At 38.2% G+C, this 56888-nt stretch carries 70 protein-coding genes, 1 rRNA gene and 2 other annotated features (1 of these 73 running past the window's edge); all 71 genes read left to right on the top strand.

Going from position 1 to position 56888, the window contains the following annotated elements; translation table 11 throughout:
• Positions 1 to 154: 154 nt before the first annotated feature.
• Positions 155 to 270: ribosomal RNA gene (rrf, locus tag GHD00_RS15210) — 5S ribosomal RNA — on the top strand.
• 212 nt (positions 271 to 482) lie between these two features.
• Positions 483 to 1178 carry an MgtC/SapB family protein gene (locus GHD00_RS15215; protein WP_163539016.1) on the top strand — a complete coding sequence of 232 codons (696 nt, stop codon included), beginning with the start codon at positions 483 to 485 and terminating at the stop codon, positions 1176 to 1178.
• Positions 1179 to 1312: 134 nt separating this feature from the next.
• On the top strand, positions 1313 to 1777 hold the full coding sequence (locus GHD00_RS15220; protein ID WP_163539017.1) for a CtsR family transcriptional regulator: 465 nt from the start codon (positions 1313 to 1315) through the stop codon (positions 1775 to 1777).
• Between the two features lie 12 nt (positions 1778 to 1789).
• Complete coding sequence (gene mcsA, locus GHD00_RS15225; RefSeq protein WP_163539018.1) at positions 1790 to 2335, top strand: protein-arginine kinase activator protein McsA; 546 nt, start codon at positions 1790 to 1792, stop codon at positions 2333 to 2335.
• Entirely contained in the window at positions 2335 to 3411 is a 1077-nt protein-coding gene (gene mcsB / locus GHD00_RS15230) for a protein-arginine kinase McsB (RefSeq protein WP_163539019.1), read from the top strand. Before mcsA ends, mcsB begins: the two co-directional genes overlap by 1 nt.
• The gene (gene clpC, locus GHD00_RS15235) at positions 3412 to 5844 is read left to right on the top strand and encodes an ATP-dependent protease ATP-binding subunit ClpC (protein WP_163539020.1); all 2433 of its coding nucleotides are present in this window, start codon (positions 3412 to 3414) and stop codon (positions 5842 to 5844) included. It begins immediately after the preceding gene.
• A gap of 214 nt (positions 5845 to 6058) precedes the next feature.
• Positions 6059 to 7429, top strand: coding sequence for a DNA repair protein RadA (gene radA, locus GHD00_RS15240; RefSeq protein ID WP_163539021.1), 1371 nt, complete (start codon positions 6059 to 6061; stop codon positions 7427 to 7429).
• 88 nt (positions 7430 to 7517) lie between these two features.
• Positions 7518 to 8621 (top strand): PIN/TRAM domain-containing protein, encoded by a 1104-nt coding sequence (locus tag GHD00_RS15245; RefSeq protein WP_163539022.1) that lies wholly within the window; start codon positions 7518 to 7520, stop codon positions 8619 to 8621.
• Between the two features lie 176 nt (positions 8622 to 8797).
• Positions 8798 to 9490 carry a 2-C-methyl-D-erythritol 4-phosphate cytidylyltransferase gene (gene ispD, locus GHD00_RS15250; protein ID WP_163539089.1) on the top strand — a complete coding sequence of 231 codons (693 nt, stop codon included), beginning with the start codon at positions 8798 to 8800 and terminating at the stop codon, positions 9488 to 9490.
• A 2-nt stretch (positions 9491 to 9492) separates the two neighbouring features.
• A complete protein-coding gene (ispF, locus tag GHD00_RS15255) occupies positions 9493 to 9972 on the top strand; it encodes a 2-C-methyl-D-erythritol 2,4-cyclodiphosphate synthase (protein WP_163539023.1) in 480 nt (159 codons plus the stop codon).
• Between the two features lie 151 nt (positions 9973 to 10123).
• Positions 10124 to 11590 (top strand): glutamate--tRNA ligase, encoded by a 1467-nt coding sequence (gene gltX / locus GHD00_RS15260; RefSeq protein WP_163539024.1) that lies wholly within the window; start codon positions 10124 to 10126, stop codon positions 11588 to 11590.
• A gap of 39 nt (positions 11591 to 11629) precedes the next feature.
• Positions 11630 to 11852, top strand: a binding site (T-box leader).
• 150 nt (positions 11853 to 12002) lie between these two features.
• A complete protein-coding gene (gene cysE, locus GHD00_RS15265) occupies positions 12003 to 12662 on the top strand; it encodes a serine O-acetyltransferase (RefSeq protein WP_163539025.1) in 660 nt (219 codons plus the stop codon).
• A complete protein-coding gene (cysS, locus tag GHD00_RS15270; protein ID WP_163539026.1) occupies positions 12652 to 14052 on the top strand; it encodes a cysteine--tRNA ligase in 1401 nt (466 codons plus the stop codon). The genes cysE and cysS overlap by 11 nt, the downstream gene beginning before the upstream one ends.
• Before the next feature lie 4 nt (positions 14053 to 14056).
• Positions 14057 to 14458 (top strand): Mini-ribonuclease 3, encoded by a 402-nt coding sequence (locus GHD00_RS15275; RefSeq protein ID WP_163539027.1) that lies wholly within the window; start codon positions 14057 to 14059, stop codon positions 14456 to 14458.
• Positions 14455 to 15201, top strand: a complete 747-nt coding sequence (gene rlmB / locus GHD00_RS15280) for a 23S rRNA (guanosine(2251)-2'-O)-methyltransferase RlmB (protein ID WP_163539028.1) — start codon at positions 14455 to 14457, stop codon at positions 15199 to 15201. The genes GHD00_RS15275 and rlmB overlap by 4 nt, the downstream gene beginning before the upstream one ends.
• Positions 15201 to 15710, top strand: coding sequence for an NYN domain-containing protein (locus GHD00_RS15285; RefSeq protein WP_163539029.1), 510 nt, complete (start codon positions 15201 to 15203; stop codon positions 15708 to 15710). Before rlmB ends, GHD00_RS15285 begins: the two co-directional genes overlap by 1 nt.
• A 102-nt stretch (positions 15711 to 15812) precedes the next feature.
• On the top strand, positions 15813 to 16457 hold the full coding sequence (sigH, locus tag GHD00_RS15290; RefSeq protein ID WP_163539030.1) for an RNA polymerase sporulation sigma factor SigH: 645 nt from the start codon (positions 15813 to 15815) through the stop codon (positions 16455 to 16457).
• Positions 16458 to 16556: 99 nt separating this feature from the next.
• Entirely contained in the window at positions 16557 to 16703 is a 147-nt protein-coding gene (gene rpmG, locus GHD00_RS15295; RefSeq protein WP_163539031.1) for a 50S ribosomal protein L33, read from the top strand.
• Positions 16704 to 16741: 38 nt separating this feature from the next.
• On the top strand, positions 16742 to 16921 hold the full coding sequence (secE, locus tag GHD00_RS15300) for a preprotein translocase subunit SecE (protein WP_163539032.1): 180 nt from the start codon (positions 16742 to 16744) through the stop codon (positions 16919 to 16921).
• Between the two features lie 138 nt (positions 16922 to 17059).
• Positions 17060 to 17596 (top strand): transcription termination/antitermination protein NusG, encoded by a 537-nt coding sequence (gene nusG / locus GHD00_RS15305; RefSeq protein WP_163539033.1) that lies wholly within the window; start codon positions 17060 to 17062, stop codon positions 17594 to 17596.
• A 200-nt stretch (positions 17597 to 17796) separates the two neighbouring features.
• Positions 17797 to 18222: a 50S ribosomal protein L11 gene (gene rplK / locus GHD00_RS15310; protein WP_163539034.1), complete on the top strand. Its 426-nt coding sequence runs from the start codon at positions 17797 to 17799 to the stop codon at positions 18220 to 18222.
• A 177-nt stretch (positions 18223 to 18399) separates the two neighbouring features.
• Positions 18400 to 19095, top strand: coding sequence for a 50S ribosomal protein L1 (gene rplA, locus GHD00_RS15315; protein WP_163539035.1), 696 nt, complete (start codon positions 18400 to 18402; stop codon positions 19093 to 19095).
• Positions 19096 to 19164: 69 nt separating this feature from the next.
• Positions 19165 to 19323 (top strand) — a sequence feature (ribosomal protein L10 leader region).
• Positions 19324 to 19358: 35 nt separating this feature from the next.
• Positions 19359 to 19862 carry a 50S ribosomal protein L10 gene (gene rplJ, locus GHD00_RS15320; RefSeq protein ID WP_163539036.1) on the top strand — a complete coding sequence of 168 codons (504 nt, stop codon included), beginning with the start codon at positions 19359 to 19361 and terminating at the stop codon, positions 19860 to 19862.
• 58 nt (positions 19863 to 19920) lie between these two features.
• Complete coding sequence (gene rplL, locus GHD00_RS15325; RefSeq protein ID WP_163539037.1) at positions 19921 to 20283, top strand: 50S ribosomal protein L7/L12; 363 nt, start codon at positions 19921 to 19923, stop codon at positions 20281 to 20283.
• Positions 20284 to 20366: 83 nt separating this feature from the next.
• Complete coding sequence (locus tag GHD00_RS15330; protein WP_163539038.1) at positions 20367 to 20963, top strand: class I SAM-dependent methyltransferase; 597 nt, start codon at positions 20367 to 20369, stop codon at positions 20961 to 20963.
• 460 nt (positions 20964 to 21423) lie between these two features.
• Positions 21424 to 24966, top strand: a complete 3543-nt coding sequence (gene rpoB / locus GHD00_RS15335) for a DNA-directed RNA polymerase subunit beta (RefSeq protein ID WP_163539039.1) — start codon at positions 21424 to 21426, stop codon at positions 24964 to 24966.
• Between the two features lie 104 nt (positions 24967 to 25070).
• Positions 25071 to 28685 (top strand): DNA-directed RNA polymerase subunit beta', encoded by a 3615-nt coding sequence (rpoC, locus tag GHD00_RS15340; protein ID WP_163539040.1) that lies wholly within the window; start codon positions 25071 to 25073, stop codon positions 28683 to 28685.
• Between the two features lie 195 nt (positions 28686 to 28880).
• Positions 28881 to 29132, top strand: coding sequence for a 50S ribosomal protein L7ae-like protein (locus GHD00_RS15345; RefSeq protein WP_163539041.1), 252 nt, complete (start codon positions 28881 to 28883; stop codon positions 29130 to 29132).
• 105 nt (positions 29133 to 29237) lie between these two features.
• Complete coding sequence (gene rpsL, locus GHD00_RS15350; protein ID WP_163539042.1) at positions 29238 to 29651, top strand: 30S ribosomal protein S12; 414 nt, start codon at positions 29238 to 29240, stop codon at positions 29649 to 29651.
• Between the two features lie 36 nt (positions 29652 to 29687).
• Complete coding sequence (gene rpsG, locus GHD00_RS15355; protein WP_163539043.1) at positions 29688 to 30158, top strand: 30S ribosomal protein S7; 471 nt, start codon at positions 29688 to 29690, stop codon at positions 30156 to 30158.
• Between the two features lie 37 nt (positions 30159 to 30195).
• Complete coding sequence (gene fusA / locus GHD00_RS15360) at positions 30196 to 32274, top strand: elongation factor G (protein WP_163539044.1); 2079 nt, start codon at positions 30196 to 30198, stop codon at positions 32272 to 32274.
• A 128-nt stretch (positions 32275 to 32402) separates the two neighbouring features.
• Positions 32403 to 33593: an elongation factor Tu gene (tuf, locus tag GHD00_RS15365; protein ID WP_163539045.1), complete on the top strand. Its 1191-nt coding sequence runs from the start codon at positions 32403 to 32405 to the stop codon at positions 33591 to 33593.
• Between the two features lie 286 nt (positions 33594 to 33879).
• Positions 33880 to 34188, top strand: coding sequence for a 30S ribosomal protein S10 (rpsJ, locus tag GHD00_RS15370; protein ID WP_163539046.1), 309 nt, complete (start codon positions 33880 to 33882; stop codon positions 34186 to 34188).
• 31 nt (positions 34189 to 34219) lie between these two features.
• The gene (gene rplC, locus GHD00_RS15375) at positions 34220 to 34849 is read left to right on the top strand and encodes a 50S ribosomal protein L3 (RefSeq protein ID WP_163539047.1); all 630 of its coding nucleotides are present in this window, start codon (positions 34220 to 34222) and stop codon (positions 34847 to 34849) included.
• A 25-nt stretch (positions 34850 to 34874) separates the two neighbouring features.
• Complete coding sequence (gene rplD, locus GHD00_RS15380; RefSeq protein ID WP_163539048.1) at positions 34875 to 35498, top strand: 50S ribosomal protein L4; 624 nt, start codon at positions 34875 to 34877, stop codon at positions 35496 to 35498.
• Positions 35498 to 35788: a 50S ribosomal protein L23 gene (rplW, locus tag GHD00_RS15385; RefSeq protein WP_163539049.1), complete on the top strand. Its 291-nt coding sequence runs from the start codon at positions 35498 to 35500 to the stop codon at positions 35786 to 35788. The genes rplD and rplW overlap by 1 nt, the downstream gene beginning before the upstream one ends.
• Before the next feature lie 26 nt (positions 35789 to 35814).
• Complete coding sequence (gene rplB, locus GHD00_RS15390) at positions 35815 to 36645, top strand: 50S ribosomal protein L2 (RefSeq protein ID WP_163539050.1); 831 nt, start codon at positions 35815 to 35817, stop codon at positions 36643 to 36645.
• 57 nt (positions 36646 to 36702) lie between these two features.
• Positions 36703 to 36981 carry a 30S ribosomal protein S19 gene (rpsS, locus tag GHD00_RS15395; RefSeq protein WP_163539051.1) on the top strand — a complete coding sequence of 93 codons (279 nt, stop codon included), beginning with the start codon at positions 36703 to 36705 and terminating at the stop codon, positions 36979 to 36981.
• Positions 36982 to 37000: 19 nt separating this feature from the next.
• On the top strand, positions 37001 to 37342 hold the full coding sequence (gene rplV, locus GHD00_RS15400) for a 50S ribosomal protein L22 (protein WP_163539052.1): 342 nt from the start codon (positions 37001 to 37003) through the stop codon (positions 37340 to 37342).
• Between the two features lie 3 nt (positions 37343 to 37345).
• Positions 37346 to 37987, top strand: coding sequence for a 30S ribosomal protein S3 (gene rpsC, locus GHD00_RS15405; protein WP_163539053.1), 642 nt, complete (start codon positions 37346 to 37348; stop codon positions 37985 to 37987).
• A gap of 17 nt (positions 37988 to 38004) precedes the next feature.
• Positions 38005 to 38439: a 50S ribosomal protein L16 gene (rplP, locus tag GHD00_RS15410; RefSeq protein ID WP_163539054.1), complete on the top strand. Its 435-nt coding sequence runs from the start codon at positions 38005 to 38007 to the stop codon at positions 38437 to 38439.
• Positions 38429 to 38632, top strand: coding sequence for a 50S ribosomal protein L29 (gene rpmC, locus GHD00_RS15415; protein WP_035724125.1), 204 nt, complete (start codon positions 38429 to 38431; stop codon positions 38630 to 38632). Before rplP ends, rpmC begins: the two co-directional genes overlap by 11 nt.
• Positions 38633 to 38652: 20 nt before the next feature.
• Complete coding sequence (rpsQ, locus tag GHD00_RS15420) at positions 38653 to 38916, top strand: 30S ribosomal protein S17 (RefSeq protein WP_163539055.1); 264 nt, start codon at positions 38653 to 38655, stop codon at positions 38914 to 38916.
• A gap of 43 nt (positions 38917 to 38959) precedes the next feature.
• Positions 38960 to 39328 carry a 50S ribosomal protein L14 gene (gene rplN, locus GHD00_RS15425; RefSeq protein WP_163539056.1) on the top strand — a complete coding sequence of 123 codons (369 nt, stop codon included), beginning with the start codon at positions 38960 to 38962 and terminating at the stop codon, positions 39326 to 39328.
• Positions 39329 to 39369: 41 nt separating this feature from the next.
• Entirely contained in the window at positions 39370 to 39681 is a 312-nt protein-coding gene (gene rplX / locus GHD00_RS15430; RefSeq protein WP_163539057.1) for a 50S ribosomal protein L24, read from the top strand.
• A gap of 28 nt (positions 39682 to 39709) precedes the next feature.
• A complete protein-coding gene (gene rplE, locus GHD00_RS15435; RefSeq protein WP_163539058.1) occupies positions 39710 to 40249 on the top strand; it encodes a 50S ribosomal protein L5 in 540 nt (179 codons plus the stop codon).
• Positions 40250 to 40275: 26 nt separating this feature from the next.
• Complete coding sequence (gene rpsN / locus GHD00_RS15440; RefSeq protein ID WP_163539059.1) at positions 40276 to 40461, top strand: 30S ribosomal protein S14; 186 nt, start codon at positions 40276 to 40278, stop codon at positions 40459 to 40461.
• Positions 40462 to 40489: 28 nt separating this feature from the next.
• Positions 40490 to 40888 carry a 30S ribosomal protein S8 gene (rpsH, locus tag GHD00_RS15445; protein WP_163539060.1) on the top strand — a complete coding sequence of 133 codons (399 nt, stop codon included), beginning with the start codon at positions 40490 to 40492 and terminating at the stop codon, positions 40886 to 40888.
• A gap of 30 nt (positions 40889 to 40918) precedes the next feature.
• A complete protein-coding gene (gene rplF, locus GHD00_RS15450; RefSeq protein WP_163539061.1) occupies positions 40919 to 41455 on the top strand; it encodes a 50S ribosomal protein L6 in 537 nt (178 codons plus the stop codon).
• Between the two features lie 48 nt (positions 41456 to 41503).
• Complete coding sequence (rplR, locus tag GHD00_RS15455) at positions 41504 to 41866, top strand: 50S ribosomal protein L18 (protein ID WP_163539062.1); 363 nt, start codon at positions 41504 to 41506, stop codon at positions 41864 to 41866.
• 20 nt (positions 41867 to 41886) lie between these two features.
• Complete coding sequence (gene rpsE, locus GHD00_RS15460; protein ID WP_163539063.1) at positions 41887 to 42390, top strand: 30S ribosomal protein S5; 504 nt, start codon at positions 41887 to 41889, stop codon at positions 42388 to 42390.
• Positions 42391 to 42403: 13 nt separating this feature from the next.
• Positions 42404 to 42586 (top strand): 50S ribosomal protein L30, encoded by a 183-nt coding sequence (rpmD, locus tag GHD00_RS15465; protein WP_163539064.1) that lies wholly within the window; start codon positions 42404 to 42406, stop codon positions 42584 to 42586.
• Between the two features lie 31 nt (positions 42587 to 42617).
• Entirely contained in the window at positions 42618 to 43055 is a 438-nt protein-coding gene (gene rplO, locus GHD00_RS15470) for a 50S ribosomal protein L15 (protein WP_163539065.1), read from the top strand.
• Positions 43055 to 44350, top strand: a complete 1296-nt coding sequence (gene secY / locus GHD00_RS15475; protein WP_163539066.1) for a preprotein translocase subunit SecY — start codon at positions 43055 to 43057, stop codon at positions 44348 to 44350. The genes rplO and secY overlap by 1 nt, the downstream gene beginning before the upstream one ends.
• A 42-nt stretch (positions 44351 to 44392) precedes the next feature.
• Positions 44393 to 45043 (top strand): adenylate kinase, encoded by a 651-nt coding sequence (locus GHD00_RS15480; RefSeq protein ID WP_163539067.1) that lies wholly within the window; start codon positions 44393 to 44395, stop codon positions 45041 to 45043.
• Positions 45044 to 45126: 83 nt separating this feature from the next.
• Positions 45127 to 45462, top strand: coding sequence for a KOW domain-containing RNA-binding protein (locus GHD00_RS15485; RefSeq protein WP_163539068.1), 336 nt, complete (start codon positions 45127 to 45129; stop codon positions 45460 to 45462).
• The gene (gene infA, locus GHD00_RS15490) at positions 45440 to 45658 is read left to right on the top strand and encodes a translation initiation factor IF-1 (protein WP_018934234.1); all 219 of its coding nucleotides are present in this window, start codon (positions 45440 to 45442) and stop codon (positions 45656 to 45658) included. The genes GHD00_RS15485 and infA overlap by 23 nt, the downstream gene beginning before the upstream one ends.
• A gap of 30 nt (positions 45659 to 45688) precedes the next feature.
• A complete protein-coding gene (gene rpmJ / locus GHD00_RS15495; protein WP_163539069.1) occupies positions 45689 to 45802 on the top strand; it encodes a 50S ribosomal protein L36 in 114 nt (37 codons plus the stop codon).
• Positions 45803 to 45826: 24 nt separating this feature from the next.
• Positions 45827 to 46192, top strand: a complete 366-nt coding sequence (rpsM, locus tag GHD00_RS15500; protein WP_163539070.1) for a 30S ribosomal protein S13 — start codon at positions 45827 to 45829, stop codon at positions 46190 to 46192.
• A gap of 22 nt (positions 46193 to 46214) precedes the next feature.
• The gene (rpsK, locus tag GHD00_RS15505) at positions 46215 to 46604 is read left to right on the top strand and encodes a 30S ribosomal protein S11 (RefSeq protein ID WP_163539071.1); all 390 of its coding nucleotides are present in this window, start codon (positions 46215 to 46217) and stop codon (positions 46602 to 46604) included.
• Between the two features lie 201 nt (positions 46605 to 46805).
• Positions 46806 to 47750 (top strand): DNA-directed RNA polymerase subunit alpha, encoded by a 945-nt coding sequence (locus tag GHD00_RS15510; protein ID WP_163539072.1) that lies wholly within the window; start codon positions 46806 to 46808, stop codon positions 47748 to 47750.
• A gap of 43 nt (positions 47751 to 47793) precedes the next feature.
• Positions 47794 to 48147, top strand: coding sequence for a 50S ribosomal protein L17 (gene rplQ / locus GHD00_RS15515; protein ID WP_163539073.1), 354 nt, complete (start codon positions 47794 to 47796; stop codon positions 48145 to 48147).
• 381 nt (positions 48148 to 48528) lie between these two features.
• Positions 48529 to 49362 (top strand): energy-coupling factor transporter ATPase, encoded by an 834-nt coding sequence (locus GHD00_RS15520; protein WP_346427661.1) that lies wholly within the window; start codon positions 48529 to 48531, stop codon positions 49360 to 49362.
• A complete protein-coding gene (locus tag GHD00_RS15525) occupies positions 49338 to 50207 on the top strand; it encodes an energy-coupling factor ABC transporter ATP-binding protein (RefSeq protein WP_163539075.1) in 870 nt (289 codons plus the stop codon). The genes GHD00_RS15520 and GHD00_RS15525 overlap by 25 nt, the downstream gene beginning before the upstream one ends.
• Positions 50204 to 51001 (top strand): energy-coupling factor transporter transmembrane component T family protein, encoded by a 798-nt coding sequence (locus tag GHD00_RS15530; RefSeq protein WP_163539076.1) that lies wholly within the window; start codon positions 50204 to 50206, stop codon positions 50999 to 51001. The genes GHD00_RS15525 and GHD00_RS15530 overlap by 4 nt, the downstream gene beginning before the upstream one ends.
• Before the next feature lie 17 nt (positions 51002 to 51018).
• On the top strand, positions 51019 to 51768 hold the full coding sequence (gene truA / locus GHD00_RS15535; RefSeq protein WP_163539077.1) for a tRNA pseudouridine(38-40) synthase TruA: 750 nt from the start codon (positions 51019 to 51021) through the stop codon (positions 51766 to 51768).
• 181 nt (positions 51769 to 51949) lie between these two features.
• Positions 51950 to 52387, top strand: a complete 438-nt coding sequence (gene rplM / locus GHD00_RS15540; protein ID WP_163539078.1) for a 50S ribosomal protein L13 — start codon at positions 51950 to 51952, stop codon at positions 52385 to 52387.
• Positions 52388 to 52405: 18 nt separating this feature from the next.
• On the top strand, positions 52406 to 52798 hold the full coding sequence (gene rpsI, locus GHD00_RS15545; protein WP_163539079.1) for a 30S ribosomal protein S9: 393 nt from the start codon (positions 52406 to 52408) through the stop codon (positions 52796 to 52798).
• 290 nt (positions 52799 to 53088) lie between these two features.
• Positions 53089 to 54063, top strand: a complete 975-nt coding sequence (locus GHD00_RS15550) for a TAXI family TRAP transporter solute-binding subunit (RefSeq protein ID WP_481810392.1) — start codon at positions 53089 to 53091, stop codon at positions 54061 to 54063.
• On the top strand, positions 54053 to 54616 hold the full coding sequence (locus GHD00_RS15555; protein ID WP_163539081.1) for a DUF1850 domain-containing protein: 564 nt from the start codon (positions 54053 to 54055) through the stop codon (positions 54614 to 54616). Before GHD00_RS15550 ends, GHD00_RS15555 begins: the two co-directional genes overlap by 11 nt.
• Positions 54617 to 54670: 54 nt before the next feature.
• Positions 54671 to 56888, top strand: partial view of a TRAP transporter permease gene (locus GHD00_RS15560; protein WP_163539082.1) — the 5' portion only. 8 nt of this gene lie beyond the right edge of the window; 2218 of the gene's 2226 nt are visible here — the first part of the coding sequence; its start codon is at positions 54671 to 54673; its stop codon lies beyond the right edge, outside the window.

Consider the following 56888-nt stretch of genomic DNA (forward strand, 5'->3'; position numbering starts at 1 on the left):
GACTTAACTATCATGATGAACGCTTTAAACCGTTCGGTTTTGATGTCTATTTTTCTTATCTAGTTTTTAGGGTATATCCTTTTAAAACGAAAAGGATGATCGACTAAGATCGTCACATCCATGTGACAACGTCGATCGACCTGCATCCTGCAGGCCTGGTAACGATAGCGGAGAGGTCACACCTGTTCCCATGCCGAACACAGCAGTTAAGCTCTCCAGCGCCCATGGTAGTTGGGGCTTTGCTCCCGCAAGAGTAGGACGTTGCCAGGCAATATGTTTAAAAAGCTCCTTAGTGTTAACTAAGGAGCTTTTTTGTATTCATTAAAGCTTCTGTAAAGAAATCTAATAATTCTCCCCTTTGATGAATAATTTTATATAAAAAAATGCTACTATTGTTCATACTATGAAGAGAGAACTATGCATAAGAAATAAATAAAGGAGAAAAGGGTATAAAACTATAAAAGTTATGAGGAGGAAAACAAATGTTGGCAAGTATATTTGATGCAGCATTTTTGGAATCGATCACCAAATTGGTGGTTGCGCTTTTATTATCTGGACTTATTGGTTTTGAGCGAGAGATAAATAAACACTCTGCTGGATTTAGGACACATATACTAGTAGGAGTAAGTGCTTGCCTGATGATGATTCTTTCCATTAGTGGATTTCAATCGTTTATGGAAAACTATGATACTGTACGTTTTGATCCCTCTCGTATTCCCTCATATGTGATTAGTGGTATCGGTTTTTTAGGTGCAGGAACCATTATTGTCAATAGGGGAACCATTAAAGGTCTGACAACAGCGGCGTCGATTTGGGCCGTTGCCGGTTTAGGACTTATTGTGGGCAATAATATGTATAAAGAAGCAGTAGTAACCACCTTTATTATCTTAGTGAGTTTAGTGTTACTAAATAAAGTAGAAAGAAAACTACATCAAAAAACACACCATATTATTTTTGAAATAAAGCTTTCTAAAGAAAGGGTTGCTTCTAAATTTATCGAGGAGATACAATCCTTCCCTATTGAAATTAGGGAATTTGATATTTCTGATGATAGTGACGGCCATACAAGAAGAATAAAAATGTATGTTGATGCTATTCACCAAAAGAAACGATCAAATTTATATGAATGGTTGTTAGAGCAGGAAGAAATTGAAAAAATAAAAATACGTTTTCGTTAAAAAAAGGAATTCGATGTTTTTTGTCCATCAAAAACGGTAATAATATAGTAGAACAATATAGTTGCAACAATGAGTACATACAGTATAATGATTATATAGTCAAATATAGTCAAAGTCAGATAGGAGGAGGGAAAATGCGCAATATTTCAGATATTATTGAAGAATATTTGAAAGAAGTGATGCAAAGTAATACACAAAAAATTATTGAAATAAAGCGCAGTGAAATTGCGGATCGCTTTGAATGTGTACCTTCTCAAATCAATTACGTCATAAATACCCGGTTTACTTTAGAAAAAGGTTATTTAGTTGAAAGTAAGCGTGGCGGTGGCGGCTATATACGTATAAGTCGTATTACAAATGATGATAAGGCGAAATTGATTGATGAAATTATTGGCATGATTCACCCAAAAATTTCACAGCAGAAAGCATATAATATCATCGAGCGACTAGTAGAAGAAGAATTGATAACAAAACGTGAGGCAAAGCTTATGATTAGTGCATTAAATAGGAGTACATTGCCTTTTCAATTACCTGCTCGTGATGAAATTCGTACAAAAATTATGGCTGCAATGCTACAATCTTTAAAATATGATTCTTAGGAGGTGTGCGGCATGGAATGTCAAGAATGCAAACAGAATCCAGCGACCCTTCATTTTGCTAAAGTAATTAATGGATATAAGACAGAAATACATGTTTGTGAACAGTGTGCAAAGGAAAAAGGTTATGTATCTCAGGATGAAGAAGCATACTCGTTGCATGATTTATTATCTGGGTTATTTAATTTTGATTCAGTCAATTTAAGTCCATCGCAAGAGAATTCAAGTAATCAACAGACAGAAGAAAGATGTAATAAATGCGGGATGACTTATAAGGAGTTTACTAAAGTAGGGAAATTTGGTTGCTCTTCTTGTTATGAAGCCTTTTCTAGTCATCTGAATCCAATCTTTAGACGAGTGCACAGCGGGAATACAGCTCATAGTGGTAAAGTTCCTAAGAGAGCTGGATCCGACATTTACCAAAGAAAGCAGTTAAAAGAATTAAAATTAGAATTACAACAATTAATTGCTGAAGAAGAATTTGAACATGCTGCAAAAGTAAGAGACCAGATTAAGGCTCTAGAACAAAACCTAAACCATAATGGGGAGGGTGAAAAGTAATGGGATTAGAGCAATTTATAAATGAAGCTATCAGTCCATGGCTAAAAGAAGAAGGTCCAGATAGCGATATCGTGATGAGCAGTAGAATTCGACTTGCGAGAAACTTCGAACAGTCCCCATTTCCATTAATTGCAAAAGAGGAGCATTTGGATGGGATTCTGCATTTTATTGAGAGAGAATATAATCACCAATCTCTTTTACAATATAAAGATTTAGAATTTGTTAGAATGGAAGAGTTAAAACAGATAGCAAAACAAGTATTAGTAGAAAAGCATTTAATCAGTCCGCACCTTGCGGAAAAATCTAAGCGCGGCGCAGCTCTAATATCGAAAAACGAGCAAGTATCGATTATGATTAATGAAGAGGACCACATCCGAATGCAGCTATATTTCCCTGGTTTGCAATTAGAAAAAGCTTTAGAAGAGGCATTTCAGCTGGATGACTGGTTAGAAGAAAAAATAGATTATGCTTTTGATGAAAGCAGGGGGTATTTAACTAGCTGTCCTACCAATGTAGGTACAGGGTTACGTGCTTCAGTGATGATGCATTTACCTGCACTTGCCATTACTCGTAAAATAAATCGTATGATCCCTGCTATTAACCAATTGGGGTTAGTGGTACGCGGTATTTACGGTGAAGGAAGTGAAGCTTTAGGGAATATCTTTCAGATCTCTAACCAAATTACTTTAGGCCGATCAGAGCAGGATATTATAGAAGATTTGAAGAGTGTTGTAGAAAAATTAATTGAGCAAGAGCGTCAAGCTAGGAGCTGGTTAATGCAACAGTCTGAATTGGAGTTAGAAGATCGTGTATTTCGCTCTTATGGCGTATTACAACATAGCCGTATTATTGAATCAAAAGAAACGGCAAAATGTTTATCTGATGTGCAGCTTGGTATCGACTTAGGATTTATAAAGGATATATCTCAATCTATTTTAAATGAATTAATGGTTCTAACACAGCCAGCTTTTCTACAACAGTATGCTAAAAAAGCGTTAAACCCGCATGAACGGGATGTCTTTCGAGCATCTTTAATTCGTGAGCGGTTTTCTATAGAGAAAAAGGAGGAATCATAAATGATGTTTGGTCGATTTACAGAAAGAGCACAGAAAGTATTAGCATTATCACAAGAAGAAGCAGTAAGATTAGGGCATAATAATATTGGAACAGAACATATTTTGTTAGGATTAGTCAGTGAAGGAGAAGGAATCGCTGCAAAAGCTTTGCACGCCATTGGATTAAGCCCAGAAAAAATCAGGGAAGAAGTAGAATCTCTTATAGGTAAGGGTAATCAAGTTTCTCAAACGATCCATTATACACCTAGAGCTAAAAAAGTAATCGAGCTTTCCATGGATGAAGCAAGAAAACTGGGTCATTCTTATGTAGGAACAGAACACATATTACTAGGGCTTATTCGTGAAGGAGAAGGCGTAGCAGCTCGTGTACTTAATAATCTAGGTGTAAGTCTAAACAAAGCTCGTCAACAAGTATTGCAGCTATTAGGCAGTAATGAATCTAATAATACTCAGCATGGTCGCGGGTCACAAAACAATGCTGTTAACACCCCAACCTTAGATTCACTCGCTCGTGATTTAACAGCCATTGCAAAGGAAGGAGGAATTGATCCGGTAATAGGTAGAGGAAAGGAAATTGAACGTGTCATTCAAGTATTAAGCCGTCGGACCAAAAATAACCCAGTCCTTATCGGAGAGCCTGGTGTTGGTAAAACAGCTGTGGCAGAAGGGTTAGCACAACAAATCGTACAAAATGAAGTGCCTGAAATCCTAAGAGATAAACGAGTTATGACGCTAGATATGGGAACAGTCGTAGCAGGAACTAAATACCGTGGTGAATTCGAAGATCGTTTGAAGAAAGTGATGGAAGAAATTCGCCAAGCCAATAATGTCGTTCTATTTATTGATGAGCTTCACACATTAATTGGTGCAGGTGGAGCAGAAGGTGCAATTGATGCTTCTAATATCTTAAAACCTTCTTTAGCTCGAGGAGAATTGCAGTGTATTGGTGCTACCACATTAGATGAATATCGTAAGTACATTGAAAAAGATGCAGCATTAGAGAGACGTTTCCAGCCAATACAAGTTGATGAACCATCAGTGGAAGAATCTGTACAAATTTTACAAGGTCTTAGAGACCGTTATGAAGCACACCACCGTGTTACCATTACAGATGAAGCAATAGAGGCAGCGGCAAAGCTTTCTGACCGTTATATTACGGATCGTTTTTTACCTGATAAGGCGATTGATTTAATTGATGAAGCTGCATCGAAAGTGCGTTTGCGTTCTTATACGACTCCCCCTAATTTAAAGGAATTAGAGCAAAACCTAGAAGAAGTGAAGAAAGAAAAAGATGCTTCAGTTCAAAGTCAAGAATTTGAAAAAGCAGCATCCTTGAGAGATAAAGAACAACAACTTCGAACAGAGTTAGAGGAGACAGAAGCGAAGTGGAAGGAAAAGCAAGGTAGAGAAAACTCTGAAGTAATCGTGGAGGATATTGCTAGCGTTGTATCTACTTGGACTGGAGTTCCGGTTTCTGCTATAACAAAAGATGAAAGTGAACGTTTATTACAAATGGAGGAGACATTGCATGGCCGTTTAATTGGTCAAGAAGAAGCAGTAAAAGCAGTATCGAAAGCAATTAGACGTGCTCGCGCAGGTCTTAAAGACCCGAAAAGACCAATTGGTTCTTTTATTTTCCTAGGGCCTACAGGTGTAGGGAAAACGGAATTAGCTCGCGCATTAGCGGAATCCATGTTTGGTGACGAAGATGCGATGATTCGAATTGATATGTCAGAATATATGGAAAAACATGCGACTTCCCGCTTAGTAGGGTCTCCACCAGGATATGTTGGATATGAGGAAGGTGGTCAGCTTACAGAAAAGGTGAGAAGAAAGCCATATTCTGTTGTATTATTAGATGAAGTAGAAAAAGCGCATCCTGAAGTCTTTAATATATTACTGCAAGTGCTGGAAGATGGACGCTTAACAGATTCAAAAGGCAGAGTAGTTGATTTTCGTAATACAGTGTTGATTATGACTTCCAATGTTGGAGCCAGTGAGTTAAAACGAAATAAATATGTTGGCTTTAGCCTTGGGGATGAAGAACAAGATTATAAAGAAATGCGTTCCAAAGTAACAAATGAAATGAAAAAATCATTCCGCCCAGAGTTCTTAAATCGTATAGATGAAATCATTGTATTCCACTCGTTAGAAAAGAGACATATGAAGCATATTGTGGAATTAATGGTAGAACAGTTACAAAAACGATTAAGTGAGCAAGAAGTAGAATTCACATTATCTGATCGAGCATTAGAAAAAATTGCAAATGAGGGCTTTGACCCAGAATACGGTGCAAGACCATTGCGTCGTTCACTGCAGAAAAACGTAGAAGACCTTTTATCAGAAGAATTATTAAAAGAGTCTATCACAAAAGGACAGAAGGTCTATATAGATTTAAATGAATCTGGAGTTTTCACGGTTACAGCTCAATAAACGCTTCCAAGAGGGGGCTGTCTCTTAGGTTAGTTTGCGAATGTACAAGGAGCTGACTTTTGAGGCAGCTCCTTGCAATATTTTCAAATACATTATAATAGACTTCTTTACTTCAATTTTTTTACACTTTTTACATATAACTTTAATGAAATTGATAGATCCTTGTAACTTATAAGGCACTTTTTTCGTATATAATAAAGAGGAGAGATATAAATTGGCTAAGCGTAAATCGAAGTTTGTTTGCCAAGAATGTGGTTATGAGTCGCCGAAATGGATGGGGAAATGTCCAAGCTGTCAGCAATGGAACACACTAGTGGAAGAAGTTTCTGTTCCCACATCACCAAGAGGTAACTGGGCAACGACATCAACTAATACTCAAAAACCAGAACAGCTGAATAAGATTCAATCACAGGAAGAGCCTAGAGTAAAAACAACGATGCAGGAATTCAATCGAGTGCTTGGCGGAGGCATTGTACCTGGGTCACTAGTGTTAATTGGTGGTGATCCTGGTATTGGAAAATCCACTTTATTATTACAAGTATCTAGTCAGTTAGCAGAAAGAGATGTAGATGTACTGTATATTTCGGGAGAAGAATCTGCAAGGCAAACAAAGTTAAGAGCCGATCGCTTAGGTATTTCAGCGGATGGTTTATATGTCTTGTCTGAGACAAATCTAGTTGATATCCGCACTCAAATGGACCAGCTAAATCCAGGTTTTGTTGTGATTGATTCGATTCAGACTATTTTTAAAGAAGAAGTAACTAGTGCGCCCGGAAGTGTATCGCAAGTTAGAGAATGTACAAGTGAATTAATGCGTATGGCAAAGAAAAATCATATCCCTATCTTTATTGTTGGACATGTAACAAAGGAAGGAGCTATTGCAGGTCCTAGATTACTAGAGCATATGGTGGATGCTGTTTTATATTTTGAAGGGGAAAGACATCACACCTTTCGTATTTTGAGAAGCGTGAAGAACCGCTTTGGAAGCACAAATGAAATGGGTATTTTCGAAATGAAGGAAGAAGGGCTAGCAGAGGTATTGAATCCCTCGGAAATTTTCTTAGAGGAGCGCTCTCAAGGGGTTGCAGGTTCTACAATTGTTGCATCCATGGAAGGGACAAGACCTGTTTTAGTAGAAATACAGGCTCTCATTTCCCCAACTAGCTTTGGAAATCCGAGACGTATGGCAACAGGGATGGATCATAATCGAGTACCATTATTAATGGCCGTGTTAGAAAAAAGAGTCGGTTTATTACTTCAAAATCAGGATGCTTATGTGAAAGTCGCTGGCGGTGTAAAGTTAGATGAGCCTGCAATTGATTTAGCGGTTGCGATTAGTATTACATCTAGTTTCAGAGATCAGGCACCTAATAATGATGATGTACTTATAGGAGAAGTTGGATTAACTGGTGAAATCCGCCGTGTATCTCGTATTGACCAGCGGGTACAGGAAGCAGCTAAATTAGGCTTTAAACGAGCTGTTATTCCTGCTAAAAATATGGATGGTTGGAAAACTCCGACGAACATAGAACTAATAGGTGTTCAAACTGTACAAGAAGCAATCCAAGTTACGTTAGGATATTAGACATTTTGAAGTTATATATAATAATTTTGCAGAAATTATGTTTAAAATTGGTTTGTTGGGAGAGAATATCATATAGGAGGTGAACGTGGTGCTGAAAAGATTTGTGCAAATATTTTTTGTTATTGCAGGTGGTACCGCAGGTTATTTATATATTCCAGATGTTATGGAATTCATAGGATTTTTAGAAGGTTCATGGTTAAGTGCTAGTCATGTAGCCCCATATGCAGGGCTTGTTATAGGAGCTATTATATTATTCTTTCTATCGTTGTGGATTGCTGATTCGATTGTTAACTTTTTTACATGGATTGAGGAAACTTTAGTCAGGGCGCCAGTAGCTGATTTGTTATTTGGGAGTCTAGGTATAATTGTCGGATTGATCATTGCCTATTTCTTAATTATCCCGATTCAAGCTATTGAAATTAAAATTGTTTCTCAAATAGTCCCTATTTTCTTAAGTGTATTATTAGCTTATTTTGGATTTCAGGTTGGGTTTAAACGAAGAGATGAATTTTTAAACCTTTTAACATTGACTAAAAAAGAAAAGAAGAAAACTTTATTGCCAGAGGAAATACAAGGGGAAGAGCCTAAACCAAAAATCCTAGATACCAGTGTTATTATAGACGGGAGAATAGCCGATATTTGTCAGACAAACTTCCTTGAAGGAACTATCATTATTCCACAGTTTGTTTTAGAAGAATTACAACATATTGCGGATTCATCAGATGTTTTAAAAAGAAATCGTGGACGTAGAGGCTTGGATATATTAAATCGAATTCAAAAGGAACTGCCTATTAACGTGGAAATTTACGAAGGTGACTTTGAAGATATTCAAGAAGTGGACAGTAAATTGGTAAAACTCGCCAAAGTAATGAATGGTATTGTGGTGACAAATGATTTTAATTTAAATAAAGTTTGTGAATTTCAAAAAGTACAAGTTTTAAATATTAATGATCTAGCAAATGCGGTAAAACCAATTGTCCTTCCAGGAGAAGAGTTAGCGGTTCAAGTGATTAAAGATGGAAAAGAACAAAATCAAGGTGTCGCATACTTAGATGATGGGACGATGATTGTTGTAGAAGAGGGGAAAACCTATATCGGTCAAACTATTGATGTTGTGATTACAAGTGTTTTACAAACCTCTGCAGGTCGAATGATTTTCGCAAAACCAAAATTGCTTGAAAAAGCTCTTTAAAAAAGGTATAACTTATAAAGGATATGATAAAGTGATAACCTAGTGTTATCACTTTTATTTCCTTATAAGTATTTTTAAAATAGGTAAGAAATAAAAAATACAGATTTGATAAGCACCTTTTTCTTATCTATGTCAATCTATCATTAAAGGTGAAGATAGTATGAGGTGGCCGGATGATTAAATATAATGTAATTGTATTAGCGGCAGGTCAAGGGAAACGAATGAACTTTGGGAAAAACAAACAATTTATTCCGCTGCAAGAGGAACCTCTCATTGTACATACTATTAAAAATTTCGTAAAGGACCCTTGGTGTCAAAAAATATATCTTGTGATTAATCCGATAGATCGTATCGAAATGAAAAAACTATTTCAATCATATGATTGGTCGCACAGGTTACAACTAGTAGACGGAGGAAATGAGCGACAGGAGAGTGGGTATAAAGGGATACTTGCAATAAAAGAAGAGGACGATGAGTTTGTTGTAATGATTCATGATGGCGCAAGACCTTTTGTATCGACAAAGTTGCTACATGAGCTTGCTCATACAGCCAGTCATTCCAAGGCAGCACTATTGGCCGTTCCAGTAACAGATACGATCAAACAAAAAACAGGAGGTAGTATTCAAACTTTGGATCGTTCCACCTTGTGGGCTGCTCAAACCCCTCAAGCTTTCCAATATAGGGTGATTAAACAAGCACATCAAAAAGCGCTGGAGGAACAGTACATTGGTACAGACGATGCCTCCTTAGTTGAAGCTTTGGGTGAGACGGTGAAAATCGTACAAGGCAGCTATGAAAATGTTAAATTAACAACACCAGAAGATATCGCTCGGGCAGAAACGATTTTACAAGAAAAAGGAGAGGAATAAGCATGTTCCGAATCGGACAAGGGTTTGATGTACATCAATTAGTTAAAAATAGACCGTGTATTATTGGGGGGATCAACATCCCTCATGAATATGGTTTGCTCGGTCATTCTGATGCTGATGTGCTATTACATGCGATTACAGATGCGCTCTTAGGAGCAATTGCAGAAGGGGATATTGGTAAACATTTTCCTGATACAGATCCAGAGTATAAAGATGCAGACTCACAAGATCTATTACAAAAGGTTTGGCAGATGGTTGATGAACAAGGCTATACGTTAGGTAATTTGGACTGTACGGTTATGGCACAAGCACCAAAACTAGCACCTTTTATCGAAAGTATTCAATGTAATATAGCTGCATTGCTAGTTTGCAAGCAGGATCAAGTTAACGTAAAAGCAACCACAACGGAAAAACTAGGGTTCACTGGGAGAAAAGAAGGTATTGCAGCACAAGCAGTCATATTACTTGTAAAGAAAGTTTAAATTTCACGTAATGAAGTATTAGAAATAATGAAATGATAACATTTTTTAAAAGTTAGTGATAAAATACAGATAAGGAATACTGTTGAATAGGGAAGTGAAGGGATATACCCATTTAACCATAGGAAAATTCAGGGAAGGGAGTCGTAAGATAATGGGAAATGATGTTCGTGTTAGGTATGCGCCCAGTCCAACAGGTCATTTACACATTGGAAATGCGCGTACGGCATTATTTAATTACTTATATGCAAAACATTTAGGAGGTTCGTTTATCATTCGGACAGAAGATACTGATGATAAACGAAATGTAGAAGGCGGCGAGGAAAGCCAGCTTCAATATTTAAAATGGTTAGGTATAGAATGGGATGAAGGTGCAGATATTGGCGGTGATTACGGACCATACCGTCAAACAGAAAGATTAGACCTTTATCAAAAATATGTAGATGAGTTGCTAGAAAGAGGGTTGGCATATAAATGCTATATGACAGAAGAGGAGCTTGAAAATGAGCGTGAAGAGCAACGTGCAAACGGGCAAGTTCCAAAATATTCCGGTGCGCATCGAGATTTGACCGATGAGCAAATCAAGCAATTCGAAGCGGAAGGAAGAAAGCCAAGCATACGTTTCCGTGTACCGGGTAATCAAACATATACTTTCCAAGATATCGTTCGTGGAAAGATAACCTTTGAGTCCAGTGACTTTGGGGATTGGGTTATGGTAAAGAAAAACGGTATTCCTACGTATAACTTTGCCGTTGCTATTGATGACCACTTAATGAAAATTAGTCATGTTCTACGAGGAGAAGAACATATTTCTAATACACCTAAGCAAATGATGGTCTTCCAATCGTTTGAGTGGGAGCCGCCTCGTTATGGTCATATGACGCTTATTTTAAATGAAAACCGCAAGAAGTTAAGTAAGAGAGATGAGCATATCCTGCAATTTATTGAACAATATAAAAACTTAGGATACTTACCACAAGCTCTATTTAACTTTATAACATTGTTGGGCTGGTCACCAGTTGGGGAGGAGGAACTCTTCTCACAAAAAGAATTTATTGAAATGTTCGATCCAGAAAGATTATCAACATCACCAGCGATCTTTGATCCAGCTAAATTGAAATGGATGAACAATCAATATATGAAGCAAGCTTCATTAAACAAAGTAGTTGAATTAAGCCTTCCGCATTTAATAAAAGCAGGGAAGTTGCCTACTGAAATGAATGATTCACAAAAAAAGTGGGCAGAAGAGCTTATAAGTTTGTTCCATGACCAGCTATCTTATGGTGCAGAAATTGTAGAACTGACGGATTTATTCTTTAAAACAGATATCACTTATAATGATGAAGCAATGGAAGTATTAAAAGGGGAACAAGTTCCTGAAGTTTTATCCGCCTTTTTAAATCAATTTAACGATTTAGATACATTGTCACCAGAAGATATTAAAGCTAGCATTAAGGCAACACAGAAGGAAACAAAACAAAAAGGGAAAAAGTTATTTATGCCGATTCGTGTTGCAACAACAGGTGAAGCACATGGCCCAGAGCTGCCGAATGCAATTTACTTATTGGGTAAAGATATTGTGTCAGCTAGGTTGGAAAAAGTATTACAAATGATCAAATAAGTAGCACGACCAAGGTATTATAATATAATATAGAATAAAAAGTGATCGTTGAAGGGGAGAAGTAAAAAGCATTTTTTGCTTGCACAGAGAAAACCATCTACGGCTGAGAGTGGTTGAAGCACATGCTTTTGAAATGCACCTCTGAGTTCTAGCCTGAATCACGGAGTAGGGTTAGACGGTAACTGCCGTTATCAGTGAAAGGGAGAGGTAAGTTATCTTAAACCTCTAAACAGAGTGGAACCGCGTAATTAACGTCTCTGTGTCATCATGACACAGAGGCGTTTTTTTATAAAATAAGGAGAATGGCGGTTGTTTATAAATCTGATGTGCTGATTGAATAAGCAGATGGCTTAGCACTCACTAAGTTTAGTGTGATGAGAGAGAGATCTAAGTTAAAGGGAGGGGAGGACAAATGAGCTTCTTTCGTATATTAAAACAAGATATTGATGTGGTTTTTGACCAAGACCCTGCTGCTCGCACTTATTTTGAAGTATGTTTAACTTATTCAGGATTACATGCGATATGGGCGCACCGTATTGCTCATGCCTTATATAGAAAAAAATTTTTCTTCATCGCTCGTTCTATTTCACAGATCAGCCGCTTTTTTACAGGGATCGAAATTCACCCTGGAGCCAAGATAGGAAAACGTTTCTTTATCGACCATGGTATGGGAGTCGTCATTGGTGAAACGTGCGAAATAGGAGATAATGTCACCATTTACCAAGGCGTGACACTTGGAGGAACCGGAAAGGAAAAAGGAAAGAGGCACCCAACCATTTGTGATAATGCGTTAATCGCAACAGGAGCTAAAGTATTAGGTTCAATTGTGATTGGGGAAAGCTCTAAAGTAGGGGCTGGTTCTGTTGTGTTAAAAGACGTCCCAGATCATTCCACTATTGTTGGAATTCCAGGGCGTGTGGTCATTCAAAATGGAGAAAAAGTTAGAACAGACTTGGATCACCATAAATTACCAGATCCTGTTAGTGAAGTTTTTAAAGAAATGGATCAGCAAATTACCTCATTGAAAAAAGAGATAGAAGAAATAAAAGGAGTGAAACGTGATGACGATTAGCATATATAATACTTTAACTCGAAAAAAAGAAACATTTCAGCCCCTGGAAGAAGGGCGTGTCAAAATGTATGTTTGCGGGCCAACTGTCTATAATTATATTCATATCGGGAATGCCCGCCCGGCGATTGTGTTTGATACGGTCAGAAGATATTTCGAGCATAAAGGTTATCAAGTCGATTACGTGCTCAACTTTACCGATGTCGATGATAAATTAATTAAAGCTGCTAACGAACTTGGAGAAGAAGTGCCAACCATTGCAGAACGCTTTATTCAGGCTTATAAAGAAGATGTAGGTGCATTAGGAGTTAAGGAGGCGGTCCATCACCCGCGTGTGACGGAAACGATGGATGATATTATTCAGTTTATCCAAACATTAATAGATAAAGGTCATGCGTATGAAGCAGATGGAGATGTTTATTTCAAAACACGTTCTTTTGAAAATTATGGGAAATTATCTCATCAGTCTATAGATGAATTAAGGTCTGGGGCGAGAATTCAAGTTGGTGAAAAGAAGCAAGACCCAATAGATTTTGCATTATGGAAACAAGCGAAGAATGGAGAAATTGCGTGGTCCTCTCCTTGGGGAGAAGGCCGCCCAGGGTGGCATATAGAGTGTTCAGCTATGGCGAAAAAGTATCTAGGGGAAACGATTGATATTCACGCTGGAGGGCAAGACTTAGCATTTCCGCATCATGAAAATGAAATTGCTCAGTCAGAAGCAAGTACAGGAAAATCTTTCGCTAATTATTGGATGCATAATGGCTATATTAATATTGATAATGAAAAAATGTCGAAATCATTAGGAAACTTTGTTTTAGCTCATGATTTGATTAAACGACATGATCCAAGAGTATTAAGATTTTTTATGTTAAGTGTCCACTATCGTAATCCGATTAACTTTAGTGATTCTTTGTTAGCAAGTGCGAAAAAGAGCTTTGATCGTATAGAAAATGTGCTTACCAATCTAGAGCATCGCAAACAATCAAGCTTAGATATCGTGGAAGGATCTGATGAATGGCTAGAAAAAATTAAGCAATATGAAATAGCTTTTGAGAAGGAAATGGATGATGATTTCAATACAGCTAATGCGATTGCTGTGATATTTGATTTAGTTAAAGAAGCCAATGTCTATCTAGAATTAAAGCAGACACATACAAAAGTGATCGAAGCTTTAGAAAAGATTTTCCATGACTGGCTAAATATTTTAGGCATTACAAGGAACCAAGCGGATGAATTATTAGATGAAGAGGTTGAAGCACTTATTGAACAACGTATTGAAGCACGAAGAAATAAAGATTTCCAACTCGCAGATAAAATTCGCGATGATTTAAAAGAACGCCAGATTATATTAGAAGACACGCCTCAAGGCACCCGGTGGAAACGAGGTTAAAGTAATGACGGATGTAAAAGAAATAAAAAGTTTAGCATTAGCTTATATGGGGGATGTCGTTTATGAAAAGTATGTGCGAGAACATTTAATTCGACAAGGAAAAGTACAAGTACAACAGTTGCACCAACATGCGGTTCAATTTGTAAAAGCGACAGCTCAGGCAGAAGTAATTCACTATTGGTTAAACCATAATATATTAACCGAAGAAGAAATGTCAATTGTTCGGAGGGGACGAAATGCTAAGTCTGGTTCCGTCCCCAAAAACACAAGTATGCAAGCCTATCGATATAGTACAGCTTTTGAAGCTTTAATAGGATACCTATATCTTGATCAGCGTCATAAAAGGCTGGAAGAATTAATTGCCCAAGCGATTGACTTCACAAAGGAAGGAGATGGATACATGTGAACGGAGAGTGGATTATAGGAAAAAATACCGTTATCGAAGCGATGCAATCAAGTAGACCTGTAGAAAAGCTTTATATAGCTGAAAATTTAAATTCGTCTTTAGTAAATAAATTACAAGGACTAGCTAGAGGAAAAAACACGGTTATGCAGCGTGTTCCAAAAAAGAAATTAGATCAAATGGTATCAGGGAATCATCAAGGCATTGCAGCCTTAGTTGCGGCTTATGAATATGCTGATTTAGATTCTATATTTAAATTAGCACAAAATAAACAAGAGGAGCCATTCTTTCTCATATTAGATGAAATGGAAGATCCGCACAATTTAGGGTCCATTCTCCGCACAGCGGATGCAACAGGGGTACATGGTGTTATTATTCCTAAACGAAGAGCTGTGGGGTTAACGGCCACAGTGGCTAAAACTTCAGTTGGTGCCATTGAACATGTTCCGGTTGTTCGTGTAACAAACATTGCTCAGACGATAGATGAATTAAAAGAGAAGCAAGTTTGGGTTGTTGGTACAGAAATGAATGCTACAGAAGATTACCGTCAATTAGATGGCCATATACCAATGGCGCTCGTCGTTGGTAATGAAGGTAAAGGAATGAGTCGGTTAGTTCGAAAAAAATGCGATTGGACAGTGAGTCTTCCAATGGTAGGTCACGTTTCTTCCCTAAACGCTTCAGTTGCTGCAGGCATTTTAATGTATGAAATTTATCGTAAAAGGTTCCCAAACGGTGAAGGGTAATGGATGTTTTATTAGTAGATGGCTATAACATGATCGGAGCATGGGAGGAGTTGAAGCAATTAAGAGAGAAGGATCTTGAAAAAGCACGATTACTTTTAATTGAGAAAATGGCAGAATATCAAGCATACCGTCATCAAAAAGTAATTATAGTTTTTGATGCGTATGAAGTAAGAGGTATAGAAAATAGACAACAGGAGTATAAAGTAGATGTCATTTTTACAAAAGAAAACGAAACGGCTGACCAATGTATCGAACGATTAGTAAAAGAATTTAAAAACGTCAAAACAAAAGTTTATGTGGCAACATCTGATTATACAGAACAGCGTACCATTTTTGCTCAGGGCGCTTTTCGTATATCAGCAAGGGAGCTGCAAATTGAATGGAACAATATTCAAAAGGAAATTGCTAATGATATAAGAGAACATCAACAAAAGAAAATCAAGAGTAAAATCCCGATTAGTGATGATATTTTACAAGTTTTTGAAAAATGGCGCCGAGGAAATGAATGAGTTATGTTGACGCAGTTAAAGCGCTTCCTGTATAATATTGCTATTATCAGTCTGCTATATCTATTTTTTGGCACATAGCCAGGAGGAGTCTGACAGACCGCCATGCACACAGAAAATATGAACCCAGATTTTCAGTTGTTAGACGATAATGAATTGGTGTTACTTGTAAAAAAGGGGAATACACAGGCACTTGAATTTTTAATACAAAAATACAAATCATTTGTACGAGCAAAAGCAAAGACTTATTTTTTAGTTGGTGCTGATCATGAGGATATCACACAGGAAGGGATGATAGGCTTATACAAAGCGATAAGAGATTATCAAACTGATAAATTATCCTCTTTTAAAGCTTTTGCAGAGTTATGTATTACGAGACAAATCATAACGGCAATAAAGACTGCTACAAGACAAAAGCATATGCCGCTGAACTCCTATGTCTCTTTGGATAAGCCGATGTATGATGATAATACAGATAGAACATTATTAGACGTGCTAGAAGCAACGATCACGATTGATCCACAAGAATTGATTGTCAGCAGGGAAAGATATGGAGATATGGAGCATAAGTTAGCAGAATTGTTAAGTGATTTAGAAAAGGAAGTGTTATTATTATATTTAGATGGGAAGTCGTATGAAGAGATGTCAGCAGAACTGAATAGACATTCTAAATCAATTGACAATGCTCTGCAGCGTGTAAAGAGAAAGCTGGAAAGATATTTAGAAGAAAGTGATATACATATCACCTAGTTTTCTATTGATATATCCTATCGCCAATGTCGTTGACAGGGGTATTCAACCGTGCTACATTAGTACAAGTGATAACCCTAAGTTTGGGGTGGATAAAAAATGGGTAAAAAAATAGTTCTAGCTTGTGAGGTTTGTCAAACAAGAAACTATAGTACGGAGAAGAATATATCCGACACAAGCCGGCTAGAAGTAAAGAAATTTTGCAAAACGTGTAAGCGGCATACCATACATCGAGAAACAAAATAGATCTACCGGTAGTGAAAGACAGTTTGGAGGTACCTTCTGTGAAACCAGTAACTTTTTTGAAAAATGTAAACCGTGAAATGAAAAAAGTATCATGGCCAAGAGGTCAAGAATTAACGCGCTATACGATTACAGTCATTGTTACTGTAGCATTTATTACCATATTCTTTGCTGTGATAGATTTAGGCATTACTCAAATTCTTAATCTGTTATTTGAATAAATTGCTATGATATAGTTATAATGTTATTAAATATGTAAGCAAAAACCCGTTAGGCGGGTTTTTTAATTGCAATGAAATCGATCGATATAAATTGAAGATATTTAAGGGAGGGAAGGGCGAGGTAAAGCCCCTCATAACATGGAAAAAAGATGGTATGTCGTGCATACGTATTCAGGATATGAAAACAAAGTAAAGACCAATTTAGAAAAGCGTCTAGAATCCATGGGCATGGAAGATAAAATTTTTAGAGTGCTTGTACCAGAAGATGAAGAGACGGAAATTAAAAATGGTAAGAAAAAAGTTGCAAAAAAGAAGGTTTTCCCTGGATATGTGTTAGCAGAAATGGTGATGACGGATGATTCATGGTATGTTGTCCGTAACACACCAGGTGTAACAGGGTTTGTTGGCTCTGCTGGATCTGGTTCTAAACCGACCCCTTTATTAGAGGAAGAAGTGGAAACTATCTTAAAAAGAATGGGATATGATGAACCGGTTACTGAAGTCGACTTTGAACTGAATGAAACGGTGGAAGTAATCGATGGACCTTTCAATAATTTCTCTGGAACGATTGAAAAAATCGACTTAGATAAACAAAAAGTAAAAGTACATGTAAACATGTTTGGAAGGGAAACTCCTGTTGAACTAGATTTTTCACAGGTTAAAAAATTATCTTAATAGCTTAGGTCTCCTTAAAAGCAATCAACAGAAATTGGGAGATTTAAAAAAAATGCTCTACCCACTTGCATTTTATGTAGAATAATGCTAAAATTCTTATGTTCGTTATGCCTCGAGTATAAGGTTTAATTTAGCATATGAAATGAGTGGGAGGGTGTTTGACCCTATTACCACATCACGGACTTAAGGAGGTGTGTCTCGTGGCTAAAAAAGTAGAAACAGTTGTAAAACTACAAATTCCAGCAGGAAAAGCGAATCCAGCACCGCCAGTTGGGCCGGCATTAGGTCAAGCGGGTATTAATATTATGGGATTTTGTAAAGAGTTCAACGCTCAAACACAGGATCAAGCTGGTATGATTATTCCAGTAGAAATTACGGTTTTTGAGGACCGTTCATTTACATTTATTACAAAAACTCCACCAGCAGCAGTATTGCTTAAGAAAGCAGCTGGTATTGAATCAGCGTCAGGTGAACCTAACCGCAATAAAGTTGCGACATTAAAACGCGACAAGGTTAAAGAAATCGCAGAAGTGAAAATGCCTGACTTGAATGCTGCTGATGTAGATGCTGCAATGCGTATGGTTGAAGGAACTGCACGCAGCATGGGCATCGTTATCGAAGACTAATCTCACAGCTTTGTAGCAAAAGCGGAAGGTTGCGGTAGTGGAGGAACGCTTCATCGTCGCAACCTTTACTAATGAAGGCATTTAATGAATATATGATTGTATAGATATACAAATAGATGTTCCGCTTTTGAAAGTGGGAGGTATAACCGTTAAAACCACATGAAGGAGGAAATAATAATGGCAAAGAAAACAAAAAGACAACAAGAAGCTCAAAAGCTTGTTGATCGTTCAAAAGCATATGAAGCAAAAGAAGCATTAGAATTAGTACAAAAAACTTCTAGTGCTAAGTTTGACGAAACAGTTGAAGTGGCATTTCGTTTAGGGGTAGACCCTAAAAAAGCAGATCAGCAAATCCGTGGAGCAATGGTATTGCCGCACGGAACTGGTAAAACACAAACCGTTCTAGTTTTTGCAAAAGGTGATAAAGCGAAAGAAGCAGAAGAAGCTGGGGCAGACTACGTAGGTGACCAAGAACTTATTAACAAAATTAACCAAGGATGGTTTGAATTTGATGTTGTTGTAGCAACACCAGATATGATGGCTGAAGTTGGTAAGTTAGGTCGAGTATTAGGTCCAAAAGGTTTAATGCCTAACCCTAAGACAGGCACGGTTACATTCGAAATTGAAAAAGCTGTACAAGAAATTAAAGCTGGTAAAGTAGAATACCGTGTAGACAAGCAGTCTAATATTCATGTACCAATCGGAAAAGTTTCTTTTGACTTAGATAAGCTTGTAGAAAACTTTAATGCTTTAGCTGATACGATTGTAAAAGCTAAGCCTCAGGCTGCAAAAGGTATATACCTGCGAAACGTAGCTGTATCTTCTACAATGGGGCCTGGTGTAAAAGTTGATTCATCACCATTCGCAAAATAATGGGGCTTGACAATAGAGTAAATACCTTGTATAATTCACAAGGGTTAAGTTAAAAACCATTAATTATGATAAACTTTATACATTATACCGTAGACAGCAGGTGCTTTTCAGCTTAATTTCCTGCCGAGGTGTGTCTGGATAGATAGCGGTACAGTAAGTATCATCTTATTGTATTTACGTCGATCGATCTGAACCTCCATGTCTACATGGAGGTTTTTCTTTATAGTGGACGGTATAATGATCGAGTAATAGGAGGTGGAATCATGTCAAAAGTAATTGAGCACAAAAAACAATTGGTGTCAGATATTGCCGATAAATTACGTGACAGTCAATCTACTGTATTGGTTGATTACCGTGGTTTAGACGTTGCAGAAGTAACGGAATTACGTTCACAATTACGTGAAGCTGGCGTGGATTTTAAAGTTTATAAAAACACTATGACACGTCGTGCGGTAGAAGAGGCTGAATTAACTGATTTAAATGAAGTTTTAGTAGGTCCAACTGCTATTGCATTTAGTAAAGATGATATAGTAGCGCCTGCAAAGATCTTAAACAACTTTGCTAAAGAACATGATGCGCTAGAAATTAAAGGCGGTGTAGTAGAAGGCTCTGTTGCTTCACTTGAGCAAATCAAGGAACTTGCAAACCTTCCAAACTACGAAGGTATGGTTTCTATGCTGCTTAGCGTACTGCAAGCACCTGTTCGAAACTTTGCGTATGCAACAAAAGCTGTTGCGGAACAAAAAGAAGAAGAAGAAGGCGCATAATAAGAATTCGGTTATATATCGTTTATGTTTATAAAAAAATTATTTAGGAGGAATAAAAATGTCTAACGAACAAATCATTGAAGCGATAAAAGAAATGTCAGTTCTTGAATTAAATGACTTAGTAAAAGCAATTGAAGAAGAATTTGGAGTAACTGCAGCTGCTCCGGTAGCTGCAGCGGGTGCAGGTGCTGCGGAAGCTGCAGAAGAGCAAACTGAATTTGATGTAGTGCTAGAAGATGCTGGTGCTTCTAAGATCAAAGTTGTTAAAGCAGTTCGTGAAATTACTGGACTAGGACTTAAAGATGCAAAAGACCTAGTAGATAACGCACCTGGAGCTATCAAAGAAGGCGTAGATAAAGAAGAAGCAGAAGAATTGAAGTCTAAGCTAGAAGATGCTGGTGCAACTGTAGAATTGAAATAAGCTCGTTTATAAAGGAGAAGCTCGCTGTATAATAGCGGGCTTTTCTTATGCTTAATAAATTGGGTGAAGGACGGAGGGGTAAATTGGCAGATCAATATTTTTCTAAGTTTCCTGATGTCAAAAGTGATCCGAAATCTTGGGAATACATTTTGAATGGTTATCGTTTCACATTTAAAACTGATAATGGAGTTTTTTCGAAGAATGAAGTGGATTTTGGTTCCAAAACTTTGATCGAAGCATTTGAACTTCCTGAAGTTCGCGGGCCTTTATTAGATTTAGGGTGCGGGTATGGGCCTGTAGGCTTAGCGCTTGCGAAAACATATCCTGAGAGGAAAATTGTAGGAAGTGATGTAAACGTTAGAGCGTTACATTTAGCGAAGCAAAACGCAAAAGTGAATAAAGTTAGCAATATTCGTTTTGTGGAAAGTGATATGCTTAACAGTTTGCAAGGTGAACGATTTGCAGCGATTTTGACAAATCCGCCGATTCGTGCGGGGAAACAAATTGTACATGAAATGTTTGAACAGTCCAGTCGTTCTCTGCAAGAAGGTGGAGAGCTATGGGTAGTTATTCAAAAAAAACAAGGAGCACCATCTGCTAGGAAAAAGCTAGAAGAACTATTTTCATCTGTAAAAGTAGTCTCAAAAAATAAAGGCTATTTTATTCTTCGTGCAAAATAATTTGACTATGCTTTTTGTTTGTGATAGTATTGAAAAATGCCAATAGGAAGGAAAGTTTGTCAAGAGAAAATATAAGTTTTATGTATAATTTTAAAGAAATTTGGTAAAACTAATCAACATGAGCTTTGACGAACTTTTTAACTATATAAACAGTAATTTATTAGCTAATAGAGTTCTCTACAAAACCTTTTAGATTTCCTTTTTTATTTTCCACAAACCACTGATGTAATTGAATAACATTTGCTAGAAGCAAATGTCAATATAAAAGCTTGTAATCATATTTTTTTACAAGTTTGTTCGGTGTGTGATTCCCGAACAAGTGTAGGACACTTACTAAATTATACGCTCTATAGAGAAATTGTCAAATCCACTATAGGAAAAAGTATAAAAGTAAGTGTGGTTTCATTTATTGCTATTTTTATAGCATCTATCTTTTATTATGGATCGAGGGGTGAATCAGTTGACAGGTCAACTAGTTCAATACGGACGACACCGCCAACGCAGAAGTTATGCGCGTATTAGTGAGGTATTAGATTTACCAAATTTAATTGAAATTCAAACCGCTTCATACCAATGGTTCTTAGATGAAGGTTTAAGGGAAATGTTTAAAGACATTTCGCCTATCGAGGATTTTGCTGGAAACTTATCCTTAGAATTTGTTGATTATAGCCTTGGAGAGCCAAAGTATCCTGTTGAAGAATCCAAAGAAAGAGATGTGACATACAACGCTCCTCTTCGTGTAAAGGTTCGCTTATTAAATAATGAGACAGGTGAAGTGAAGGAACAAGAAGTATTTATGGGTGACTTCCCGTTAATGACAGAAACAGGTACTTTTGTGATTAACGGTGCAGAACGTGTTATTGTTTCACAGCTTGTTCGTTCACCAAGTGTTTATTTTAATGATAAAGTAGATAAGAACGGAAAGCGCGGCTATACTGCTACGGTTATTCCAAACAGAGGTGCATGGTTAGAATTTGAAACAGATGCTAAAGATGTTGTACATGTGCGTATAGACCGTACTAGAAAGTTGCCAATCACCGTGTTGCTTAGAGCACTTGGCTTTGGTGATGACCAAGAGATTTTAGATTTGTTCGGAGAAAACGAATACTTAAAAAATACATTAGAAAAAGATAACACGGAAACAAGCGAAAAAGCTTTATTAGAAATCTACGAGCGTTTACGCCCTGGCGAACCGCCGACGGTAGAAAATGCTAAAAGTTTACTTGTATCAAGGTTTTTTGACCCGAAACGATATGACTTAGCTCATGTTGGACGCTATAAAATTAATAAGAAACTGCATATAAAAAACCGTTTATTTAATCAAATTCTTGCAGAACCACTTGTGGATACGGAAACAGGTGAAGTGATTGCGAATAGAGGAGATAAGTTAGATAGACGTTTATTAGATAAAATTCTACCTATCTTAGATTCTGATACAAATCGCTTTGGTGAGCGAGTGTTAGAACCGAATGAAGGAGTAATAGAAGATCCAATCCGGATTCAATCCATAAAAATCATGGATCCTACAGACCCAGAAGGGGAAAGAACGCTAACTGTGTTAGGAAACTGTAACGTTGATGATAGTACCAAAAACATTACACCGGCAGATATTTTGTCATCGATCAGCTATTTCTTTAATATCTTACATGAAGTAGGCGGAACAGATGATATTGACCACTTAGGGAACCGTAGATTACGTTCTGTTGGCGAGTTGTTGCAGAACCAATTTAGAATTGGTTTATCCCGAATGGAACGTGTTGTTCGCGAGAGAATGTCTATTCAAGACACTTCTTCGATTACACCACAACAACTAATTAATATTAGACCAGTTATTGCTTCCATTAAAGAGTTCTTTGGTAGCTCTCAGCTATCTCAATTTATGGACCAAACAAATCCATTAGCCGAATTAACACACAAGCGTCGTCTATCAGCTTTAGGTCCTGGTGGTTTAACTCGTGAACGTGCAGGTTTTGAAGTACGTGACGTTCACTATTCTCACTATGGCCGTATGTGCCCGATCGAAACCCCAGAAGGACCAAACATTGGGTTGATTAACTCATTATCTTCTTATGCGAAAGTTAATAAATTTGGTTTTATTGAAACTCCATATCGAAGAGTTGACCCTGAGACTGGGCAGGTAACGGAGCAGTTTGACTACCTGACGGCAGATGAAGAAGATCATTATGTAGTAGCTCAGGCGAACGCGAAGCTTGACGAAAATGGAGCGTTTGTTGACGATGAAGTTATCGCACGTTTCAGAGGGGAAAACACGATCGTAAAACGTGAAAAACTCGATTACATGGATGTTTCGCCAAAACAGGTTGTATCAGCGGCGACAGCATGTATTCCCTTCTTGGAAAACGATGACTCTAACCGTGCATTGATGGGTGCGAACATGCAGCGTCAAGCAGTTCCGCTTATGCAGCCTAAGTCTCCAATCGTTGGGACTGGTATGGAATATGTTTCTGGTAAAGACTCTGGTGCTGCTGTCATTTGTAAATATGAAGGTATCGTGGAAAGAGTAGAAGCAAAAGAGGTACACGTTCGCAGAATCACAAATGTAGAAGGAAAAGAAGTCGAAGGTGATTTAGATCGTTATCGACTACAAAAGTTTATTCGCTCTAACCAAGGTACTTGTTATAACCAAAGGCCTATTGTATCCGAAGGTGACCGTGTAACAAAGGGAGAAATTTTAGCAGACGGTCCATCTATGGAGAAAGGAGAACTTGCTTTAGGTCAAAACGCATTAGTAGGTTTTATGACTTGGGAAGGTTATAACTACGAAGATGCGATTATCATGAGTGAGCGCTTGGTTAAAGATGATGTTTATACATCTATTCATATTGAAGAGTATGAATCAGAAGCCAGAGATACAAAGCTAGGCCCTGAAGAAATCACACGTGATATACCAAATGTGGGAGAAGATGCATTGCGTGATCTGGATGAAAGAGGGATTATCCGTGTTGGAGCAGAAGTGGAAGACGGTGACTTATTAGTTGGTAAAGTAACTCCTAAGGGTGTAACAGAATTATCAGCAGAAGAACGTTTACTTCATGCTATCTTTGGTGAAAAAGCTAGAGAGGTAAGAGATACTTCTTTACGTGTGCCACATGGTGCAGGAGGAATTGTACTTGATGTAAAAATCTTCAATAGATCTGAAGGTGATGAATTACCTCCAGGAGTTAATCAACTTGTTCGTGCCTACATCGTTCAAAAACGTAAGATTCATGAAGGGGATAAGATGGCAGGTCGACATGGTAACAAAGGTGTTATTTCCAAGATTTTACCAGAAGAAGATATGCCGTTCTTACCAGATGGTACTCCAATCGATATCATGTTAAACCCATTAGGGGTTCCGTCGCGTATGAACATCGGACAAGTGCTTGAGATGCATTTAGGTATGGCAGCAAGAGAGCTAGGCATTCATACTGCTTCACCAGTATTTGATGGTGCCCGTGAAGAAGATGTATGGGAGACTCTTGAAGAGGCAGGCCTACCTCGAGATGCCAAAACTATCCTTTATGATGGACGTACAGGTGAACCATTTGACAATCGTGTATCTGTAGGTGTCATGTACATGATTAAGTTGGCACACATGGTGGATGATAAATTACACGCTCGTTCTACAGGTCCATATTCACTAGTAACGCAGCAACCGCTCGGTGGTAAAGCACAGTTCGGTGGACAGCGTTTTGGTGAAATGGAGGTGTGGGCACTAGAAGCATATGGTGCTGCTTACACTTTACAAGAGATCCTTACAGTGAAGTCTGATGATACGGTAGGACGTGTCAAAACTTATGAAGCTATTGTGAAAGGTTCTAATGTACCAGAACCTGGTATCCCTGAATCGTTTAAAGTACTAATTAAAGAGTTACAAAGTTTAGGTATGGATGTAAAAATGCTAACAGGTGATGAGCAAGAAATTGAACTGCGTGATGATGAAGAAGATGATGTTCAATCAGCAGAAAATTTTAATCTAGAGATTGAAGAAACACCTAGCTAATCGTATAACGGAATAAAAATATCAGCACCAGCCTAATACACTATCTAAGCGAGGTAGTGTATTAGGCTGATCAAAACTGAAAGATATTAAGGGAGGTTGACCCCTTGTTAGATGTAAATAATTTTGAGTTTATGAAGATAGGTTTAGCTTCGCCGAATAAGATTCGTTCATGGTCGTTTGGTGAGGTTAAAAAGCCTGAAACTATTAATTATCGTACGTTGAAACCGGAAAAAGATGGTTTGTTTTGTGAACGTATCTTTGGTCCGCAAAAAGACTGGGAATGTCATTGTGGTAAATATAAAAGAGTTCGTTACAAAGGTGTTGTCTGTGATCGATGCGGTGTGGAAGTAACAAAAGCAAAGGTACGCCGTGAACGCATGGGACATATTGAGTTAGCAGCATCTGTTTCTCATATATGGTATTTTAAAGGCATTCCAAGCAGAATGGGTCTTGTTCTAGATATGTCTCCTAGAGCACTAGAAGAAGTAATCTATTTTGCTGCATATATTGTGACAGACGCCGGAGATACAGCGTTGGAGAAAAAGCAATTACTCTCTGAAAAAGAATTCCGTGCTTATCGTGATAAATATGGCAGCTCTTTCAAAGCAGATATGGGCGCGGAAGCTATCAAAAAGATATTACAAGATATCGACTTAGACAAGGAAGTAGAAATTTTACGAGAAGAGTTAAAGTCAGCTCAAGGTCAGCGTAGAACAAGAGCGATTAAACGATTGGAAGTACTAGAAGCATTTCGTAACTCAGGAAATGATCCGAGTTGGATGATAATGGATGTATTACCAATCATACCGCCTGAATTAAGACCAATGGTTCAGCTAGACGGTGGCAGATTCGCTACATCTGACTTGAATGATCTATACCGTCGTGTTATTAACCGTAACAATCGTCTGAAAAGATTGCTTGATTTAGGTGCTCCTAGCATCATTGTTCAAAACGAAAAACGTATGTTGCAAGAAGCTGTAGATGCGCTGATCGACAATGGAAGACGCGGCAGACCGGTAACCGGACCAGGAAACAGACCACTAAAATCTCTGTCACACATGTTAAAAGGGAAACAAGGTCGTTTCCGTCAAAATTTACTTGGTAAACGTGTTGACTATTCAGGCCGTTCCGTTATTGTTGTAGGTCCACATTTAAAGATGTATCAATGTGGTCTGCCAAAAGAAATGGCAGTAGAGCTATTTAAGCCATTTATTATGAAAGAGCTAGTTGAGCGTGGACTAGCGCACAATATTAAGTCGGCTAAACGAAAAATTGAAAGATTGCACGAAGAAGTTTGGGATGTGTTAGAAGATGTTATTAAAGAACACCCTGTCTTGCTAAACCGTGCACCTACATTACACCGCTTGGGTATTCAAGCGTTTGAACCTACTTTAGTGGAAGGTCGCGCTGTTCGTTTGCACCCATTAGTATGTACGGCGTATAATGCGGACTTTGATGGGGATCAAATGGCTGTTCACGTACCGCTTTCTGCAGAAGCTCAAGCAGAAGCTAGGATATTAATGCTAGCAGCGCAAAACATCCTGAATCCGAAAGATGGTAAACCAGTTGTTACGCCATCACAAGATATGGTATTAGGTAACTATTACCTAACAATGGAACGTGAAGATGCGATTGGTGAAGGTATGATATTTAAGGACTTCAATGAAGCGCTTGTAGCATATCAAAATGGTTATGTGCACTTGCATTCACGAGTAGCTATTCAGACTTCATCATTAAACAAAGCAGCTTTTACCGAAGAGCAAAATAATAAATTAATGATTACAACAGTTGGAAAACTAATCTTTAACGATATGTTGCCTGCTTCTTTCCCATATATGAATGAGCCAACTCAATATAACCTTGAGGAAGCAACACCTAATAAGTATTTCATTGAAAAAGGTGCAAATGTGAGAGAAGAGATTGCAAAACAGGATGTAATACTGCCATTTAAGAAAGGTATTCTTGGTGACATTATTGCGGAAGTATTTAAAAAATCTAAGATTAGTGAAACATCTAAGATGCTTGACCGTATGAAGGACTTAGGGTTCGCTTATTCTACAAAAGCAGGTATTACCGTTGGTGTATCTGACATTGTGGTGCTTGCTGAGAAAGAAGAAATCTTAACAGCAGCACAAGAAAAAGTAGATAAAGTATTAAAACAATTCCGCAGAGGTCTTATTACTGATGAAGAACGTTATGATCGTGTCATTTCTGTATGGTCTCAAGCGAAAGATGATATTCAAAATAAATTGATGCAATCATTAAACCCACGAAACCCAATCTTTATGATGAGTGATTCTGGTGCACGTGGTAACGCATCTAACTTTACACAGCTAGCAGGTATGCGTGGTCTAATGGCCAACCCGGCTGGTAGAATTATTGAATTACCGATTAAATCAAGCTTCCGTGAAGGTCTAACAGTATTAGAATACTTTATTTCTACACACGGTGCTCGTAAAGGTCTAGCCGATACAGCTCTGAAAACGGCAGACTCAGGTTATCTGACTCGAAGACTTGTTGATGTTGCCCAAGATGTAATTATACGTGAAGAGGATTGTGGAACTGACAGAGGCTTAACTGTATCTGCTATCAAAGAAGGAACGGAAATGATTGAGCCATTAATTGATCGATTAATCGGAAGAACAGCATTCCAGAATGTGAAACACCCTGAAACAAACGAGGTTCTTATCGAAAAGAATGAAGTGATTTCAGAAGACATTGCAAAAGAAATCGTAGAAGCAGGTGTTGAAGAAGTAACCATAAGGTCAGTGTTTACATGTAATACGAAACATGGCTCCTGCAAAAAATGTTATGGCCGTAACCTTGCTACTGGTGAAGAAGTAGAAGTAGGCGAAGCAGTAGGTATTATTGCAGCACAATCTATCGGTGAACCTGGTACACAGCTGACAATGCGTACATTCCACACAGGTGGGGTTGCAGGTAGTGATATTACGCAAGGTTTACCACGTATTCAAGAGATATTTGAAGCAAGAAATCCAAAAGGGCAAGCAGTTATTTCTGAAATTTTTGGAACAGTCAAAGATGTGACAGAAGTGAAAGATAAACAGGAAATTGTCGTACAAGGAGCTGTAGAAGCGAAGACATATACTACGCCTTATGGAGCTAAGTTGAAAGTGGATATCGGTGAAGAAGTAGAAGCTGGTCAACCATTAACTGAAGGTTCTATAGATCCAAAAGAACTGTTGAAAGTACAAGGAATAGACGGAGTACAAACTTACCTATTGAAAGAAGTTCAAAAAGTTTATCGTATGCAAGGTGTGGAAATTGGCGATAAACACGTTGAGGTAATGGTTCGTCAAATGTTGCGTAAAGTACGAGTAGCAGATTCTGGTGATACGGAAGTGTTACCTGGATCATTACTTGAAATTCACCAGTTTAAAGATGCTAATAAACAATCGCTACTTTCAGGAGGTCAACCTGCTGTTGGTAGACCAGTGTTATTAGGTATTACGAAAGCTTCTCTAGAAACAGATTCCTTCTTGTCAGCTGCTTCATTCCAAGAAACGACTAGAGTATTGACAGATGCAGCGATTAAAGGAAAACGAGATGAATTACTTGGTCTTAAAGAAAATGTCATCATTGGTAAACTTGTTCCTGCAGGTACTGGTATGCAACGTTACCGACAAATGAAGGAGAATGTACCAGTTAGTCCAGAGATGGATGAAGAACCAACAGCAGAAGAGGAACTTACAGAATAAATGTAAAAAAGAGTTTGCTTTAGTAAGGGTCGTGGTAGGCTCTTACTAAAGCTATCAATAAAACAAGGTGCCAAAGCGGAAGGCTTTTAAATAAGAAATTACTTATTTTTTGAAATAAAAGTTGACATTAAAAATGGGTAATGATAGTATATGAAAGGTGCTTCCGTTATCCTTGTTGCTTTGGAGGATATACTGATGTCTTATGAAAAAGTAGCACAGGAGAAAGTAGAAAAAATAATCGGAACAAAACAAGTGTTAAAAGCTATCAAGCATGGCTTTGCAAAAGAAGTGATAATAGCTAGTGATGCAGATTTGCATGTTACTAGTAAAGTGTCACAAGCAGCTAAAGAACATGAGATTCCTATAGACTATGTAGATTCTATGCAAAAACTGGGCAAAACATGTGGAATCGATGTTGGTGCTGCCGCAGTGGTGATTAAACGATAAAGTTTTGGTGAACATGATAGTTTACGAAGGCTTTGTTTTTTGCCTTTTTATGAACCACCTGGGTGTGTGGTATTACATTCTCGAATATAGAAAGGAGGAAATGAGATGCCTACTATTAATCAATTAGTGCGTAAAGGTCGTGTGACAAAAGCTAAAAAATATGACTCTCCAGCACTTAACAAAGGTTATAACAGCCGTAAAAATGTAGCGACAAACCAATCTTCTCCACAAAAACGTGGTGTATGTACACGTGTTGGTACGCTTACTCCTAAGAAACCAAACTCTGCATTGCGTAAATATGCACGTGTGCGTTTGTCAAACCAAATTGAGGTAACAGCATATATTCCTGGAATTGGTCACAACCTTCAAGAACACAGTGTTGTGTTAATTCGTGGAGGACGTGTAAAGGACTTGCCAGGGGTGCGTTATCACATTGTGCGTGGTGCACTTGATACTTCAGGTGTTGAAGGTCGTAAGCAAGGCCGTTCTAAATACGGTGCTAAAAAACCTAAGAAATAATTTTAAAAATACCAATCTTTGAAAGGAGGGGGAGTTATGCCACGTAAAGGACCAGTACCAAAGCGTGATGTGCTGCCAGATCCGCTATATAACTCTAAACTAGTAACTCGTTTAATCAATCAAATTATGGTTCATGGTAAACGAGGAAAAGCACAAAAGATTTTATACAAATCATTTGAAATCGTACAAGAGCGCAGTGGACAAAATGCAATGGACGTATTCGAACAAGCAATGAAAAACGTTATGCCTGTACTTGAGGTTCGTGCTCGTCGTGTTGGTGGCTCAAACTACCAAGTACCGGTGGAAGTACGCCCAGAGCGTCGCCAAGCGTTAGGTTTACGTTACATTGTAAATTATTCTCGCTTACGCGGTGAAAAGACAATGGAAGAACGTCTAGCTAATGAAATTCTTGATGCATCAAACAACACAGGTGCTTCTGTTAAGAAGCGTGAAGATATGCATAAGATGGCAGAAGCAAACAAAGCATTTGCTCACTATCGTTGGTAATCTAAAACTATATTCTATGTAGGAAGGAGAAAGATTCATGCCTAGAGAGTTCTCCTTGGAGAATACACGTAATATTGGTGTCATGGCACACATTGATGCTGGTAAAACAACTGCTACAGAACGTATTTTATTCTATACTGGTAGAATCCATAAAATTGGGGAGACACACGAAGGTGCTTCTCAAATGGACTGGATGGAGCAAGAGCAGGAACGTGGTATTACGATCACATCTGCTGCTACAACAGCTCAATGGAAAGGTCACCGCATTAACATTATTGATACACCAGGTCACGTGGACTTCACTGTAGAGGTTGAACGTTCTTTACGTGTACTTGATGGTGCGGTAGCTGTACTTGATGCACAATCAGGTGTAGAACCACAAACAGAAACTGTTTGGCGTCAAGCTACCACATATGGTGTTCCTCGTATTGTGTTTGTTAATAAAATGGATAAAGTTGGTGCAGACTTCCTTTATTCCTGTAAAACACTAAAAGACCGTTTAGGTGCTAATGCGCATCCAGTGCAGCTTCCAATTGGTGCAGAAGATGAGTTTGAAGGTATTATTGACCTTATCTCAATGGAAGCATACTATTATCTAGATGATCTAGGAACACGTGCGGAAGCTAAGCCGATTCCTGATGAGTACAAAGACCAAGCAGAAGAGTATCGCACAGGTCTTGTAGAATCTGTAGCTGAACTAGACGAAGACCTAATGATGCGTTACCTAGAAGGAGAAGAGATCTCAAATGATGAGTTGCGTGCAGCTATACGCCAAGCAACATTAAGCGTTGAGTTTTATCCTGTGTTCTGCGGTTCAGCATTTAAAAATAAAGGGGTACAGTTGTTAATTGATGGTGTTGTTGATTATTTACCATCTCCATTAGACATTCCGCCAATTGAAGGTATTATACCTCAAACAGAGGAAGAAGTTGTCCGTAAAGCTGACGACAAAGAACCGTTCTCTGCTTTAGCATTTAAAGTTGCGACAGACCCATTTGTCGGTAAGTTGACATTCTTCCGAGTTTATTCCGGAACATTAAATGCCGGATCTTATATCAAAAACTCTACGAAAGACAAGCGTGAACGTGTAGGTCGTATTCTACAAATGCACGCAAATTCTCGTGAGGAAATTTCGACTGTGTATGCAGGAGATATTGCAGGCGCAGTAGGTTTAAAAGATACTAGTACAGGGGATACGTTATGTGAGGAAAAGAGTTTAGTTATCCTTGAATCTATGGAATTCCCAGATCCGGTAATCTCTGTAGCTATTGAACCGAAGTCGAAAGCTGACCAAGATAAGATGGCAGTGGCGTTAGGTAAACTAGCTGAAGAAGACCCGACATTTAAGGCAGAAACAGACCAAGAAACTGGTCAAACGATTATTTCTGGTATGGGTGAGCTTCACCTTGACATCATTGTCGATCGTCTAAAGCGTGAGTTCAAAGTGGAAGCAAATGTTGGTGCTCCACAAGTATCTTACCGTGAAACTTTCCGTTCTTCTGCTGAAGTGGAAGGTAAATTCGTTCGCCAATCTGGTGGTCGTGGTCAGTATGGACACGTATGGGTTCGTTTCGAACCAAACGAAGAAGGCGCAGGCTTTGAATTTGTTAATAAGATCGTTGGTGGTGTAGTACCACGTGAATATATCCCATCTGTTGAGCAAGGGATTAAAGAAACAATGGAAAATGGGGTATTAGCTGGTTATCCACTAATCGATGTGAAAGCAACATTGTATGATGGAAGCTACCACGATGTAGACTCTAATGAGACTGCGTTTAAAGTAGCAGCTTCAATGGCGTTAAAATCTGCGAAAGGTAAATGTGACCCAGTACTACTTGAGCCAATGATGAAAGTAGAAGTTGTTATTCCTGAAGAATACATGGGTGACATTATGGGTGACGTTACATCTCGCCGTGGACGTGTAGAAGGTATGGAAGCACGTGGGCCAGCGCAAGTTGTTAATGCATTCGTGCCGCTATCTGAAATGTTTGGTTATGCCACAGCATTACGTTCTAACACGCAAGGTCGCGGAACATACACAATGCACTTTAGTCACTATGAAGAAGTACCAAAAAGTATTTCTGAAGAAATTATTAAGAAAAACGCAGGCGAATAATTGATTTTTTGACCAATCTAAAGTATAACTTGTATTGTAAGCTTAGAAAATGTCCCTTTTGCATTTTCTAAGCAGAGATACATTAAAATAAAAATACATTTTTTACTTAATTAAAGGAGGAAATATACATGAGTAAAGAAAAATTTGACCGTTCCAAAGACCACGTTAACATTGGTACAATTGGACACGTTGACCATGGTAAAACAACTTTAACTGCAGCTATTACAAACGTTCTATTCAACCAATCAGGTACTGGTGAAGCACGTGCTTACGACCAAATTGATGGTGCACCTGAAGAACAAGAACGTGGAATTACGATCTCAACAGCACACGTTGAGTATGAAACTGCAAACCGTCACTATGCACACGTTGACTGCCCAGGACACGCTGACTATGTTAAAAACATGATCACTGGTGCAGCACAAATGGATGGTGCGATCCTAGTTGTATCTGCAGCTGATGGCCCAATGCCACAGACTCGTGAGCACATCCTACTCTCTCGTCAAGTGGGTGTACCAGCAATCGTTGTATTCTTAAACAAATGCGATATGGTAGATGACGAAGAACTTCTAGAACTAGTAGAAATGGAAGTACGTGATCTACTATCTGAATATGACTTCCCTGGTGATGATGTACCAGTAGTAAAAGGTTCTGCACTTCAAGCACTTGAAGGTGAAGAGCAATACGTTAACGCAATCCTTGAACTAATGGAAGCAGTTGACGAGTACATTCCTCGCCCGGACCGTGACACTGAAAAACCATTCATGATGCCAGTTGAGGACGTATTCTCTATCACTGGTCGTGGTACAGTTGCAACTGGTCGTGTTGAACGTGGTGTTGTAAAAGTTGGAGATGAAGTAGAAATCATCGGTCTTGCTGAAGAAGCTGGTAAAACAACTGTTACTGGTGTTGAAATGTTCCGTAAGCTTCTTGACTATGCAGAAGCTGGTGACAACATTGGTGCATTATTACGTGGTGTGGCACGTGAAGACATTAACCGTGGCCAAGTTCTAGCTAAGCCTGGTTCTATCACTCCACATACTAAGTTCAAAGCAGAAGTTTATGTACTTGCTAAAGATGAAGGTGGACGTCACACTCCTTTCTTCTCTAACTATCGTCCGCAGTTCTACTTCCGTACTACAGACGTTACTGGTGTTATCGAATTACCAGAAGGTGTAGAAATGGTAATGCCTGGCGATAACGTTGAAATGAAAGTAGAACTTATTTCACCAATCGCGATTGAGGATGGTACTAAATTCTCTATCCGTGAAGGTGGACGTACTGTAGGTGCAGGTGTTGTAGCAGAAATCATTGAGTAATCAATGAATATATTAAAGCAGGTAGCAAAAAGCTATCTGCTTTTTTGTCTTAATAGGAACAGGGAGATAAATGGCCGATAATCTTGTAGAATAAAAGGATTTGAAAAAAATTTTTATAAAACCTTGCATTTTTTCTATGAAAAATATATAATGTACAATGTTGGTCATAAACAGGCGATGATGCGGAAGGTTGTTGGCACACCCGGCCCCTTTGCCATGGCGGGTGTATCAAGGAATTTTCGCGGAGAATGTCTATTCATAAAATGGGCGAAAAGGAGGGTCAATAATGGCAAAAGAAAAAATTAGAATTCGTTTAAAAGCGTATGATCACCGTATTTTAGATCAATCTTCAGATAAGATTGTAGATACAGCGAAAAGATCTGGTGCAGGAGTTTCTGGACCAATTCCATTACCGACTGAAAGATCGGTATACACTGTTTTACGTGCGACGCACAAATACAAAGATGCTCGTGAGCAATTTGAAATGCGTACACATAAACGTCTGATTGATATTGTAAGTCCAACACCTAAGACTGTAGATGCTTTAATGCGTCTTGATTTACCGTCAGGTGTAGATATCGAAATCAAATTATAATATAAATTATAAAATTTAGGAGGTGTAACGGATGGCGAAAGGAATCTTAGGTCGCAAAATCGGCATGACACAGCTTTTCTCTGAAGATGGAGAACTAATTCCAGTAACTGTAGTAGAAGTTGAACCAAATGTTGTGCTTCAAAAGCGTACAAATGAAAATGATGGTTATGAAGCAATTCAAATTGGTTTTGCTGATAAAAAGCAATCTCGTACAAATAACTCAGAAAAAGGGCATGCTGAAAAAGCAAATACTACTCCTAAGCGCTTCGTTCGTGAAATCCGTGACGTAAATCTTGATGAATATGATTTAGGTCAAGAGATAAACGTAGAGGCATTTGAAGCAGGAGATAAAATTGATGTAACAGGAACTTCTAAAGGGAAAGGTTTCCAGGGTGCTATTAAGCGACACAACCAAGCACGCGGACCAATGACACACGGTTCCCATTATCATAGGTCACCAGGTGCAATGGGTGTAATTGACCCAATGCGCGTTTTCAAAGGAAAGAAATTACCTGGTCAAATGGGTGGAAATCAAGTGACTGTTCAAAACTTAGAAGTTGTGAAAGTAGATACAGAACGTAACCTTCTATTAATCAAAGGCAACGTTCCTGGTGCAAAAAAATCATTCGTTCAAGTTACGAGTGCAATTAAGGCTAACTAATTATTGTTTGAAGGGAGGATATGTCATGCCTAAAGTAGCACTATATAACCAGAGTGGATCACAAGTTGGTGATGTAGAGATTAATGATGCAGTATTTGGGATTGAACCAAATGAACATGTATTACATGACGCTGTAGTTATGCAACGAGCTTCATTACGCCAAGGTACACATGCGGTGAAAAACCGTTCAGATGTAAGTGGTGGTGGACGCAAGCCATGGCGTCAAAAGGGAACTGGCCGTGCACGTCAAGGTTCTATTAGATCCCCGCAATGGGTAGGTGGTGGAACAGTATTCGGACCAACCCCAAGAAGCTATAGCTACAAATTACCAAAGAAGGTTCGTAGATTAGCGCTTAAGTCTGCACTTTCATCTAAGGTAAAAGAAGATAGTTTAGTTGTGTTGGATGAACTTTCCATCGAGGTACCAAAAACAAAAGAAGTAGTTTCCATTCTTTCTTCTTTAAATGCGGACGCAAAAGCACTATTCGTAACTGCAGATAAAGACGAAGTGCTAGCAAAATCTGCAAACAACCTACAAAATGTAAAAGTTTTAACTGTAAGTGAAGTAAACGTACTAGACTTGCTTACGCATGACAAGCTGATCTTAACGAAAGAGGCAGCTGAAAAAGCAGGGGAGGTGCTTGCATAATGAAGGATCCTCGTGATATTATTAAGCGCCCTGTCATTACAGAACACTCTGCTGATTTAATGGCAGATAAAAAATACACGTTCGAAGTGAGCAAAGAAGCGAACAAAACTGAAATCAAAAATGCTGTTGAAGTTATTTTTGGTGTAAATGTAGTAAATGTAAACACATTGAACAAAAAAGGTAAATTTAAGCGTATGGGACGTTATGGTGGATATCGTCCAAACCGCAAGAAAGCTATTGTTCAGTTGTCAGAAGATAGCAAAGAACTTGATTTCTTTGAAACATTATAATTCTATTTAAAAAGGAGGGAAAACAGATGGCGATTAAAAAGTATAAACCAACCTCAAATGGACGTAGAGGTATGACTGGTTCTGATTTTGCTGAAATCACAACAAATCAACCTGAAAAATCGTTATTGAGCCCATTAAGCAAACGTGGTGGACGCAATAACCAGGGTAAATTAACTGTTCGTCATCAGGGCGGTGGACATAAGCGTAAATATCGTATCATCGATTTTAAACGTGACAAAGATGGAATACCAGGTACCGTTGCTACAATCGAATACGACCCGAACCGCTCAGCAAACATTGCATTAATCCATTATGCTGATGGAGAGAAACGTTATATTATTGCACCAAAGGGAATTCAAGTTGGTCAAAAAATCGTGTCTGGATCTGAAGCAGATATCAAACTAGGTAATGCTTTACCGTTAGCAGATATCCCAGTAGGTACTACTATTCATAATATTGAATTGAAACCTGGACGCGGTGCTCAATTAGCTAGATCAGCTGGTGCTCAAGCACAAATCCTTGGTAGAGAAGGCAAATATGTACTAGTAAGATTAGCTTCAGGTGAAGTTCGTTTAGTTCTAGGAAGTTGCCGTGCAACGGTTGGCCAAGTTGGAAACCTAGAGCATGAACTTATTAGTGTTGGTAAAGCAGGTCGTTCACGTTGGAAAGGTCATAGACCTACAGTTCGTGGTTCTGTTATGAACCCTAACGATCACCCACACGGTGGTGGTGAAGGACGTGCACCAATCGGTATGCCATCTCCGGTATCACCATGGGGTAAACCGACAATTGGTTACAAAACTCGTAAACGTAACAAACCATCAGATAAATTTATTGTACGTAGACGTAAAAAATAACGGGGTTGAACGGCGGGAGTAAATACCCGTCTGTCAATCGCGAAGGGAGGCTTATTCATGGGACGCAGCTTAAAAAAAGGACCTTTCGCAGATGACCATTTAATGAAAAAGATCGATAAACTAAATGATGATGACAAAAAGCAAGTAGTAAAGACTTGGTCTCGTCGATCTACTATTTTTCCTAACTTTGTCGGTCATACGATTGCGGTATATGATGGTCGTAAACACGTGCCAGTGTACGTAACAGAAGATATGGTTGGACACAAATTAGGCGAATTCGCTCCAACTCGTACGTTTAAAGGGCATGCTGGAGACGACAAGAAAACAAAACGTTAATTGAGAGGAGGTACTCCTAATGCAAGCAAAAGCTGTTGCAAAATCAGTTCGTATTGCTCCTCGTAAAGTCCGCTTAGTAATTGATTTGATTCGCGGTAAAAATGTTGGAGAGGCAATTGCGACTTTAAAACATACACAACGCGGTGCATCCCCAGTTGTGGAAAAATTACTAAACTCTGCTATCGCAAACGCAGAGCATAACTATGAAATGAATCCAGAAGAATTAGTTGTATCAGAAGCGTTTGTAAACGAAGGTGTTACTTTGAAACGTTTCCGTCCACGTGCACAAGGACGTGCAACACAAATTAATAAACGAACTAGCCACATCACAGTGGTTTTATCTGAGAAAAAGGAGGGATAATCTATGGGTCAAAAAGTAAATCCATCTGGTCTGCGTGTCGGAGTTATCCATGATTGGGAATCAAAATGGTATGCAGGTAAAGATTATGCAGACCTTTTACATGAAGATATCAAAATTCGTGAATATATAGAAGGACGACTAAAAGACGGAGCTGTTTCTAAAATTGAGATTGAAAGAGCGGCAAACCGTGTAAATATCTCTATTTCTACAGCAAAACCAGGTATGGTTATTGGTAAAGGTGGTTCTGAAGTAGAAGCACTTCGTAAATCACTAAACCATTTAACTGGAAAAAGAGTACACATTAACATTGTGGAAGTAAAAAAAGCAGATTTAGATGCAACATTAGTTGCTCAAAATATCGCGCGTCAATTAGAAAACCGTGTATCTTTCCGTCGTGCGCAAAAACAAACCATTCAACGCGCTATGCGTGCAGGTGCCAAAGGTATTCGTACACAGGTTTCTGGGCGTCTTGGCGGTGCGGACATGGCAAGAGCAGAAAGCTACAGCGAAGGAACTGTACCACTCCATACATTACGTGCAGACATTAACTATGGTACTGCAGAAGCAGACACTACTTATGGTAAGTTAGGTGTTAAAGTATGGATCTACCGTGGAGAAGTCCTTCCAACAAAAAACGATAACTAAGGAAGGGGGCAAGCATTATGTTAATGCCAAAACGTGTAAAACATCGTAAACAACATCGTGCTAGTTTGAAAGGTAAAGCAAAAGGCGGTACTTCAGTTGCTTTTGGTGAATTCGGGCTACAAGCAGTTGAACCAGCATGGATCACAAGTCGACAAATCGAAGCAGCTCGTATAGCGATGACTCGTTATATGAAGCGTGGTGGTAAAGTTTGGATTAAAATTTTCCCTGATAAACCATACACTGCTAAACCATTAGAAGTTCGTATGGGTTCCGGTAAAGGTGCTCCTGAAGGATGGGTAGCAGTAGTAAAACCTGGCAAAATAATGTTTGAGATTGCGGGTGTTTCTGAGGAAGTTGCACGCGAAGCGCTACGTCTCGCATCTCACAAATTGCCTATTAAAACAAAATTCGTAAAACGTGAAGAAATTGGTGGTGAAATCAATGAAGGCTAATGAAATTAGAGAACTAACCACTGCCGAAATTGAACAAAAGATCAAGTCTTTAAAAGAAGAGCTTTTCAACTTACGTTTTCAACTTGCTACAGGTCAATTGGAAAACACAGCACGCCTTCGTGAAGTGCGTAAATCCATTGCACGTATGAAGACAGTTGTTCGTGAAAGAGAGCTTAGCGTAAATAACGGATAATAAAGGAGGTTAGCCTCGATATGAGTGAGCGCAATAATCGTAAGGTCTATAATGGTCGTGTCGTTTCAGATAAGATGGATAAAACCATCACTGTTGTAGTGGAAACTTATAAATTCCACTCACTGTACGGCAAGCGTGTTAAATATTCGAAAAAGTTTAAAGCTCATGATGAAAACAACCAAGCTAAAATTGGCGATATTGTTAAGATCATGGAAACTCGACCACTATCAGCTTCAAAAAGATTCCGTCTTATAGAAGTGGTGGAAGAAGCAGTTATTATTTAATTAAAGTTCGCTCGGATAAGTTCCGAAGGGAGGGTACACGAAGATGATCCAACAAGAATCTCGTTTGAAAGTTGCAGATAACTCTGGTGCTCGTGAAGTACAAACGATTAAAGTATTAGGCGGTTCTGGTCGAAAAACTGCGAATATCGGTGATGTTATTGTTTGCTCGGTAAAACAAGCAACACCAGGGGGCGTTGTTAAAAAAGGCGATGTTGTAAGAGCAGTTATTGTACGTTCTAAGAGTGGTGTAAGAAGAAAAGATGGTTCTTATATCCGTTTTGATGAGAACGCAGCTGTTATCGTTCGTGATGACCAAAGTCCAAGAGGTACTCGTATTTTTGGACCAGTAGCACGTGAATTACGTGATGCGAAGTTTATGAAAATCGTATCTCTAGCTCCAGAAGTACTATAAAGCACGTAACGGAATAATCGTGTAAGGAGGTGCGGATAAGCATGCATGTCAAAAAAGGTGACAAAGTACAAGTGATTTCTGGTAAAGATAAAGGGAAACAAGGAACCGTGTTAACGGCATTTCCTAAAAAGGATCGTGTGCTTGTAGAAGGTGTAAATGTAGTGAAAAAACACGCAAAACCATCTCAAGATAATCCACAAGGTGGTATTTTAGACCAAGAAGCAGCGATTCATGTTTCAAATGTATTACCAATTGACCCTAAATCAGGAGAGCCTACTCGTGTAGGATATGAAGATCGTGATGGTAAGAAAGTTCGTATCGCTAAAAAATCTGGTGAAGCTCTAGATAAATAGTGTCCGTTGATGAAAGGAGGTTTACGTGATGAACACATTAAAAGATAAATATAATAATGAAATTGTTTCTTCATTAGTAGAGAAGTTTAATTATGATTCAGTAATGGAAGTACCAAAGGTCGAAAAAATTGTTATTAACATGGGTGTAGGAGATGCTGTTCAAAACTCAAAAGCTCTTGATGCAGCTATTGAAGAATTGACACAAATCTCAGGTCAAAAACCAGTAATAACAAAAGCGAAAAAATCAATTGCAGGCTTCCGTTTACGTGAAGGAATGCCTATTGGTGCAAAAGTTACACTACGTGGTGAGCGTATGTATGATTTTCTTCAAAAGCTAATTGATGTATCACTTCCACGTGTACGTGACTTCCGTGGTATTTCTAAAAAAGCTTTTGACGGCCGTGGCAATTACACTTTAGGTGTGAAAGAACAATTGATTTTCCCAGAAATTAATTATGACCAAGTCAACAAAGTAAGAGGGATGGACGTTGTTGTTGTAACAACTGCAGATTCAGACGAAGAAGCTGCGGAACTCTTAACACAGCTTGGCATGCCTTTCCAAAAATAAGCTTAAGCAAGTAAGGAGGGAAAAGAGTGGCAAAAAAATCAATGATTGCGAAACAACAACGCAAGCAAAAGTTTAAAGTACGTGAATACACACGCTGCGAACGTTGCGGACGTCCACATTCCGTAATTCGTAAGTTTAAACTTTGCCGTATTTGTTTCCGTGAACTTGCATATAAAGGTCAAATTCCTGGCGTGAAAAAAGCAAGCTGGTAAAACCCGTAAGGGGAAGGAGGTAAAATAAATGGTTATGACAGATCCAATTTCAGATATGCTAACTCGCATTCGTAATGCTAACATGGTTCGCCATGAAAAATTAGAATTTCCAGCATCTAATCTTAAAAAAGAGGTTGCTGATATCTTAAAGCGTGAAGGATTCATTCGCGATTATGAATTCGTAGAAGATAATAAACAAGGGATTCTACGTATCTTTATGAAGTATGGTTCAAACGAACAACGCGTTATCTCTGGTCTGAAGAAAATCAGTAAACCTGGTTTACGTGTTTATGCGAAAGCTGATGAGCTACCAAAAGTCTTAAATGGTTTAGGTGTAGCAATCGTTTCTACTTCAAAAGGTGTATTAACTGATAAAGAGGCACGTGCGCAAGCTATCGGTGGAGAAGTGCTTGCATATATTTGGTAATTTATTTTTGAATGACAGGAGGTGTATTGCATGTCTCGTATAGGTTTTAAGACTCTAGAAATTCCAGAAGGTGTGGAAGTTAAGGTTGACGGAAACAATGTTACGGTAAAAGGACCTAAAGGGGAACTAAGCCGTAAATTTAACCCAGATATGACGATTAAAATAGATGATAATATATTAACTGTTGAGCGCCCTAGCGACAACAAAGAGCACCGAGCATTACACGGTACTACTCGTAGCTTGATTGGAAACATGGTTGAAGGTGTCCACAAAGGCTTTGAGAAAGCATTAGAAATTCAAGGGGTAGGTTATCGTGCACAAAAACAAGGCGAAAAGCTTGTTGTTAATGCTGGTTATTCTCACCCTGTAGAGATGGAGACACAAGAGGGTATCGAAATTGAAGTTCCATCTAACACAAAAGTTGTAGTTAAAGGTATTGATAAAGAATTAGTTGGGGCAGTTGCAGCTAATATCCGTTCAATTCGCCCACCTGAGCCGTATAAAGGTAAAGGTATTCGTTATGAAGGTGAATATGTACGTCGTAAAGAAGGTAAAACAGCTAAATAATAGGTTAATTAAGGTTATTTAGTTAGGCAACAGAAAGGAGTGACCTAGATGATCACAAAGCCTGATAAAAACGATGTTCGCAAAAAGAGACATTTGCGTATTCGTAAAAACTTATTCGGTACAGAGGAACGTCCACGTTTGAATGTATACCGTTCAAACAAGCATATCTATGCACAGTTAATCGATGATGTAAATAATGTGACATTAGCTAGCGCATCTACAGTAGATAAAGAATTCGACTTAGATGCAACTGGTAACGTTGAAGCAGCTCAAAAAGTAGGCGAATTAATCGCTAAGCGTGCTCAAGACAATGGGTATAAGAGTGTTATATTTGATCGTGGTGGTTATTTATATCATGGTCGTGTCAAATCTTTAGCAGATGCTGCTCGCGAAGCAGGTCTTGAATTTTAATTAAAAAGGAGGGACATATATTGCATACTAACATCGACCCAAACAAACTAGATTTAGAAGAACGCGTAGTAACAATTAATCGTGTAGCAAAAGTTGTGAAAGGTGGTCGCCGTTTCCGTTTTGCTGCATTGGTAGTCGTTGGAGATAAAAATGGTCATGTAGGTTTTGGTACTGGTAAAGCACAAGAGGTACCAGATGCTATTAAGAAAGCAATTGATGATGCGAAAAAGAACTTAATTAATGTACCGATCGTTGGTACTACTATTCCGCACGAAATCCATGGTCAATTTGGAGCTGGTAATATCCTGCTTAAACCAGCAGCAGAAGGTACTGGGGTTATTGCAGGTGGACCAGTACGTGCCGTGCTAGAACTTTCAGGTATCGGTGATATCCTATCTAAATCATTAGGTTCTAACACACCAATCAACATGGTTCGTGCAACAATTAATGGACTAAGCGAGTTAAAACGTGCAGAAGACGTAGCAAAACTTCGTGGAAAGTCTGTAGAAGAATTGTTAGGATAAGGAGGGAAAACAAATGTCTAATCAATTAGAAATTACCCTCAAACGCAGTGTCATCGGTAGATCCGAAGTTCAGAAAGCTACTGTTGAAACACTAGGTCTAAAAAAGATTCATCAATCAGTAGTCCGTGAAGATACTCCTGTCGTGCGAGGCATGATCAATAAAGTATCACATTTGGTTGACGTGAAAGAAGTATAAATTACAAATTTCTGATAGAGGAGGTGCTCGCATGAAACTTCATGAATTAAAGCCATCACAAGCTCGTAAAAATCGTAATCGTGTAGGACGTGGAATGTCTTCTGGTAATGGTAAAACATCTGGCCGTGGACACAAAGGTCAAAAGGCGCGTTCAGGCGGAGGTGTACGACCAGGTTTTGAAGGGGGACAAATGCCTCTATTCCAACGTCTACCGAAACGAGGTTTCACAAATATTAACCGCAAAGACTTTGCGATCGTTAATTTAGAAACATTAAATAACTTTGATGAAGGTACAGAAGTGACACCTGAGCTTTTACTTGAAACAGGTACCGTTAGCAAGTTGAAGTCTGGCGTTAAGGTTCTTGGAAATGGAAAATTAGAAAAGAAATTAACAGTAAAAGCTCATAAGTTTTCTGCTTCAGCTAAAGAAGCTATTGAAGCAGCGGGCGGTCAAACTGAGGTGATTTAATGTTCCGTACAATCTCCAATTTTGTGCGTGTGGCAGATATAAGGCAAAAGATCATTTTTACGTTGTTAATGTTGATTGTATTTCGGATTGGAACTTTTATTCCTGTACCATTTACTGACAGAAGTGCAATTGACTTTATGAACGAACAAAATGTATTTGGTTTGTTGAATACTTTTGGTGGTGGAGCTCTACAAAACTTCTCCATTTTTGCTATGGGGATCATGCCATACATTACAGCTTCCATCATCATGCAGCTTTTACAAATGGACGTCGTACAAAAGTTCTCTGAATGGAAAAAGCAAGGAGAAATGGGGCGTAAAAAGTTAGCACAAGTTACTCGTTACGCAACGATTGGCCTTGCTTTTATTCAAGCGTGTGCGATGTCTGTAGGTTTTAATGCCATGTCTGGAGGTATGCTTATTAGTGATCCAGGCATAGGTAAATTCATTGTCATAGCGATTGTTTTAACAAGTGGAACAGCATTCTTAATGTGGCTGGGTGAGCAAATTACAGCAAATGGAGTAGGAAATGGGATATCCATTCTCATCTTTGCTGGTATTGTGGCAGCTATTCCAAATGGTGTGAATCAGATCTATGCTCAATATTTCGGTTCTGATGCAGGGGATGAGCTGTTTCTAAACATTATTATTGTTTCCTTAATCGCATTACTCGTTATAGCTGTTACAGTTGGAGTTATCTTCATCCAACAAGCTTTACGTAAAATACCTGTACAGTATGCTAAGAGATTAGTGAATCGTTCACCTGTTGGAGGACATTCCACTCACTTGCCATTAAAGGTAAATGCTGCTGGGGTTATTCCAGTTATTTTTGCGATTTCCTTTATCATCGCACCTAGAACAATAGCTGGTTTCTTTGAAAATAATGAGTTTGCTATAACGATCTCAAATATATTCGATTATACCAATGCAACTGGTATGGTTATATATGTTATCCTGATTATCGCTTTCACCTATTTCTATACATTTGTTCAAGTAAACCCAGAGCAAATGGCTGACAATCTTAAGAAACAGGGTGGTTATATTCCTGGAATTAGACCAGGACATAATACGGAAGCATATTTAACAAGAGTAATGTACCGTTTAACATTTGTTGGTTCCTTGTTTTTAGCTGCTGTTTCGGTATTACCACTTATTTTAGGTAATATCGGTGATTTACCTCAAGCAGTTCAAATAGGTGGAACAGGGCTATTAATTGTTGTCGGTGTAGCTTTACAAACAATGAAGCAATTGGAAGGTCAACTGGTAAAAAGAAATTACTCTGGCTTTATTAAATAAGCTGGATTTAATTGGACTAGACAGAGAGCGAGGGGAAAATCGTTGAATCTAATCCTAATGGGTTTGCCTGGTGCCGGTAAAGGTACTCAGGCAGAAAAAATAGTAGAGAAGTATCAAATCCCTCATATTTCAACAGGAGATATGTTTCGATTAGCCATTAAGGAAGGAACAGAGCTAGGACAGAAAGCAAAGAGCTATATGGATGAAGGAGCTCTTGTTCCAGATGAAGTGACCATTGGTATTGTAAAAGATAGACTTAGTAAAGAAGACTGTCAAAAAGGTTTCCTGCTAGATGGTTTCCCGCGTACACTAGCACAAGCAGAAGCGTTAGACGAATTACTAACGGATATGAATCAAACGATCGATTATGTAATACATGTTGATGTGCCACAAGAAGATTTAGTGGAGCGATTAACAGGACGTCGCATCTGTCCAAAATGTGGTGCAACTTATCATGTAATCTTTAATCCTCCTGCTAAAGAGGGGATTTGTGACAAAGACGGTGAAACGTTAATTCAACGCGAAGATGATCAGCCAGGAACAGTGAAGAATCGTCTGAAAGTCAATCTTGAGCAAACACAACCGATGTTAGACTACTATGCTAACAAAGGAGATTTGGCAACTATAAATGGCTCTCAAGAAATTGATCAGGTATTCAATGAGATAGATGAGAAATTAAGAAATATTTCTTAATTGAAATATCAATAAATTGGGTATAATGGTCGTAATAGGGTTGTCGTTTATGGAATAATTAGCCTAAATGAAGGTGATGATGGTTGAACGATACGGAGTTGTATCCGGAATTAGGTCAAGTTGTTCAAATCCTACAAGGACGAGAAGCAGGTCAGTATGCAATTGTTATTGAGATAATAGACAGCCGTTTTGTTTTATTGGCGGATGGAGATAAACGAAAATATGATCGACCGAAGAAGAAGAATGTTCATCATATTTCGTGTATGAAATATATTTCTCCTGAAGTGAAAAGAAGCCTTCTCGAAACAGGGCGTGTAACCAACGGAAAGTTGCGTTATGCTATTAATAAATTTGTCGATGAATTAATGACAGATTTGAAGAAGGGAGATCAACTCGATGGCGAAAGACGATGCAATTGAAGTAGAAGGTACAGTGATTGACACTTTACCGAATGCAATGTTTAAAGTAGAGTTAGAGAATGGTCATACCGTACTTGCACATGTATCAGGTAAGATCAGAATGCACTTTATTCGTATCTTACCAGGTGATAAAGTGACGGTTGAACTTTCTCCATATGATTTGACGAGAGGTCGTATTACGTACCGTTATAAATAAAATACTCCGATACAAGAGGAGGTATGGAAGATGAAGGTAAGACCATCTGTAAAAAAGATATGTGAAAAATGTAAGGTTATTCGCCGTAAAGGAAAAGTTATGGTAATTTGCGAAAACCCTAAGCATAAACAAAAACAAGGATAAGAATGAAGGAGGTGTAATCAAGCTATGGCTCGTATAGCTGGTGTAGATATTCCGCGTGATAAGCGTGTTGTGATTGCTTTAACATATATTTATGGTGTTGGTAAATCAACAGCGAAAGAGGTTTTAAAGGAATCTGGAGTAAACGAACATACTCGTGTTCGTGATCTAACAGAAGAAGAATTAGGTCAAATCCGTCAAAAGATAGATGCTTACACTGTAGAAGGTGACCTTCGCCGTGAAGTATCTCTAAATATCAAACGTCTAATTGAAATTGGTTCTTATCGTGGTGTACGTCATCGCCGTGGCTTACCGCTTCGAGGTCAAAAAACTAAGAACAACTCTCGTACACGTAAAGGCCCGAGAAAGACAATGGCGAACAAGAAGAAATAATAAAAAGGAGGTTAGCTGATCTATGGCTCGTAAAACAAATACACGTAAGCGCCGTGTGAAAAAGAATATAGATACAGGTGTTGCACATATTCGTTCAACATTTAACAACACAATTGTAACGATTACTGATGTTCAAGGAAATGCTGTTAGCTGGAGCAGTGCAGGAGCGTTAGGTTTTAAAGGTTCCCGTAAGTCCACTCCATTTGCAGCACAGATGGCTGCAGAAGCTGCAGCAAAAGCAGCGCAGGATCATGGTGTGAAATCCTTAGAGGTTACTGTGAAAGGCCCTGGTGCTGGACGTGAAGCTGCTATTCGTTCACTTCAAGCAGCAGGTATAGAAGTAACTGCCATTCGTGACGTTACACCAGTTCCTCACAATGGTTGTCGCCCGCCAAAACGTCGTCGAGTATAATTACGGTATATTATTTGTTTATCTGTCTATAATGGTATATGATAGCTTAATAAAGTTTTATTATATGACTTTGTTAACACCATTGCATCTGACAGAAAAAGAATTACAATTGCAAGTGCAGAAACGGGACTGCCTACCTGGGGAATTTCGGTTAGACGACTGTCTAGCCGGGGTTTCGACGTTTTAAAGGAGGGTTTATGAATGATCGAAATAGAAAAACCAAAAATTGAAACAGTAGAAATCAGCGATGATGCTACTTATGGGAAATTCGTTGTAGAACCACTTGAGCGTGGATATGGTACTACACTTGGAAACTCCTTGCGTCGTATCCTATTATCTTCACTTCCTGGCGCTGCTGTAACATCTGTTCAAATAGATGGAGCACTTCATGAGTTTTCTACGGTAGAAGGCGTAGTAGAAGACGTTACGACGATTATTTTAAACCTAAAAAAGCTTGCTCTAAAAATTTATTCAGATGAAGAAAAGACGCTTGAGGTAGATGTACAGGGAGAAGGGAAAGTTACGGCTGCAGACATTATTTTTGACAGTGATGTCGAAATCTTAAATCCAGATCTTCAGATTGCTACTTTAAGTAGTAATGGACATTTGAAGATGCGTATATCAGCACAAAGTGGTCGCGGCTACCGCCCAGCAGATACAAACAATCATGAAGATCGCCCGATTGGTGTTATTCCTGTTGATTCCATCTTCACACCTGTTTCGAAAGTAACCTATCAAGTGGAAAATACCCGTGTTGGTGAGGACACTAACTTTGATAAGCTTACTTTTGATGTGTTAACAGATGGAAGCATTCGACCAGAAGAAGCTGTTTCTTTAGGAGCAAAGATTTTTACTGAACATGTTAATATCTTCGTAGGTTTAACAGATGAGGCGCAAAATGCTGAGATTATGATCGAAAAAGAAGAAGATCAAAAAGAAAAAGTCTTAGAAATGACAATTGAAGAGCTAGATTTATCTGTACGCTCCTATAATTGTCTAAAACGTGCAGGTATTAACACCGTTCAAGAATTAGCCCATAAATCTGAAGAAGATATGATGAAAGTTCGAAATCTAGGTCGTAAATCGCTAGAAGAAGTAAAACATAAACTAGAGGACCTAGGCCTTGGTTTACGAAAAGAGGATTAATATAGACATCGTTTAGAGATTCCGATTGAAGGAGGGATATTTCATGGCTAGAAAATTAGGACGTAGTACAGATCAGCGTATGGCTTTGTTACGTAACTTAGCAACAGACCTAATTATTCATGAACGTCTTGAAACAACAGAAGCAAAAGCAAAAGATTTACGTTCTGTTGTAGATAAAATGGTAACTTTAGGTAAACGCGGAGATCTTCATGCTCGTCGCCAAGCTGCTGCATTCCTATACAATGCGGAAGCTAGTGAGGACGAAGATGCAGTGCAAAAGCTATTTAATGACATTGCAAGTCGTTATGAAGATCGTCAGGGTGGATATACAAGAGTGCTAAAATTAGGACCTCGTCAAGGTGATGGGGCTAATATGGCTATTATCGAGCTTGTATAATCATATATTTACAGAACAAGCAAGGGGCAGGAGTTACTCTCTATTAAGAGTTGTACCCAAGCCCTTTTTTATTCTTAAGAGTTTTTTAAAACTATGCTTGTAATATTTTCGGTTTTGCTTTTTTAGAAGGGGCTGTCTCATAAGTTCAGTTTGCGAGGGATTAGTAAATGCAGTCTGGAATATGCTTATTTCTGTTTAGAAATGAGTATATTCCATTTGTATATACAGTGAACTGACTTTTTGGACAGTTCTTTTTTTATATTAAGGATGACTGTAAATAGAATGATTTCACCTATTATATCACCTCTCTGTTTCATCTATGATAAAATAGATATCAACTAGTATTCCCCGGGAAATAATGATTTCTAAGGAGAAATGGCGATGTCTGGCATTGAGTTTCATAATGTGTTCTTTCAATACGATGAGATTGATTCATGGATGTTAAACAATATAAATTTAAAAATAAATGAAAATGATACAGTTGCCCTCATAGGTCACAATGGATCAGGGAAATCAACAATAGCTAAATTGATGAATGGATTGATTACACCTACATCAGGCTCCATTTATGTTGGTGGACAAAAGGTTTCAAAAAAAAATATTTGGGATGTTCGAAAATCAGTAGGAATGGTTTTTCAAAATCCTGAGAATCAATTTGTTGGTACAACGGTAAAAGATGATGTTGCTTTTGGAATGGAAAATCGTGGTGTTCCAAGGGAAGAGATGTTAGTACGGATTCAACAATCTTTAGATGTAGTAGACATGCAAGGATATGATGATCACGAACCACATCATTTATCAGGTGGTCAAAAACAAAGAGTTGCTATTGCTAGTGTTTTAGCGATCCATCCAAGCATAATCGTATTAGACGAAGCCACTTCTATGCTAGATCCATTAGGTCGGCAAAAGATATTAAAGACATTACAGCACCTGAAAAAGAAATATAATATGACAATGATTATGATAACACATGATTTATATGAGGCGATGCTTGCTGATAGAATTATCGTTATGAATCAAGGTAAAGTATATTTGGATACTTCACCGCAGAAATTATTTTCTTATAGAGACGAATTAGAAGGTATTGGCTTAACGATACCCTTTACGGTTCAATTAACAGATGCATTAATGACATATGGTTATGATTTTCGCTATTATCCTATTAATATAGAGGAGCTTATTGAAGAATTATGGAAATACAATTCCATCAAGTAAATTATGTATATCAAGAAAATACTCCTTTTCAATATCATGCATTAAAAGATATAAATTTAACTATTCCGTCAGGCTCATTTACAGCCATCATAGGACATACAGGGTCTGGAAAATCTACGTTACTGCAACATATTAATGGGCTTTTACTTGCTACAGATGGATATGTTCGTATAGGAAATGTTACATTGTCTCGTCATTATAAAAGACAACATATAAAATCTTTGAGGAGTAAAATAGGCGTTGTTTTCCAATACCCTGAACATCAGTTGTTTGAAGAGACAGTGGAAAAAGATATTGCCTTTGGCCCGAAAAACTTTGGATTACCTCATTCGGAAATACAAGAACGGATTGAGCGAGTGATAGAAGCCGTAGGAATATCAAAGCATTGGTTAAATAAATCACCATTTCAACTGAGTGGAGGTCAGATGAGGCGAGTTGCGATTGCTGGTGTGTTAGCAATGAGACCTGAAGTACTAGTTCTGGACGAACCAACGGCAGGATTAGATCCAAAAGGTCAGGATGAAATTATGTCTTTGTTTTACCATTTACATAAACAACATAAATTAACCACTATATTAGTGACACATCAAATGAGAGATGCATTAGCCTATGCTGATAAAGTGATGGTTTTAAATCAGGGAATAAAGTATTTAGAAGGTCAGCCAGCAGATGTCTTTCAGCAAAATGAAGTATTAGAAAAGGTAAACCTTAAGGTACCAGAAAGTATCCAATTGATTCAAAAGCTGAATAAAAAATTTGGTTCAAATTTAACTTATCACCATCAATCTATAGACCAAATGGCAAAGGAAATAGCCACACTCTTAAAGGGGTATCATAAGAGATGAAGCCATCAATCATTATTGGACAATATTTACCTGGGCAATCGTTATTGCATCGATTGGACCCACGTACTAAATTGTTGTCTGTTCTTTGTTTTGTTATCGTTATTTTCTTTGCGAATAATTGGTCTAGTTATAGTTTGTTAACTGGTTTATCTTTGCTTGCTGTATGGATATCAAAGATTCCGCTGACTTACCTTTTAAAAGGAATGACTCCTGTTTGGTTTTTTGTCGTTTTTACTTTTTTTATTCAATTATTTTTAAGGAAAGAAGGAACTTTACTTTTCGAACTTGGTTTTGTAACTATATATGAAAATGGCATACGTCAAGGAACTTTTATTGCCTTACGTTTTTTCTTACTATTCCTTATTGCTTCACTTCTTACATTGACTACTTCGCCGATGGAGTTGACAGATGCATTGGAAGACCTATTAGCCCCATTGAAAAAGTGGAAGTTTCCTGTTCATGAGTTGTCTTTGATGATGTCTATATCTTTACGCTTTATCCCGACGTTGATGGAAGAAACTGAAAAAATATCCAAAGCACAAGCTTCTCGTGGAGTCGACTTTAAAACAGGTAAGTTAAAAGATAGAATATATGCCATTGTACCATTATTAATCCCCCTCTTTATCAGTGCTTTTAAACGTGCTGAAGAATTGGCGATGGCTATGGAAGCACGAGGTTATCAAGGAGGAGAAGGTAGAACAAAACTAAGAAAATTAATTTTTACTAGGCTTGATATACAATTTATTTGCCTTTATTCGATCGCTCTTATCATGTTTTTTTATATTATATTGTAATAGAGGTGCTAATTCTCATGCGATTAAAAGTAGTAGTATGCTATGACGGTACCTTATTTTCAGGTTATCAAGTTCAACCAAATGCCCGTACGGTACAAGGTGAGATTGAGAGGGTACTTAAAAAAATGCATAAAGGTGAGTCCATTCGGATACACGCATCTGGCAGAACAGATCAAGGTGTACATGCAATGGGACAAGTTTTTCATTTTGATAGTGTATTGAAGATCCCTCCAAAAAATTGGGAAAGAGCTCTTAATACCATGCTGCCGGATGACATACAAGTACAATCCGTGCAACGAGTATCAGATGATTTTCATGCACGATTTGATGTAGAAGAAAAAGAGTATCGTTACATGCTTTACCATCAGCAAACGTTAAATGTATTTCAACGAAACTATGCTTGTTTTGTCTTAGAAACCTTGAATATAGAGGAGATGAGAAAAGCCTGCAGGTATTTAATTGGAACACATGATTTTTCTTCTTTTTGTGCTGCAAACAGTACAGTGAAAGGGGATAAAGTTCGAACGATTATAGAAGCAAGTATCGAGTGCGAAAACAATAAGATTCAATTTTCTATTAAAGGAACAGGCTTTTTATACAATATGGTTCGTATTATTGTAGGAACGTTGATCGAAATAGGAAAAGGTAATAGGCAGCCATACGACATGCAAACTATTATGCAAGCTAAGGATCGTACTTATGCTGATAAAACAGCGCCATCACAGGGATTGTATTTATGGGAAGTCATTTATGAAAAGAATGAATAAAAGCCATTTATAAAAACAACGATTCCTTGTGTTTTATCTATTGACATTAACCCTCTTATAGTATATTATGATCTATGGCATTTTATTTTCTATACCACGATTAGCCCCGGAAAGTTAATTCGTGTTAGAATATAAATTCGGATGAAACGATTGACAGAATGAAATATAGGAGGTACCAATCATGCGCACAACTTTCATGGCAAATGAAAATAACATTGAACGCAAATGGTTTGTTGTGGATGCAGAAGGTCAAACGCTAGGACGCCTAGCAAGTGAAATTGCATCAATCCTTCGCGGAAAGCATAAACCAACATATACACCGCATGTTGACACTGGTGATCATGTGATCATTATCAATGCGGACAAAATTGAATTGACAGGTAAAAAACTAAGCGATAAGTTATACTATCGTCACTCTAATCACCCAGGTGGTTTAAAATCTCGTACAGCTAATGAAATGCGTACAAATTACCCTGAGCAAATGTTAGAGCTTACGATTAAAGGTATGTTACCTAAAGGAAGCCTTGGGCGTAAAATGGGCAAGAAATTACACGTATATAGAGGCTCTGAGCATAAACATGAAGCACAAAAACCAGAAGTTTACGAACTTCGCGGATAATTAAAAGGAGGTTATATAGTGGCACAAGTACAATATTACGGTACCGGACGCCGTAAAAAATCAACTGCTCGAGTACGTTTAGTTCCAGGTTCTGGACGTATCGTTGTGAATAAACGTGATGCGGAAGCTTACTTCCCATATGAAACACTTCGTACTATTATTAAACAACCATTAGCTGCTACAGAAACAGAAGGTAGCTATGATGTACTAGTAAACGTAGATGGTGGAGGGTTCACTGGTCAAGCTGGTGCAATCCGTCATGGTGTTGCTCGTGCATTGTTAGAAGCAGATCCTGAATATCGCGGAACGCTTAAGCGTGCTGGATACTTAACTCGTGACGCTCGTGCGAAAGAACGTAAGAAATACGGTCTTAAAGGCGCTCGTCGTGCACCACAGTTCTCTAAGCGTTAATATTTGCAACCCAACCCTCTCTTTTTATAAAAAGAGAGGGTTTTTTGTATGGTATACAGGGATTTTAACGCAAACCTACCAAACAAATACGTCAAGCTAAAGGTGAAGAGCATGGTTTTCATAATATCTCCTCTCATGGATTTTGAAGGCGACAATACTCAACAAAAATAGTGTTAAGCAAAAACAAGAAAATATTTCAAAATATATAATATTTTAGTATAATTAATATTACATTAGGACATAGCGTATATATGGATATTGTGTACATGAAAAAACAAGGGGGAGATTGTGTGAAAAAGTATATAGGCATACTTGCAGTCATGTTATCTCTAGGATTTTTGTTGGCAGCATGTGGCGACAATAATGAAAACGGCGGAGAAGATGGAGCTGACGGATGGGTTGAAAATGTAACCATTTTAACTGGTGGAGAAAATGGTGTTTACTTCCCGTTGGGGGTAGCTATGGCTGAAATTATGGACGAGAATGTCGATGGCGTGAGCGCTACAGGTGTAGCAAGTGGTGCATCTGTTGTAAACTCTAACGAATTAAATGATGGTGAAGCAGAGTTTGCATTGGTACAAAACGATATTGCCTATAATGCACATCAAGGTGAAAAAATGTTTGAGGAAGTAGTAGATGGCTTTAGCGGTGTTTTCACTATCTATCCAGAAACGATTCAAATTGTGACATTAGCAGACAGCGGTATCCAAACAGTTGAAGATTTAGAAGGTAAGCGTGTTGCTGTTGGGGATGTGGGATCTGGTACAGAAGCGAATGCTAAGCAAATACTAGAAGCACATGATATTACGTATGATGATATTAGTGCAGAGTGGATGGGGTTTGGTGATGCATCTACCAACCTTCAGGATGGCAACATTGATGCAGCATTTGTTACAGCTGGTACACCTACAGGAAGTATTCAAGAGCTAGCAGCAAGTACAGATATCCGTATTGTAAGTATTTCTTCTGATAAAATTGATCAACTGGAAGAAGAATATCCTTATTACACAAGAGAAGAGCTAGATGAAAATACTTATGAAAATTTTGATGCAACTGCAACGACTGTAGCCGTTCAAGCAATGTTAGTTGTACGAAGTGACTTACCAGAAGATCAAGTGTATGAGTTAACCAAGTCGATTTTTGAGAACACCGAAGCAATGGAGAATGCACATGAACGTGGAAAGGATTTAACCATTGATACGGCTCAAAATGGTATGTCTATTGATTTACATCCAGGAGCTGAAAAATACTACAATGAACAATAACACATACTTAAATAAAATAGAAAAGGCATTGCTAAACAGCAATGCCTTTTTCGAACGGAAAATCTACTTGTTTTTGGTTATAGGATGCCTTTTCCTGTTATACGTTTTTATTCATATGCAGAGCCCAAGATACGTCCTATTCATAATGGAAGAGAAGACAGAAGATATATTATGGAGCAGTCTTGTTAAGAAGAACGAATGGTTTGAACATGAATATATTCACTCTGTTGAGAAATCGCCTGTTATAGAAAAGTTCAGAGTCACGTCGTCGAGTGACATAGTCATCATGGAAAGCTGGACCAAATCCTTTGGTGCTGGTTTACCATATGAACACGAGGGAACAGTAGAATTAAAAAACGGGTTTTACATAACGAAAGACTTAAATCGACCAATACATGGTGGTGCCTTAATCATGAAGCCATCTGATTTATATCCTCATGTTTTTCGTTTTCAAGATCAAGAGCTATTTTTATCAGAAGAACCTTTTGTGAAAAAAATCATTCGTATCGATGTACAAAAAATAAAATGGTACGAATTTTGGCGGCGGTTCTAATACGAAATAATTTTAAATAAATAAAGAACTTATATAAAAGAGAGGAATGACGCTATGGATGAGAATCAAAAAAAGATGGTACAGGAGCTAGAAGGAAGTGATCGAGAATTAAAAAACTATTGGGCTTTGATTACTTTATCTGCAGCAATATTTCTATCTGCTTTTCACTTATATGTAGCAGGTTTTGGTCTGCCAGGTATCGGGTCTAAAACTTTCTTGATTTTACATTTGACGGTGGGGCTTTTGTTAGTCTTTTTGCTATATCCTATTAAAAAAGGACTTAGTCAATCTACTGTCCCTTGGTATGATATTTTGTTTACTTTGATTACTTTATTTGTAGGGATATACATTATTCAAAATCAAACATCTTCCTCGATAATGTCTGGTCGACCAACAGAAATGGACTTGTTTTTTGGGTTAGCGCTTATTGTTTTAGTTTTAGAAGCAACCAGACGAGTTGTAGGAAAGCCACTTGTGATTATTGCTTCTATTTTTATCGCCTACTTCTTTTTAGGTGAATATATGCCAGGCCAGTTTTTCCATAACCGTGGGGATTTTGAGCGGTTTGTCTATGAAATTACTTATCGGAACAATGGTATTTTTGGGACTCCTATTTATGCGTCAGCCCAATTTGTCTACATCTTTATTTTATTTGGAGCGATTTTAGAATCAACTGGTGCAGGAAGAATGTTTATTGACTTAGCTCTTCGCTCATTCGGTAAATATAAAGGTGGACCAGCCAAAGCTGGCGTTGTTGCAAGTGGTATGATGGGGAGTATTTCAGGAAGTTCAACAGCAAATGCAGTGACAACTGGGACGTTTACCATTCCATTAATGAAAAAAGTAGGCTTTAAACCACATGTTGCTGGCGGGGTGGAGGTAGCCGCCTCTTCCAGTGGTCAGTTCTTACCTCCAATCATGGGAGCAGCAGCCTTTATTATGGTTGAGTTTACAGGTATTCCATATTATCAAATTATTCAAAGTGCCATCATCCCAGCTGTACTAGCATATATTGGAATCTTGTTCATGGTACATTTTGAGGCATCTAAGCATGACATAACCGGAATGAATAAAAAGGATTTAGCTTCAGGCAGAAAATTATTACTCCAACAGGGATATTTAATTATTCCGATTATTGTCTTATTGTATTACTTAGTCTATGAGCGTGTTTCTGTAAACAATTCTGCTTTCTTCTCTATCATTATCTTGCTGGTATTAGCTGTCTTTGCCCATCGTTTTAAGGCAAGCTTTGGCAGGACGCTTATATACGCAGTGGTTCTGCTTGGGATTGCTTATGGTTTTCAGTTTTTAGTAAATGTCATTAATAGTGGGTTATATTCTTTAAATGACGTATTTAACATGAGCTTCTTTAGTGTAGAAACGATTCGTTGGAAACCGGAAATAACAATCTTAATTTTATCAGGTATTGTGATCGCATTACTTTTTGCTGTTTTTCAGAACAAAAAAAAGATTGATGCCGCCCCTGTTCGTTTTGGATGGAAGCAAACCTTAGCAGGTTTTGAAACCGCTGCAAGAAATGCTTTATCCATAATTGTGGCCTGTGCTACAGCAGGTATATTAATCGGTGTGATTACTACATCTGGACTCTCGACAAAGTTTACTAGAATTGTAATTAACTTCTCAGAAACCCTTACGAATGCATTGCCGAGTTTCCTTGTAACAGATAACACACAGTTATATTTTGCACTGATTTTAACAGTGTTTGCCTGTTTATTATTAGGATTAGGTCTACCGACAACGGCTACTTATGTCGTATTAGCTGCTATTGTTGCACCAATTTTAACCGACATGGGTGTTCATATTTTAATTGCACACTTGTTTGTCCTTTATTATGGTGTCCTAGCGGATGATACTCCGCCTATTAACTTACCAGCATATGCGACAGCTGGAATTGCAAACGCAGGACCTGTACGAACAGGTATACAAGGTTTTAAATATGATGCAGCAGCTTTATTACTACCTTTTGTCTTTACCATGAATCCAACTATTTTATTTTTGACAGATGCAAGTTGGTATGAGGTAATATGGGCGATTATCACTGCAACTATCGGCATGATTGCTTTTGCTTCGTTTATTCAAAACTGGTTTATTCAACGATATCGTTGGTTTGAAAGAATACTAGCTCTAGTTTCTGCTCTTTTATTTATTCAAAGTAATTTAGTTACAGATATGATTGCTGTAGGATTTATGGCATTGTTATTCTTATTACAATCTATACGGTCTAACTCTAAAAAAGATATTCACCCTACAC

It is taken from the genome of Gracilibacillus sp. YIM 98692 (assembly GCF_010993965.1).
In the GTDB taxonomy this organism is placed as follows: Bacteria; Bacillota; Bacilli; order Bacillales; family Amphibacillaceae; genus Gracilibacillus.

Coding starts and splice junctions, on each gene's coding strand:
- rplN (WP_163539056.1), top strand. CDS start 38,960: ATGATCCAACAAGAATCTCGTTTGAAAGTTGCAGATAACTCTGGTGCT.
- rplD (WP_163539048.1), top strand. CDS start 34,875: ATGCCTAAAGTAGCACTATATAACCAGAGTGGATCACAAGTTGGTGAT.
- secY (WP_163539066.1), top strand. CDS start 43,055: ATGTTCCGTACAATCTCCAATTTTGTGCGTGTGGCAGATATAAGGCAA.
- rplA (WP_163539035.1), top strand. CDS start 18,400: ATGGCAAAGAAAACAAAAAGACAACAAGAAGCTCAAAAGCTTGTTGAT.
- rplB (WP_163539050.1), top strand. CDS start 35,815: ATGGCGATTAAAAAGTATAAACCAACCTCAAATGGACGTAGAGGTATG.
- rplO (WP_163539065.1), top strand. CDS start 42,618: ATGAAACTTCATGAATTAAAGCCATCACAAGCTCGTAAAAATCGTAAT.
- fusA (WP_163539044.1), top strand. CDS start 30,196: ATGCCTAGAGAGTTCTCCTTGGAGAATACACGTAATATTGGTGTCATG.
- tuf (WP_163539045.1), top strand. CDS start 32,403: ATGAGTAAAGAAAAATTTGACCGTTCCAAAGACCACGTTAACATTGGT.
- rplV (WP_163539052.1), top strand. CDS start 37,001: ATGCAAGCAAAAGCTGTTGCAAAATCAGTTCGTATTGCTCCTCGTAAA.
- rplF (WP_163539061.1), top strand. CDS start 40,919: ATGTCTCGTATAGGTTTTAAGACTCTAGAAATTCCAGAAGGTGTGGAA.
- rplQ (WP_163539073.1), top strand. CDS start 47,794: ATGGCTAGAAAATTAGGACGTAGTACAGATCAGCGTATGGCTTTGTTA.
- rplC (WP_163539047.1), top strand. CDS start 34,220: ATGGCGAAAGGAATCTTAGGTCGCAAAATCGGCATGACACAGCTTTTC.
- rpmD (WP_163539064.1), top strand. CDS start 42,404: ATGTCTAATCAATTAGAAATTACCCTCAAACGCAGTGTCATCGGTAGA.
- rpsC (WP_163539053.1), top strand. CDS start 37,346: ATGGGTCAAAAAGTAAATCCATCTGGTCTGCGTGTCGGAGTTATCCAT.
- mcsB (WP_163539019.1), top strand. CDS start 2,335: ATGGGATTAGAGCAATTTATAAATGAAGCTATCAGTCCATGGCTAAAA.
- rpsH (WP_163539060.1), top strand. CDS start 40,490: ATGGTTATGACAGATCCAATTTCAGATATGCTAACTCGCATTCGTAAT.
- rpsJ (WP_163539046.1), top strand. CDS start 33,880: ATGGCAAAAGAAAAAATTAGAATTCGTTTAAAAGCGTATGATCACCGT.
- truA (WP_163539077.1), top strand. CDS start 51,019: ATGCGATTAAAAGTAGTAGTATGCTATGACGGTACCTTATTTTCAGGT.
- GHD00_RS15285 (WP_163539029.1), top strand. CDS start 15,201: ATGGATGTTTTATTAGTAGATGGCTATAACATGATCGGAGCATGGGAG.
- GHD00_RS15520 (WP_346427661.1), top strand. CDS start 48,529: ATGTCTGGCATTGAGTTTCATAATGTGTTCTTTCAATACGATGAGATT.
- rpmG (WP_163539031.1), top strand. CDS start 16,557: ATGGGTAAAAAAATAGTTCTAGCTTGTGAGGTTTGTCAAACAAGAAAC.
- clpC (WP_163539020.1), top strand. CDS start 3,412: ATGATGTTTGGTCGATTTACAGAAAGAGCACAGAAAGTATTAGCATTA.
- nusG (WP_163539033.1), top strand. CDS start 17,060: ATGGAAAAAAGATGGTATGTCGTGCATACGTATTCAGGATATGAAAAC.
- mcsA (WP_163539018.1), top strand. CDS start 1,790: ATGGAATGTCAAGAATGCAAACAGAATCCAGCGACCCTTCATTTTGCT.
- GHD00_RS15510 (WP_163539072.1), top strand. CDS start 46,806: ATGATCGAAATAGAAAAACCAAAAATTGAAACAGTAGAAATCAGCGAT.
- rpsQ (WP_163539055.1), top strand. CDS start 38,653: ATGAGTGAGCGCAATAATCGTAAGGTCTATAATGGTCGTGTCGTTTCA.
- rpsM (WP_163539070.1), top strand. CDS start 45,827: ATGGCTCGTATAGCTGGTGTAGATATTCCGCGTGATAAGCGTGTTGTG.
- rplX (WP_163539057.1), top strand. CDS start 39,370: ATGCATGTCAAAAAAGGTGACAAAGTACAAGTGATTTCTGGTAAAGAT.
- rpsK (WP_163539071.1), top strand. CDS start 46,215: ATGGCTCGTAAAACAAATACACGTAAGCGCCGTGTGAAAAAGAATATA.
- rplE (WP_163539058.1), top strand. CDS start 39,710: ATGAACACATTAAAAGATAAATATAATAATGAAATTGTTTCTTCATTA.
- GHD00_RS15345 (WP_163539041.1), top strand. CDS start 28,881: ATGTCTTATGAAAAAGTAGCACAGGAGAAAGTAGAAAAAATAATCGGA.
- rplL (WP_163539037.1), top strand. CDS start 19,921: ATGTCTAACGAACAAATCATTGAAGCGATAAAAGAAATGTCAGTTCTT.
- cysE (WP_163539025.1), top strand. CDS start 12,003: ATGAGCTTCTTTCGTATATTAAAACAAGATATTGATGTGGTTTTTGAC.
- rpmJ (WP_163539069.1), top strand. CDS start 45,689: ATGAAGGTAAGACCATCTGTAAAAAAGATATGTGAAAAATGTAAGGTT.
- rplP (WP_163539054.1), top strand. CDS start 38,005: ATGTTAATGCCAAAACGTGTAAAACATCGTAAACAACATCGTGCTAGT.
- infA (WP_018934234.1), top strand. CDS start 45,440: ATGGCGAAAGACGATGCAATTGAAGTAGAAGGTACAGTGATTGACACT.
- rpsG (WP_163539043.1), top strand. CDS start 29,688: ATGCCACGTAAAGGACCAGTACCAAAGCGTGATGTGCTGCCAGATCCG.
- GHD00_RS15215 (WP_163539016.1), top strand. CDS start 483: ATGTTGGCAAGTATATTTGATGCAGCATTTTTGGAATCGATCACCAAA.
- GHD00_RS15555 (WP_163539081.1), top strand. CDS start 54,053: ATGAACAATAACACATACTTAAATAAAATAGAAAAGGCATTGCTAAAC.
- rpsL (WP_163539042.1), top strand. CDS start 29,238: ATGCCTACTATTAATCAATTAGTGCGTAAAGGTCGTGTGACAAAAGCT.
- GHD00_RS15530 (WP_163539076.1), top strand. CDS start 50,204: ATGAAGCCATCAATCATTATTGGACAATATTTACCTGGGCAATCGTTA.
- rplM (WP_163539078.1), top strand. CDS start 51,950: ATGCGCACAACTTTCATGGCAAATGAAAATAACATTGAACGCAAATGG.
- cysS (WP_163539026.1), top strand. CDS start 12,652: ATGACGATTAGCATATATAATACTTTAACTCGAAAAAAAGAAACATTT.
- GHD00_RS15525 (WP_163539075.1), top strand. CDS start 49,338: ATGGAAATACAATTCCATCAAGTAAATTATGTATATCAAGAAAATACT.
- gltX (WP_163539024.1), top strand. CDS start 10,124: ATGGGAAATGATGTTCGTGTTAGGTATGCGCCCAGTCCAACAGGTCAT.
- rplR (WP_163539062.1), top strand. CDS start 41,504: ATGATCACAAAGCCTGATAAAAACGATGTTCGCAAAAAGAGACATTTG.
- GHD00_RS15275 (WP_163539027.1), top strand. CDS start 14,057: ATGACGGATGTAAAAGAAATAAAAAGTTTAGCATTAGCTTATATGGGG.
- rplW (WP_163539049.1), top strand. CDS start 35,498: ATGAAGGATCCTCGTGATATTATTAAGCGCCCTGTCATTACAGAACAC.
- rpmC (WP_035724125.1), top strand. CDS start 38,429: ATGAAGGCTAATGAAATTAGAGAACTAACCACTGCCGAAATTGAACAA.
- sigH (WP_163539030.1), top strand. CDS start 15,813: ATGCACACAGAAAATATGAACCCAGATTTTCAGTTGTTAGACGATAAT.
- GHD00_RS15220 (WP_163539017.1), top strand. CDS start 1,313: ATGCGCAATATTTCAGATATTATTGAAGAATATTTGAAAGAAGTGATG.
- rpsS (WP_163539051.1), top strand. CDS start 36,703: ATGGGACGCAGCTTAAAAAAAGGACCTTTCGCAGATGACCATTTAATG.
- rplJ (WP_163539036.1), top strand. CDS start 19,359: ATGTCAAAAGTAATTGAGCACAAAAAACAATTGGTGTCAGATATTGCC.
- ispF (WP_163539023.1), top strand. CDS start 9,493: ATGTTCCGAATCGGACAAGGGTTTGATGTACATCAATTAGTTAAAAAT.